The organism is Phreatobacter aquaticus (genome assembly GCF_005160265.1).
GTDB classification, from domain to species: domain Bacteria; phylum Pseudomonadota; class Alphaproteobacteria; order Rhizobiales; family Phreatobacteraceae; genus Phreatobacter; species Phreatobacter aquaticus.
Map to the genome: position 1 here is coordinate 1 of NZ_CP039865.1, position 56,554 is coordinate 56,554.

At 65.7% G+C, this 56,554-nt stretch carries 54 protein-coding genes (1 of these 54 cut by a window edge); 26 read left to right on the top strand and 28 right to left on the bottom strand.

The genetic code is table 11. The annotated features are described in order from the left end of the window. Positions 1–262 (top strand): hypothetical protein (locus E8L99_RS00005; RefSeq protein WP_168201507.1); only part of this gene is annotated, 262 nt, incomplete at its 5' end. Continuing rightward, positions 259–1,401, top strand: a complete 1,143-nt coding sequence (locus E8L99_RS00010) for a PQQ-dependent sugar dehydrogenase (protein ID WP_215907037.1) — start codon at positions 259–261, stop codon at positions 1,399–1,401. The genes E8L99_RS00005 and E8L99_RS00010, both read left to right, overlap by 4 nt. Positions 1,402–1,409: 8 nt before the next feature. On the opposite strand, the gene E8L99_RS00015 is transcribed toward E8L99_RS00010, so the two are convergent. The 4 genes from E8L99_RS00015 to E8L99_RS00030 all read right to left on the bottom strand — a co-directional run bounded on the left by E8L99_RS00015 (position 1,410) and on the right by E8L99_RS00030 (position 3,298). Further along, a complete protein-coding gene (locus E8L99_RS00015; protein ID WP_137097626.1) occupies positions 1,410–2,165 on the bottom strand; it encodes a class I SAM-dependent methyltransferase in 756 nt (251 codons plus the stop codon). Next, positions 2,162–2,518 carry a DMT family protein gene (locus E8L99_RS00020; RefSeq protein WP_137097627.1) on the bottom strand — a complete coding sequence of 119 codons (357 nt, stop codon included), beginning with the start codon at positions 2,516–2,518 and terminating at the stop codon, positions 2,162–2,164. The genes E8L99_RS00015 and E8L99_RS00020 overlap by 4 nt, the downstream gene beginning before the upstream one ends. A 65-nt stretch (positions 2,519–2,583) precedes the next feature. Further along, entirely contained in the window at positions 2,584–3,033 is a 450-nt protein-coding gene (locus E8L99_RS00025) for a hypothetical protein (RefSeq protein ID WP_137097628.1), read from the bottom strand. Between the two features lies 1 nt (position 3,034). Further along, positions 3,035–3,298, bottom strand: a complete 264-nt coding sequence (locus tag E8L99_RS00030) for a SemiSWEET family sugar transporter (protein ID WP_137097629.1) — start codon at positions 3,296–3,298, stop codon at positions 3,035–3,037. A 111-nt stretch (positions 3,299–3,409) separates the two neighbouring features. On the opposite strand from E8L99_RS00030, the gene msrP reads away from it, so the two are divergent. Next, the gene (gene msrP, locus E8L99_RS00035; RefSeq protein ID WP_137097630.1) at positions 3,410–4,375 is read left to right on the top strand and encodes a protein-methionine-sulfoxide reductase catalytic subunit MsrP; all 966 of its coding nucleotides are present in this window, start codon (positions 3,410–3,412) and stop codon (positions 4,373–4,375) included. 6 nt (positions 4,376–4,381) lie between these two features. Here the strand turns inward: msrP and E8L99_RS00040 are convergent, their stop codons facing one another. Next, positions 4,382–5,257: an MBL fold metallo-hydrolase gene (locus tag E8L99_RS00040; protein ID WP_168201508.1), complete on the bottom strand. Its 876-nt coding sequence runs from the start codon at positions 5,255–5,257 to the stop codon at positions 4,382–4,384. Between the two features lie 257 nt (positions 5,258–5,514). Here E8L99_RS00040 and E8L99_RS00045 point away from each other — a divergent pair, with 257 nt between their 5' ends. After that, entirely contained in the window at positions 5,515–5,871 is a 357-nt protein-coding gene (locus E8L99_RS00045; protein ID WP_137097631.1) for a septal ring lytic transglycosylase RlpA family protein, read from the top strand. 201 nt (positions 5,872–6,072) lie between these two features. On the opposite strand, the gene carA is transcribed toward E8L99_RS00045, so the two are convergent. Beyond that, positions 6,073–7,284 (bottom strand): glutamine-hydrolyzing carbamoyl-phosphate synthase small subunit, encoded by a 1,212-nt coding sequence (gene carA, locus E8L99_RS00050; protein ID WP_137097632.1) that lies wholly within the window; start codon positions 7,282–7,284, stop codon positions 6,073–6,075. A gap of 252 nt (positions 7,285–7,536) precedes the next feature. Between carA and E8L99_RS00055 the strand changes: the two genes are divergently transcribed. Both E8L99_RS00055 and E8L99_RS00060 read left to right on the top strand, forming a co-directional pair. Beyond that, entirely contained in the window at positions 7,537–7,992 is a 456-nt protein-coding gene (locus tag E8L99_RS00055) for a GatB/YqeY domain-containing protein (RefSeq protein ID WP_137097633.1), read from the top strand. A 357-nt stretch (positions 7,993–8,349) separates the two neighbouring features. Beyond that, positions 8,350–8,517, top strand: coding sequence for a Flp family type IVb pilin (locus E8L99_RS00060; RefSeq protein ID WP_137097634.1), 168 nt, complete (start codon positions 8,350–8,352; stop codon positions 8,515–8,517). A gap of 109 nt (positions 8,518–8,626) precedes the next feature. Here E8L99_RS00060 and E8L99_RS00065 read toward each other — a convergent pair whose 3' ends face one another. The 9 genes from E8L99_RS00065 to E8L99_RS00105 form a co-directional block, all read right to left on the bottom strand. Next, entirely contained in the window at positions 8,627–9,583 is a 957-nt protein-coding gene (locus E8L99_RS00065) for a YiiG family protein (RefSeq protein WP_252511209.1), read from the bottom strand. A gap of 289 nt (positions 9,584–9,872) precedes the next feature. After that, complete coding sequence (gene greA, locus E8L99_RS00070; protein ID WP_210421805.1) at positions 9,873–10,349, bottom strand: transcription elongation factor GreA; 477 nt, start codon at positions 10,347–10,349, stop codon at positions 9,873–9,875. Between the two features lie 111 nt (positions 10,350–10,460). After that, positions 10,461–13,790 carry a carbamoyl-phosphate synthase large subunit gene (gene carB / locus E8L99_RS00075; protein ID WP_137097636.1) on the bottom strand — a complete coding sequence of 1,110 codons (3,330 nt, stop codon included), beginning with the start codon at positions 13,788–13,790 and terminating at the stop codon, positions 10,461–10,463. Positions 13,791–14,009: 219 nt separating this feature from the next. Next, a complete protein-coding gene (locus E8L99_RS00080) occupies positions 14,010–14,768 on the bottom strand; it encodes an SGNH/GDSL hydrolase family protein (protein ID WP_168201509.1) in 759 nt (252 codons plus the stop codon). Positions 14,769–14,791: 23 nt separating this feature from the next. Then, the gene (locus E8L99_RS00085; protein ID WP_137097638.1) at positions 14,792–15,991 is read right to left on the bottom strand and encodes an OpgC family protein; all 1,200 of its coding nucleotides are present in this window, start codon (positions 15,989–15,991) and stop codon (positions 14,792–14,794) included. 124 nt (positions 15,992–16,115) lie between these two features. Then, entirely contained in the window at positions 16,116–17,030 is a 915-nt protein-coding gene (locus E8L99_RS00090) for an alpha/beta fold hydrolase (RefSeq protein ID WP_137097639.1), read from the bottom strand. A gap of 18 nt (positions 17,031–17,048) precedes the next feature. After that, on the bottom strand, positions 17,049–17,528 hold the full coding sequence (locus E8L99_RS00095; RefSeq protein ID WP_137097640.1) for an Lrp/AsnC family transcriptional regulator: 480 nt from the start codon (positions 17,526–17,528) through the stop codon (positions 17,049–17,051). 95 nt (positions 17,529–17,623) lie between these two features. Continuing rightward, positions 17,624–18,832 carry a hypothetical protein gene (locus E8L99_RS00100; RefSeq protein WP_137097641.1) on the bottom strand — a complete coding sequence of 403 codons (1,209 nt, stop codon included), beginning with the start codon at positions 18,830–18,832 and terminating at the stop codon, positions 17,624–17,626. Between the two features lie 9 nt (positions 18,833–18,841). Beyond that, positions 18,842–20,275, bottom strand: a complete 1,434-nt coding sequence (locus E8L99_RS00105; RefSeq protein WP_168201510.1) for an MBOAT family O-acyltransferase — start codon at positions 20,273–20,275, stop codon at positions 18,842–18,844. Between the two features lie 226 nt (positions 20,276–20,501). On the opposite strand from E8L99_RS00105, the gene E8L99_RS00110 reads away from it, so the two are divergent. The 4 genes from E8L99_RS00110 (at position 20,502) to E8L99_RS00125 (ending at position 24,049) form a co-directional block, all read left to right on the top strand. Next, the gene (locus tag E8L99_RS00110; protein ID WP_137097643.1) at positions 20,502–21,140 is read left to right on the top strand and encodes a 2OG-Fe(II) oxygenase; all 639 of its coding nucleotides are present in this window, start codon (positions 20,502–20,504) and stop codon (positions 21,138–21,140) included. Between the two features lie 218 nt (positions 21,141–21,358). Beyond that, entirely contained in the window at positions 21,359–22,321 is a 963-nt protein-coding gene (gene trxB / locus E8L99_RS00115) for a thioredoxin-disulfide reductase (RefSeq protein WP_137097644.1), read from the top strand. Between the two features lie 38 nt (positions 22,322–22,359). Then, positions 22,360–23,250: a LysR family transcriptional regulator gene (locus E8L99_RS00120; protein ID WP_137097645.1), complete on the top strand. Its 891-nt coding sequence runs from the start codon at positions 22,360–22,362 to the stop codon at positions 23,248–23,250. 88 nt (positions 23,251–23,338) lie between these two features. Then, the gene (locus tag E8L99_RS00125; RefSeq protein ID WP_137097646.1) at positions 23,339–24,049 is read left to right on the top strand and encodes a hypothetical protein; all 711 of its coding nucleotides are present in this window, start codon (positions 23,339–23,341) and stop codon (positions 24,047–24,049) included. Between the two features lie 11 nt (positions 24,050–24,060). Here E8L99_RS00125 and E8L99_RS00130 read toward each other — a convergent pair whose 3' ends face one another. Next, the gene (locus tag E8L99_RS00130) at positions 24,061–24,339 is read right to left on the bottom strand and encodes an accessory factor UbiK family protein (protein WP_137097647.1); all 279 of its coding nucleotides are present in this window, start codon (positions 24,337–24,339) and stop codon (positions 24,061–24,063) included. Between the two features lie 327 nt (positions 24,340–24,666). Between E8L99_RS00130 and lgt the strand changes: the two genes are divergently transcribed. Next, positions 24,667–25,482: a prolipoprotein diacylglyceryl transferase gene (lgt, locus tag E8L99_RS00135; protein ID WP_137097648.1), complete on the top strand. Its 816-nt coding sequence runs from the start codon at positions 24,667–24,669 to the stop codon at positions 25,480–25,482. Positions 25,483–25,638: 156 nt separating this feature from the next. Further along, on the top strand, positions 25,639–26,715 hold the full coding sequence (locus tag E8L99_RS00140) for a class I SAM-dependent methyltransferase (protein ID WP_137097649.1): 1,077 nt from the start codon (positions 25,639–25,641) through the stop codon (positions 26,713–26,715). Positions 26,716–26,751: 36 nt separating this feature from the next. Here E8L99_RS00140 and E8L99_RS00145 read toward each other — a convergent pair whose 3' ends face one another. Then, positions 26,752–28,137, bottom strand: a complete 1,386-nt coding sequence (locus E8L99_RS00145; RefSeq protein WP_137097650.1) for an FAD-binding oxidoreductase — start codon at positions 28,135–28,137, stop codon at positions 26,752–26,754. Positions 28,138–28,389: 252 nt separating this feature from the next. On the opposite strand from E8L99_RS00145, the gene E8L99_RS00150 reads away from it, so the two are divergent. The 3 genes from E8L99_RS00150 to E8L99_RS00160 are packed head-to-tail and all read left to right on the top strand — an operon-like array spanning position 28,390 to position 31,104. Further along, positions 28,390–29,412, top strand: a complete 1,023-nt coding sequence (locus tag E8L99_RS00150; protein WP_137097651.1) for an ABC transporter substrate-binding protein — start codon at positions 28,390–28,392, stop codon at positions 29,410–29,412. A gap of 1 nt (position 29,413) precedes the next feature. After that, a complete protein-coding gene (locus E8L99_RS00155) occupies positions 29,414–30,220 on the top strand; it encodes an ABC transporter ATP-binding protein (protein WP_252511210.1) in 807 nt (268 codons plus the stop codon). Beyond that, the gene (locus tag E8L99_RS00160; protein ID WP_137097653.1) at positions 30,217–31,104 is read left to right on the top strand and encodes an ABC transporter permease; all 888 of its coding nucleotides are present in this window, start codon (positions 30,217–30,219) and stop codon (positions 31,102–31,104) included. The genes E8L99_RS00155 and E8L99_RS00160 overlap by 4 nt, the downstream gene beginning before the upstream one ends. A gap of 6 nt (positions 31,105–31,110) precedes the next feature. Here the strand turns inward: E8L99_RS00160 and E8L99_RS00165 are convergent, their stop codons facing one another. The 4 genes from E8L99_RS00165 to E8L99_RS00180 form a co-directional block, all read right to left on the bottom strand. Further along, positions 31,111–31,518 (bottom strand): type II toxin-antitoxin system VapC family toxin, encoded by a 408-nt coding sequence (locus tag E8L99_RS00165; protein ID WP_137097654.1) that lies wholly within the window; start codon positions 31,516–31,518, stop codon positions 31,111–31,113. Next, entirely contained in the window at positions 31,515–31,760 is a 246-nt protein-coding gene (locus E8L99_RS00170) for an AbrB/MazE/SpoVT family DNA-binding domain-containing protein (RefSeq protein ID WP_137097655.1), read from the bottom strand. Before E8L99_RS00170 ends, E8L99_RS00165 begins: the two co-directional genes overlap by 4 nt. A 61-nt stretch (positions 31,761–31,821) precedes the next feature. Continuing rightward, on the bottom strand, positions 31,822–32,406 hold the full coding sequence (locus E8L99_RS00175; RefSeq protein ID WP_137097656.1) for an NAD(P)H-dependent oxidoreductase: 585 nt from the start codon (positions 32,404–32,406) through the stop codon (positions 31,822–31,824). Positions 32,407–32,459: 53 nt separating this feature from the next. After that, positions 32,460–33,827 carry an FAD-binding oxidoreductase gene (locus E8L99_RS00180; protein ID WP_137097657.1) on the bottom strand — a complete coding sequence of 456 codons (1,368 nt, stop codon included), beginning with the start codon at positions 33,825–33,827 and terminating at the stop codon, positions 32,460–32,462. A 258-nt stretch (positions 33,828–34,085) separates the two neighbouring features. Here E8L99_RS00180 and E8L99_RS00185 point away from each other — a divergent pair, with 258 nt between their 5' ends. Further along, entirely contained in the window at positions 34,086–35,756 is a 1,671-nt protein-coding gene (locus E8L99_RS00185; protein WP_137097658.1) for a methyl-accepting chemotaxis protein, read from the top strand. Positions 35,757–35,925: 169 nt separating this feature from the next. Here E8L99_RS00185 and E8L99_RS00190 read toward each other — a convergent pair whose 3' ends face one another. Next, a complete protein-coding gene (locus E8L99_RS00190; protein ID WP_137097659.1) occupies positions 35,926–37,098 on the bottom strand; it encodes an amidohydrolase/deacetylase family metallohydrolase in 1,173 nt (390 codons plus the stop codon). Between the two features lie 128 nt (positions 37,099–37,226). Between E8L99_RS00190 and E8L99_RS00195 the strand changes: the two genes are divergently transcribed. Continuing rightward, positions 37,227–38,027, top strand: a complete 801-nt coding sequence (locus E8L99_RS00195) for a creatininase family protein (RefSeq protein WP_137097660.1) — start codon at positions 37,227–37,229, stop codon at positions 38,025–38,027. A 4-nt stretch (positions 38,028–38,031) separates the two neighbouring features. Here E8L99_RS00195 and E8L99_RS00200 read toward each other — a convergent pair whose 3' ends face one another. Then, the gene (locus E8L99_RS00200) at positions 38,032–38,859 is read right to left on the bottom strand and encodes a PAS domain-containing protein (RefSeq protein ID WP_137097661.1); all 828 of its coding nucleotides are present in this window, start codon (positions 38,857–38,859) and stop codon (positions 38,032–38,034) included. A gap of 149 nt (positions 38,860–39,008) precedes the next feature. On the opposite strand from E8L99_RS00200, the gene E8L99_RS00205 reads away from it, so the two are divergent. Both E8L99_RS00205 and E8L99_RS00210 read left to right on the top strand, forming a co-directional pair. Next, the gene (locus tag E8L99_RS00205) at positions 39,009–39,263 is read left to right on the top strand and encodes a hypothetical protein (RefSeq protein ID WP_137097662.1); all 255 of its coding nucleotides are present in this window, start codon (positions 39,009–39,011) and stop codon (positions 39,261–39,263) included. A gap of 12 nt (positions 39,264–39,275) precedes the next feature. Next, positions 39,276–40,478, top strand: coding sequence for a low temperature requirement protein A (locus E8L99_RS00210; RefSeq protein WP_137097663.1), 1,203 nt, complete (start codon positions 39,276–39,278; stop codon positions 40,476–40,478). Here the strand turns inward: E8L99_RS00210 and E8L99_RS00215 are convergent, their stop codons facing one another. The 3 genes from E8L99_RS00215 to E8L99_RS00225 are packed head-to-tail and all read right to left on the bottom strand — an operon-like array spanning position 40,479 to position 47,195. Next, positions 40,479–41,360 carry a transglutaminase family protein gene (locus E8L99_RS00215; RefSeq protein WP_137097664.1) on the bottom strand — a complete coding sequence of 294 codons (882 nt, stop codon included), beginning with the start codon at positions 41,358–41,360 and terminating at the stop codon, positions 40,479–40,481. After that, positions 41,357–43,855, bottom strand: a complete 2,499-nt coding sequence (locus E8L99_RS00220; RefSeq protein ID WP_137097665.1) for a circularly permuted type 2 ATP-grasp protein — start codon at positions 43,853–43,855, stop codon at positions 41,357–41,359. Before E8L99_RS00220 ends, E8L99_RS00215 begins: the two co-directional genes overlap by 4 nt. 7 nt (positions 43,856–43,862) lie before the next feature. Next, positions 43,863–47,195, bottom strand: a complete 3,333-nt coding sequence (locus tag E8L99_RS00225; RefSeq protein ID WP_137097666.1) for a transglutaminase family protein — start codon at positions 47,193–47,195, stop codon at positions 43,863–43,865. A gap of 185 nt (positions 47,196–47,380) precedes the next feature. Between E8L99_RS00225 and E8L99_RS00230 the strand changes: the two genes are divergently transcribed. The 6 genes from E8L99_RS00230 to phoB all read left to right on the top strand — a co-directional run bounded on the left by E8L99_RS00230 (position 47,381) and on the right by phoB (position 53,249). Beyond that, on the top strand, positions 47,381–48,553 hold the full coding sequence (locus E8L99_RS00230; protein ID WP_137097667.1) for an acyl-CoA dehydrogenase family protein: 1,173 nt from the start codon (positions 47,381–47,383) through the stop codon (positions 48,551–48,553). Positions 48,554–48,651: 98 nt separating this feature from the next. Further along, positions 48,652–49,581 carry a sulfite exporter TauE/SafE family protein gene (locus tag E8L99_RS00235; protein ID WP_137097668.1) on the top strand — a complete coding sequence of 310 codons (930 nt, stop codon included), beginning with the start codon at positions 48,652–48,654 and terminating at the stop codon, positions 49,579–49,581. Further along, positions 49,578–50,345: a TIGR02186 family protein gene (locus E8L99_RS00240; protein WP_137097669.1), complete on the top strand. Its 768-nt coding sequence runs from the start codon at positions 49,578–49,580 to the stop codon at positions 50,343–50,345. Before E8L99_RS00235 ends, E8L99_RS00240 begins: the two co-directional genes overlap by 4 nt. A 26-nt stretch (positions 50,346–50,371) precedes the next feature. Further along, the gene (locus E8L99_RS00245) at positions 50,372–51,673 is read left to right on the top strand and encodes a sensor histidine kinase (RefSeq protein ID WP_137097670.1); all 1,302 of its coding nucleotides are present in this window, start codon (positions 50,372–50,374) and stop codon (positions 51,671–51,673) included. Positions 51,674–51,803: 130 nt separating this feature from the next. Next, positions 51,804–52,508: a phosphate signaling complex protein PhoU gene (gene phoU / locus E8L99_RS00250; RefSeq protein ID WP_137097671.1), complete on the top strand. Its 705-nt coding sequence runs from the start codon at positions 51,804–51,806 to the stop codon at positions 52,506–52,508. 33 nt (positions 52,509–52,541) lie between these two features. Beyond that, positions 52,542–53,249 (top strand): phosphate regulon transcriptional regulator PhoB, encoded by a 708-nt coding sequence (gene phoB, locus E8L99_RS00255; protein WP_137097672.1) that lies wholly within the window; start codon positions 52,542–52,544, stop codon positions 53,247–53,249. 3 nt (positions 53,250–53,252) lie between these two features. On the opposite strand, the gene E8L99_RS00260 is transcribed toward phoB, so the two are convergent. Next, positions 53,253–55,067: an ABC-F family ATP-binding cassette domain-containing protein gene (locus E8L99_RS00260; RefSeq protein ID WP_137097673.1), complete on the bottom strand. Its 1,815-nt coding sequence runs from the start codon at positions 55,065–55,067 to the stop codon at positions 53,253–53,255. Between the two features lie 72 nt (positions 55,068–55,139). Between E8L99_RS00260 and E8L99_RS00265 the strand changes: the two genes are divergently transcribed. Continuing rightward, positions 55,140–55,733 (top strand): NAD(P)H-dependent oxidoreductase, encoded by a 594-nt coding sequence (locus E8L99_RS00265; protein ID WP_137097674.1) that lies wholly within the window; start codon positions 55,140–55,142, stop codon positions 55,731–55,733. 191 nt (positions 55,734–55,924) lie between these two features. Here the strand turns inward: E8L99_RS00265 and E8L99_RS00270 are convergent, their stop codons facing one another. Then, on the bottom strand, positions 55,925–56,554 hold the 3' portion of the coding sequence (locus tag E8L99_RS00270; protein WP_137097675.1) for a ribose-phosphate pyrophosphokinase. 321 nt of this gene lie beyond the right edge of the window; only the last 630 of its 951 coding nucleotides appear in the window; its start codon lies beyond the right edge, outside the window; its stop codon occupies positions 55,925–55,927.

Genomic DNA, 56,554 nt, shown 5'->3' on the forward strand with positions numbered 1-56,554 from the left:
CCAGGCCTATCCCCGTGTCCCGACCATCGTTTTCGCCGGCGTGGTGATGGCGCTGCTGCTGGCACTCATTGTGGCCGGGGCATTCCTCTCCACCGAGTTGTTCGACGTTTCGACACTCGAAGTGGGCGATGAGCCTGAAACCTGGATCCTGTCCGGCACGGTCGCGACCCTCGTGGTCGTCTTTGGAGCCCTGCTCACCTTCGTGCTGCGGCGCTTCATCGCCGCAGACCCGTCCCGCAAGGAACCGCCGGTCACGGCATGAGGGCCGCATGGGCCGCATGGATGGTGGTGGGAGCACTGACAGCATCGCCATGTGCCGTCAGTGCCCAGAACCTTCCGCCTCGCACGGCGACCAGCGCGGACTACCAGCTTGAAGTTCAAACGATCGCCAGGGGCCTTGAGAACCCCTGGGGCCTCGCCTTCCTTCCCGATGGCCGCGCGCTTGTTACCGAACGCCCCGGACGTCTGCGCGTGGTCGGCCGCGACGGCCGCCTGTCAGCCCCTGTCAAAGGCAGCCCCGAGGTCCACGCGGTTGGGCAAGGAGGGCTTCTCGGCATCGCGCTCGACCCGCGCTTTGTCGAGAACCGCCTCGTCTATCTGAGCTTTGCCGAGCGTCGCGGCAGCGACACCAACAGCACCTCGGTGTTTCGCGGGCGTTTGAACGTAGACGCAACCGCTCTGGAAAACGGCCGCATCATCTATCGCCAGCAGCCGGCCTTTGCGAGCCGCCTGCATTTTGGCTCCCGCATCGTCTTCGACCGGACAGGGCATCTGTTCGTCACCTCCGGCGACCGCTTCTCGCAGATACAGGAAGCCCAGAACCCGGCCAACACCATCGGCAAGATCGTCCGCATCACCACCGACGGCGCCCCCGCTGGCGCAGGAGCGGCGGACTGGCGGCCCGAGATCTGGTCGATCGGCCATCGCAACATGCAGGGCGCGGCTCTCAATCCGGCAACCGGCGAACTCTGGATCAGCAACCATGGGCCGCGCGGCGGCGATGGCCTGTATGTCGTGCGGGCCGGTCGCAATTACGGCTGGCCGCTGATCTCATGGGGCACGCATTATGACGGACGCCCGGTCAATGGCGGCCTGCGCGAGCGCCAGGGGCTCGAACAACCCCTGACCTACTGGACGCCGTCCATTGCCCCCTCGGGCCTCACCTTCTACACCGGCGACCTGTTCCCGGCCTGGCGCGGCAATGTCTTCTCAGGTGCGCTGGCTGGCCAGATGCTGGTGCGCATCAGCCTGGATGGCGATCGCGTCACCGGACAGGAGCGGTTGCTGACCGATCTCGGCAAGCGCTTCCGCGATGTCCAGCAGGGGCCGGACGGCGCGCTCTGGCTGCTGACCGACTCGCCTGATGGCGAGTTGCTGCGGGTCGCACCGGCCGGCCGCTGAGTCCCCTCCTAAACCTCAGCGATACGCGGATGGGGCGTCAGCACCACGCAATGATGCCCCATGGCATCGCCGCCGAGCACAAAATGCTGGGCCTGGAAACTCGACATCAGGTCGTTTTCGTAGAGCGGGACGGCGTCCACATGGCAGATCAGGAATTTCGGCGCCGCGACGATGTCCTCGCGGTCGATGATGCACATGAGCCGCATCTCGGGATGGGCCGTCAGATAGGCATGCACCGTCACCACCAGGAAGGGGTAGCCGGGGTGCAGCATGTCGTCGAGGCAGATCAGACCCTTCGGGTGCAGGGCCGCATGGGCAAGCGCCAGGTCGTGGGTCAGGGCCTCCGGCGAATGATCGCCGTCGATATGAATGAAGCGCAGTGGCTTGCCGCCTGTCATCCGGCCAAAGGTCGCGACATCCAGCGTGCCGCTGTCGTGGCGCAGCGTCGTGTAATGGGCGCTGGTGAGACCGTGGAGCGCTGCGCTGGCATCGAGCCGGTCCAGTACCTTGTCGTCCGGCCAGGTAAACACGTCGAACCCATAGGCGTGCTCGCCGGGTTGCAGGGCCAGAGCCATGGCAATGAAGAACCGCCCCTCGAAGGTCCCGATCTCGGCAACGTCGCCGGCTATACCGAGCGCGCTCTGGCGCTTCAGCACATGACCACAGATCGTCGCCGAGAAGCGCGAGGACATGCCGCGCACCTTCTCGTAGCCGTCGGCGAGGTAGCGATCGAGCGCGGCAACACCGCTGATGAACTGGCTCATGCCCGCCCCTGAAAAATGAAGAACGCCCCGCCGGCGATCATGGCAAAGCCGATGGCATGGTTCCAGCCAAGCGGTTCCTTCAGATAGAACACCGAAAACACCGCGAAGACGACCAGTGTGATCACCTCCTGCATCGTCTTGAGTTCAGCTGCGCTGTAGACCGCGCTGCCGATGCGGTTCGCCGGCACCGCCATGCAGTACTCGACGAAGGCAATCCCCCAGCTCGCCAGGATCGCCAGCATGAGCGGGCTCGACTTGAACTTGAGGTGCCCGTACCAGGCAAAGGTCATGAAGATGTTGGAGCCGATCAGCAGCAGGATCGGCGCCAGCGTGGGGGATGTGAGGGATGCCATCTGTCACTCCGGCCAGGATTGCTGATGGCTAGCACGGATTCGGCGGTGGCATGCCGCCGCGACCGTCAGCAATTCGTGACTGTCCACGAGCCCGCCAATGGCCCGCTGCGGATGATGAAGGCCGCTCCGAGATCATAGCGCGTACCCGCCGTGACGAAACGAGCACGCGTTCGCGCCGGCGCCAGCTGGTAGTCCATGGCATGATTGGGCCCGGATGTTCCGGGAATCTCGTCGAAGGTCAGGAAGGCCCTCCGGTCGCCGACACGGCCGCGCCAGATGTCCCGGGCATAGTCGAGCATCCCTCCGCCAGATGACCGCTCGCGCCATGCGAGACGGGCATAGGCATCGGCCCGGAAGACCAGACCCTTGTCGGAACGGATTTCGGGCATGGCTGGCTGGCACCGGCCGGTCTCGGCACTGGCAGGGCGCGCCGCAGCCAGCGAGAGGCCTGCGGCGAGGCCGATGATCCCGATGAGGCGCGCCCGGCGCGCGCGGACGGCGTGGTTTCCCGTCATCTCAGCCATATCTCAGTTTCAGGCCGACGATTGTGAGCTGAAGCGCCAGCGTCACCGTATTGGACAGGATGAGCGGCAGGTCGCCGAGCATCACGCCATAGGCGAGCCAGAGCAGGATGCCGAAGGTGAAGGCGCCATAGGCCGACAGCGAGATCGCCTTGGTGTCCCGTGTGCGGATGATCCGCCAGGCCTGGGGAATCCAGCAGAAGGTTGTAACGGATGCGGCGGCCAATCCGATCAGGGAGATGAGGGTCGGTGACAGCATCGGACCTCCGGCGCGAGGGCGGGACAGGCCCCGACTCGCCATAGCGTGATTTGTCTACGAACGGCCCCAAAGCCTAGGCTCGGGTCAAGGTCAAACAGGAAAGGTTTCGCCATGCTGATCAAATCGAAGCGCGGCTGGGAGCTGCCCGAGAGCGCGGCGACCCCCGAGGACGTGTTCTTCAGCAGGCGCGGCCTGATCGGTGCCTCGGCGGGCCTTGCGGCGGCGACGCTGGCAGGCCCGGCGCTGGCACAGCGGGCGGGCCAGGCGCCCGATCCCACTGCCGACCTCTATCCGGCCAAGCGCAACCCCGCCTACACGGTTGAGCGGCCGCTGACGCCGGAGGAGATCGCCTCCAACTACAACAATTTCTACGAGTTCGGCACTTCCAAGCGGGTTGCCTCCGCCGCGCAGGCCCTGCCGATCCGCCCCTGGACGGTCAAGATCGACGGTCTCGTCGAGAAGCCGCAGACCATCGATATCGATGCTCTCATCCGCAAGATGCCGATCGAGGAGCGGCTTTACCGGTTCCGCTGCGTCGAGGCCTGGGGCATGACGGTTCCCTGGACCGGCTTCCCGATCAAGGCGCTGATGGACATGGTGCAACCTCAGGGTTCCGCCAAATATGTCCGCATGGAGACCTTCAACGATCCGAAGATCGCGCCGGGCCAGCGCGCGCCCTGGTATTCCTGGCCCTATGTCGAGGGTCTCGCGATCGACGAGGCCGCCCATGATCTGGCTCTGCTGGTGACCGGAGTCTACGGCAAGCCCGCAGCCCGCCAGTTCGGCGCGCCGCTTCGGCTCATCGTGCCGTGGAAGTTCGGCTTCAAGTCGGTGAAATCGATCGTGCGCATCTCCTTCGTCGCCGAAAAGCCGGCAACTTTCTGGGAGACCATGCAGGCGAGCGAATACGGCTTCTGGGCCAATGTGAACCCGGCCGTCGCCCACCCCCGCTGGAGCCAGGCGACCGAAGAGGTCATCGGGGTCGGCAACCGCATCCCGACGCAGCTGTTCAACGGTTATGGCGCCGAGGTAGCCGATCTCTACAAGGACCGGCAGCGCGAGCGCCTCTGGGCCTGACGGCTGTTACCCCTCGACCGGGGCGCAGGTGAACCCCTCGCGCCACGGTTTGATCCGCCCGACCGAGGGCGAGGGGAAATGCGCCATGCAGCAGAGCGTGTCGGTGTCGGAATAGCGCTCCAGGAAGCGCCGGCGCGTCCGCCCGGCCAGCGCCTGATCGACATCGAACTTCGAGGACAGCTCGGGATAAAGTGTCTGCAGGGGCGAGTGGATGAGATCGCCGGGGGCGACGGCGACGTCCCGGCCCTTGCCGAACGCGAAGGCAACGTGTCCCGCGGTGTGGCCCGGCGTCGGCATGAAGCGGATATGGTCGCCAATGCCATGGTCGTCGCCGACGATCTCGGCCCTGCCCGCCTCGATCACCGGCAGCACACTATCCTGGAAGGCGAGCACCGGTGCCTTGGCATTCGCCTCTGTCCAGGTGCGATATTCCGTCTCGCTGAACAGGTAGCGCGCCTTCGGGAAGGTCGGCACCCATCGGCCATTCTCAAGCCGGGTGTTCCAGCCGACATGGTCGGCATGCATGTGGGTGCAGAGCACGAAGTCGATGTCGTTGACCGTGACACCGGCAGCCGCCAGCCCGGTGGCGAACCGGTCGTCGGTCTTCATGTTCCAGGCCGCGCGCTGCGGACGGGGCTTGTCATTGCCGATGCAGCTGTCGACGAGCACCACATGATGCGGGGTCTTGATCACATAGGCCTGGAAGCAGAGCTGCAGCATGGCATCGGCATCGATGGCGCCGACCTTGGCCAGCCAACTCTGGTTCGCGGCGAGCACATCCGGCGTGAGCCCCGGGAACATCTCGAAGGCGTTCATGAACGATCCTTCCTGTTCGATGACGCGGTGGATGGTCATGTCCGGCAGAACGAAGCTGGTGGTCACGTGGCACCTCTGGCTGGCCCGATCGAGCGGCAACAGTCGTAACAGGCAGATCCCGCGGCCGTCATCGTCCTGAAATGCAGGGCGCGGCCGCGAATCGGCGCCTGCCGCTTTCTGGTCTCATTCCTCCCCTAGGAGACAGGCCTCCGTTGGCGGCACCAGCGATCTATTCCCGTGCCGCTGGAACCCATCCGCGATCTGCGACGTTTGCCATCTGCCCGGCGCAACGTCCGATCCGCGCGACAAGAGAGCCCTCACCAATGACCATTTCAACGCGCCTCGCGGCGCTGTTCGTTGCCGTTTTGCCGTTTGCGCTGGTGCCTGACGCTCAAGCAGCCGAGCAGTCCGGCCTCGCCTCCTGGTATCAGCTGCCCGGCCGCACGGCCTGCGGTGGACGTCACAATCCCGAAGCCATGACCGCCGCCCACCGCACCTTTGCGTGCGGAACCCGCGTCCGGGTGACCAATGTCAGCAATGGCCGCTCGGCTGTCGTGACGGTGGTCGACCGCGGCCCCTTCGTGCGCGGCCGGATCATCGACATGTCGCGCGGTGCAGCCCGTTCGATCGGCCTGATCCAGTCCGGCGTCGGCCGCGTTCGGGTTGCCGCAGCGCAGTAACAGCCTGCCGGCGACCAAGAGGCGCCTGCCAGAACGGCCAGTCCCTCCCGGGTACTGGCCGTTTCGCTGGATCCTGATCAAGGGTCGAAATGTCCCCGTTGCGCCGCCGCCATCACCCCGGGTGCGATCCGCCCGGGCGATGGGCTAGCCTGTGGACAACGAGGATAACTCGGCGGCCGGGCCGCCGCGGCCAGGCGCCAATCAGGCCGCCTTGCCCTTGTCCATCAGCTCGACAAACCGGTCGAACAGGTAATGGCTGTCCATCGGGCCGGGGCTCGCCTCGGGGTGATACTGCACTGAGAAGGCAGGCCTGTCGGTCAGCGATATCCCGGCATTCGAGCCATCGAACAGGCTGATATGGGTGGCGCGCGCATTGCCGGGCAAGGTCGCCTCGTCCACGGCGAAGCCATGGTTCATCGAGGTGATCTCGACCTTGCCGGTGTCCAGGTCCTTCACCGGATGGTTCGCACCGTGATGGCCCTGGTGCATCTTCATCGTCTTCGCGCCAACCGCCAGGCCCAGCATCTGGTGGCCAAGGCAGATGCCGAAGGTCGGGATCTTCTTGTCGAGCACCGCCCTGATCACCGGCACGGCATATTCGCCGGTCGCGGCCGGGTCGCCCGGGCCGTTCGACAGGAACACGCCATCCGGCTTCAGCGCCAGAACCTCTTCCGCCGAGGCGGTTGCCGGCACGACCGTGACCTTGCAGCCGGCATTGGCCAGGAGCCGCAGGATGTTGCGCTTCACGCCATAGTCGAGGGCAACGACATGGTGTTTCGTCTCGCCGACCGCGCCATAGCCCTCGTCCCAGACCCAGGTCGTCTCCGACCAGGGATAACGCTGGCTGGAGGTCACGCCCGGAACGAGATCGAGCCCGTCCATGGAGGCAAGGCCTGCCGCCTTCTTCTTCAAGGCCTCGATGTCGAATGTGCCCGACGGCGAATGGGCGATGACCGCATTCGGCATGCCCTTTTCGCGGATCAGCGCGGTCAGGGCCCGCGTATCGATACCCGACAGGCCGACAATGCCGCGGCGCTTCAGCCAGGCGTCGAAATGGATGGCCGAGCGGTAGTTGGAAGGATCGGTGATGGACGCCTTCAGGACGACACCGCGCACGCCCGAGGCAGCCGCCATGTTGACCGTCTCGATATCCTCGTCATTGGCGCCGACATTGCCGATATGCGGGAAGGTGAAGGTGATGATCTGCCCGGCATAGGAGGGGTCGGTGAGGATTTCCTCATAGCCCGTCATCGCCGTGTTGAAGCAGACCTCGCCCGCCGCCTCGCCGTCGGCGCCGAGGCCGAAGCCCTCGATTACCGTGCCATCGGCCAGCACCAGAAGGGCCGTCGCCTTGGGTTCTGCCCAGCCGTCCGCGGTCGTTGGCGCCTGCGCGCGATCTTGAGTGTCGGTCATGGTTCGTCTATCAGGCTCGGGTCATGCGCGCCGGTCGAAGGCCCCCAAGCCCTTGGCAGACGGGAGGGCCGACACGCGCAAGCGCCAGGAGATTCCAGCGCGGGATCAGCCGCACGTTTACGGCAAGCACGCGCCTGCCGTCAACCCCTCGCGGGGACATTATTTTCAAACAAAATCAGAGGCTTACCGCCTCTTTGGGGAAGGCTTTTCCGGCATCATGCCAAAAGCTCCCCGCAAGCCCGGAGACCAGCCATGTTGCGTGACCAACTGATGAGCGACCTGAAGGTTGCGATGAAGGCCGGCGAGAAGGCGCGCCTCTCCACCATCCGCCTGATCCAGTCGGCGCTGAAGGACAAGGACATCGAGGCCCGCGGCGCCGGCAAGGAGCCGCTCTCGGACGACGAGATCCTGCAGCTCATGCAGAAGATGGTGAAGCAGCGACAGGAGAGCGCCAAGCTCTATCTCGACGGCGGCCGCCCCGAACTGGCCGACCAGGAGAACGGCGAGATCGCCATCATCATGGCCTATCTGCCGCACCAGATGGACGAGGCCGAAGCCCGCACCGCCATTGCCGGCGTGATCACCGAGATCGGCGCCGCGGGCCTCAAGGACATGGGCAAGGTGATGGCCGAACTGAAGACGCGCTTCGCCGGCAAGATGGACTTCGGCAAGGCCTCGCCGGCGGTCAAGCAATTGCTCGGCGGCTGAGGCAACGGGGACAGGTTTGCCCCCTGCCCGCCGATCTATTCCCGTTGACGGCGGAGATGTCGTGGAACCGGACGGAGACCTCGCTCCGTCTGGGTCGCCATCGCCGCGGGACAACAGGACGTGTCGTGGAACAGGAGCGACATCTCTGTCCAGTTGTACTGGACAGGGCGAGACAATCCGCCAAAGCCGGCTAATAGAGATATTGTTTTGCGCAAAATTTGACGCGACAATTTGATAAAATCAGCGCACCCAGTCTGACATTTCCATTATTATTTGTCCTGCATAGTCGTTTCCGAGGCCGAAGCTCGTGGTCTCTTCAGATTGTCCATCAACGACCAGTATCTGACAAGGAACGCTATGACCTCCCTGATCGCGCGCTTCTTCCGCAATGACTCCGGCGCCACCGCCATCGAATACGGGCTGATCGCCGCCGGCATTGCCGCCGTCGTCATCGTCGCCGTCAACACGATGGGCTCGAACACGCTGAACGCGTTCAACGCGGTCAATAACAACTTCGCCAAATAGGCTGCAGATCAGCCGGGCCGCCGTCGCCCCGCTCGCAGATCACGACACAGGCCCGCCCGGTGGCTCGCGAAGAGCGCCGGGCGTTCCGATTCAAAGAGGCCCGCCGGCCTCAGCGCGACGTCCGCATCGCGGTATCCGACAGCGTCACCATCGTGTTGTAGGACGACACGATCCAGTTGGCGTCGTTCCCCGCCCCGCCCCGCCTGACATCGCCGCGCGAGCGGGCAAGCTTGTCGCGGAAGTCGCGGATCTTGCCGAGCCAGGAGCTGGCCTGGCTGTCCATGATCGAGACGCCCTGCGGATTGGTCTCCTTGAAACGGTCCATCTCGCGCACCGCCGCCGAGAACTGCGCCACCGCCCGGTCGAACGAGGCCATGTCGACAACCGGCCGGTCGTTGCTCGGCATCAGGTCCATGACGGCGCGGGCATTGATCATGATGTTGCGGATCTGCCAGCGCGCCGACTTGCCCTCGCGCGCCTCGATCGCGGCAAGCTCCCGCTGGTCAAGGTCACCCTTGAACGTGCGCATGTGCGATTCCAGCGCCGCCCGCTGCTCCAGGAAGGCCTCCGCCGCCGGCACCATCTCGCGGTGCAGGGCGCGGCCTTCAGCCATGGCATCGTCGCGGTAATCCTTGCGCTCGTAATAGCGCTCGGCACGGGTGATCAGCGGCGCCAGGCGCTGATAGGCCGCGATATAGCGGCGCATCGTGTCGTCGAGCTCGGGCAGGCGCGGCTGGGCGTCGGTCGCCTGCTCCGCCTTGGCGATCTCGGATGTCACGTCATAGAGGCTGTAGAGGCCGTAGCTGATGTAGCGCTCGTTGCCGGTCGGGCCGCGGCGCATGTCCACCCAGGAGCGGTAACGTCCCCACGACTGCACCGCCCTGAGCGTCCGGTTCATCAGCGAGGTATAGGCATTGGACTTGGCGATGGAGGCCTGGAGATCGTCGGCCTCCTCGCGCGGCGCGGCCACGCGCTGGTCCTTCTGGGCGAGCGCCGGGCCGAGCCCCATCAGCAGGACGGAGCCGGCCAGTGCCAGGCCAGCGCGGCGCGAGATCGAGAGTGCCATGGTCATTGTCCGTCGGTTTGCCCCTGAGGATCAGAGGACACCGGCGGTGTTTCAACGCGACGACAGGGACAGTGGAGAAGCGTTTCAGGGGGACGCAGGCCCAGCCAGCACTTCGACCAGCGCAACGAGGCGCCCAGGCTGGGCGAGCAAGCCGCCGCACCGGATCAACCGTCATGGCAGGCCTTAGGCCTGCCATCCAGCTCTTGGCATCAATCGGCCTGGCCCGAAGACGTGGATGCCCGCCACAGGGGCGGGCATGACGCATGTCGACGGGTGCGAAGCCGGCGGCTCAGCCCCAGCGCACGTCCAGGATCTCGTAGGTGCGCGCACCGCGGGGCGAGTTGACCTCCACAACCGTGCCGACCTTCTTGCCGATCAGCGCGCGGGCGATCGGCGACGAGATCGAGATCCGGCCGGCCTTGGCGTCCGCCTCGCTGTCGCCAACGATCTGCCAAGTCTTCTCGTCCTCGGTCTCCTCGTCCAGCAGGCGGACGGTGGCGCCGAATTTCACGGTATCGCCCGACAGCTTGGTGACATCGATCACCTCGGCTCGTGCGATCAGGCTCTCCAGCTCGACCACCCGGCCTTCATTGTGGGACTGCTGCTCCTTGGCCGAGTGATACTCGGCATTTTCGGAGAGATCGCCATGGGCGCGCGCTTCCGAGATCGCCGCGATGATCCGCGGACGTTCGACGCGCTGGCGATGCTGCAGCTCGGCTTCGAGGTTGGCGAAACCGGCAACGGTCATCGGAACCTTTTCCATGATGCTCGCCCTGACCTTTCAAGAACAAAGAGATGGATCGCGAGGCCGAGGACGCCGGCCACGCAACCCGTCGAACTGTGACTCGCGAATGACGTTTCGAGCAGCGCCCTGGGATCAGGGCTTGTCGAAATAGCTCTGCAGCGCATGAACCTCGAGGTCGCCCTCGAGATAGGCCTTGATACCCTGCGCCGCGGCAATCGCACCTGCAAGAGTGGTGTAGTAGGGCACCTTCTGCAAGAGGGCCGCGCGGCGGAGCGAACGCGAATCCGCCAGCGCCTGCGCACCCTCCGTGGTGTTGAACACCAGCTGCACCCCGCCATTCTTGATGGCGTCGACGATATGCGGCCGTCCCTCCAGCACCTTGTTGATCTTGCCGCAGGGAATGCCCTGCTCGGCGAGATAGCGCTGGTTGCCCGATGTCGCGATGATCTTGAAGCCGAGCGCGTGGAGGTTGCGGATCGAATCCAGGATGCGCGGCTTGTCGTCGTCGCGCACGGACACGAACACCGTGCCGCCTGTCGGCACGATCGTGCCGGCGCCGAGCTGGCTCTTGGCAAAGGCGGTGGCGAAGGTCCGGTCGAGGCCGATCACCTCACCGGTCGAGCGCATTTCCGGTCCGAGCAGCACGTCGACGCCGGGGAAGCGGGCGAACGGGAACACCGCTTCCTTGACGCCGATATGGCCGAGCGTCTTGGGCTTCAGGTTGAACGAGGCGAGGCTCTCGCCCGCCATCACCCGCGATGCGATCTTGGCGATCGGCTCGCCGATCACCTTGGCCACGAAGGGCACGGTGCGCGACGCACGCGGATTGACCTCCAGCACATAGATCTCGCCGTCCTTGATCGCGTACTGGACGTTCATCAGGCCGCCGACGTCGAGCGCCAGGGCCAGCGCCTTCGTCTGGGTCTCCAGCCTGGCGATCATGTCGGCGCCGAGCGAATAGGGCGGCAGCGAACAGGCCGAGTCGCCCGAATGGATGCCGGCCTCCTCGATATGTTCCATGATGCCGGCGATGTAGCTGGTCTTGCCATCGGCAAGGCAGTCGACATCGACCTCGATCGCATCCGACAGATAGCGGTCGAACAGGAGCGGGTTCTTGCCCAGCACCGTGTTGATCTGGCCGGTCTTGTCGTTGGGATAGCGCGCCTTGACGTCGGCCGGCACCAGCTCCGGCAGCGTCCCGAGGAGATAATCGCCAAGCTGGCTCTCCTCGCGGATGATCTGCATGGCGCGGCCGCCCAGCACATAGGACGGGCGAACCACCAGCGGATAGTCGAGATCGGCGGCGATCAGGCGGGCCTGCTCGACCGAATAGGCGATGCCGTTCTTCGGCTGCTTCAGTCCGAGCTTGTCCAGCAGCCGCTTGAACCGGTCGCGGTCCTCGGCAAGATCGATCGCATCCGGCGACGTCCCGAGAATCGGGATATCGGCCTCTTCCAGCGCGCGGGCGAGCTTCAGCGGCGTCTGGCCGCCGAACTGCACGATCACGCCCTTCAGCGTGCCATTGGTCTTCTCGCGCTCCAGGATCTCGATCACGTCCTCGGCCGTCAGGCTCTCGAAATAGAGCCGGTCGGAGGTGTCGTAGTCGGTCGACACCGTTTCCGGGTTGCAGTTGATCATGATCGTCTCGTAGCCGGCATCCGACAGCGAGAAACAGGCATGGCAGCAGCAATAGTCGAACTCGATGCCCTGGCCGATGCGGTTCGGGCCACCGCCGAGGATCACCACCTTGGTGCGGTCGGTCGGGCGTGATTCATCCGCAAGCTGGCCGGCGAAAGGCGCCTCGTAGGTCGAGTACATATAGGCGGTGGGCGACGCGAACTCGGCCGCGCAGGTGTCGATCCGCTTGTAAATGGGGCGCACATCGAGCGCGCGGCGGGCCTTGGAGACCTCGGCCTCGGTCTTGGCCGTCAGAACGGCGATCCGCGCGTCCGAGAAGCCCATGGCCTTCAGTGCGCGGAAGCTTGCCGGCGACTGCGGCACGCCCTTGGCGCGGATCTGCGCTTCCATGTCGACGATGCCGCGGATCTGGTCGAGGAACCACGGATCGATCTTGCAGTAGGAGTGGATCTCGGTGTTGGAAATGCCGAGCCGCATGGCCTGCACCACCTTGAGCAGGCGGTCCGGCGTCGGCGTACCGAGCGCCGCGCGGATGGCGTTCTTGTCGTCGCCGCGGCCCAGGCCCTCGATCTCGATCTCGTCGAGGCCAGTGAGGCCCGTCTCGAGGCCGCGCATGGCCTTCTGCAACGATTCCTGGAAGGTCCGGCCGATCGCCATGACCTCGCCGACCGACTTCATCGACGTCGTCAGGACCGGATCGGCGCCCGGGAATTTCTCGAAGGCGAAGCGCGGCACCTTGGTGACGATATAGTCGATGGTCGGCTCGAACGAGGCGGGGGTCGCGCCGCCGGTGATGTCGTTCATCACCTCGTCGAGCGTGTAGCCAACCGCAAGCCTGGCCGCGACCTTGGCGATCGGGAAGCCGGTCGCCTTGGAGGCGAGCGCCGACGAGCGCGACACGCGCGGGTTCATCTCGATGACGACCAGCCGGCCGTCCTCGGGGTTCACCGCGAACTGCACGTTCGAACCGCCGGTCTCGACGCCAATCTCGCGGAGCACCGCGATCGAGGCGTTCCGCATCATCTGATATTCTTTGTCCGTCAGCGTCAGCGCCGGCGCGATCGTGATCGAATCGCCGGTATGGACGCCCATCGGGTCGATGTTCTCGATCGAGCAGACGATGATGGCGTTATCCGCATGGTCGCGGACCACCTCCATCTCGAATTCCTTCCAGCCGAGAACGCTTTCCTCGACCAGCACCTCGTTGGTCGGCGAGGCGTCGAGACCGCGCTCGCAGATCTCGATGAACTCGGCCTTGTTGTAGGCGATGCCGCCACCGGTGCCGCCCATGGTGAAGGACGGGCGGATGATGGCGGGCAGGCCGATATCGTCGAGGCAGTCGATGGCTGCGCCCAGCGACTGGACGACGTGGCTGCGCGGCGTCGCAAGACCGATCTTGGTCATCGCCTCGCGGAATCGCTCGCGGTTCTCCGCCTTGTCGATGGCATCGGCCTTGGCGCCGATCATCTCGACGTCGAACTTGGCGAGGACGCCCATTTCCTCGAGCTTCAGCGCAGTGTTCAGCGCGGTCTGACCGCCCATGGTCGGCAGAAGCGCGAAGCCGCCGGGAAGGACGTTGCGTTCCTTCTCGATGATCTTGGCGACGATCTCCGGCGTGATCGGCTCGACATAGGTCGCGTCCGCCAGGTCGGGGTCGGTCATGATCGTCGCTGGATTGGAATTGACCAGGACGATCCGGTAGCCCTCTTCCTTGAGCGCCTTGACCGCTTGCGTGCCCGAATAATCGAACTCGCAGGCCTGGCCGATGACGATCGGACCTGCGCCGATGATCAGGATCGATGAGATATCAGTGCGTTTGGGCATAGTCGAAATCGCCTCGCGCCGCGAAGCGAAAGAGCCAACGCTCCGCGAAAGGTAACGGGTCTCACAAAAAAGGACGCGGCGTTGCGCGTCCTCCTGGAGGTGCCGGCTCTGTACCGGGCAACCGTTGAAGGCTGCCCGCCGGATTGGCGGCGTCTATAGACGGGAATCACCCGGAGGGGAAGCGCCAAAACGGCACTGTCCCCTGATGTCACGACGAGTTCAGCGAATGGCACCCAGCGCGCGGGGCGCAAGCTTCTCGACGATCGAGCGCGCCAGCGTCGTCCCGACGCAATAATAGCTGCCGTCCACCATGTGCAGCGCGTCGGATGAGAAGATCTCGTCCTGGCGCAGCCGGCCGTCGCGCAGCAGCTCGGTCATCACGTCATAGCGGCGATAGACCGGCACGCTGGTCTCGGTGGCAACCTCGCGCAGGGCGGTGAGATAATCGGTATAGGCGGGATAGCGCTCCGCGCGCGGCAGCGGCTGCTGATCCATCAGCAGCACGTCGATGCCGGCCTCGCGCAGCTTGGCGATACCCTTGCGCAGCATGCGCTTGAAGCGGTCGAGCCCGATATCGCCGATCGCGTCGTTCACGCCGGTCTGCCAGATGACGAGGTTCGGCTCTTCCGAGATCACCTCGTCGTCCATGCGGTGATACATCTGCATCGCCGAATTGCCGCCAATGCCGCGATTGATCACGCTGATCTCGTGGCCGGGCAGCAGGCGCTCCAGCTCGGCCTTCAGCACGGCAGGATAGGTCGTCTGGTCCGACGAGGCGCCGGTGCCGGCGGTCGACGACGAGCCAAGCGCCACAATGGTCAGGCTGCGGCCATCGCGAAGCGCGGTGCGTGAGTTCGGGAGATCTTCGGCGAAGGTCCGGAGCGCGGCCTGCACGGCGCAACGTGAGGACGGTGCGGCGGCCGAATCCGGCTGCGCTGCCGCTCCCGACAGGGAGAGGCCGATGCACAGACCAGCCATGGCGACCAAACCGGACAAAGACCTCAAGCGGCTTTCACCTCGTCGCGCACCGCATTGCGGGGGGCCGGCTCCTTGGCCGTGGCGGCGCGGTACCATTGAAGCACACGACCGGCCGTCAGCAAAAGCCCGATACCAACGAGATTAACGGCAATCTGCATCGGCCAGGCGCGGCTGATCTCGAACAGCGCGACGGTGCCGGCAAGCGACAGGATGACGCCGAGGCAGAACAGCGGCAGCGACTGGCGGCCGCAATCGTCCAGCGCCCGGCCGATGGCCGACTTCATCCAGGCGGCATCGCGCGGCACGAAGCGGGCGACCAGATAGGCCAGCGACAGGGCATGGGCGAGCCGCCACGGCGACAGGTTGGTCTTGTCGGGGTCGAGCCGCCAGAGATCCGGCAGGGCGAGGTTCTCAAGGCCAGGGATGATCGCCCAGGGCGCCGAATTGACCAGGCCGAGCAGCACCACGCCGCTGGCGAGGACCAGAAGGAGCGCATTGCGGGGAAGCGCGATGCCGCTCAGCGTCGCGTGTCCGGCGATCAGACCGATGGTGAACAGCAATTGCCAGGCGAACGGGTTGAAGAACCAGACGCCGCCGGTGGCGAGATTGGGCAAGGCGAAATCGATGGACCAGGCCGCCGCATAGAGGCTCACCGAGACGCCAAGCGCCAAGGCAGGTGCAATGCGCGCCAGAACCCACAGCATCGGCGCCATGGCGAGCAGCACGATGTAGAGCGGCAGGATGTCGAGATAGTTCGGCAGGAACACCAGGGCCGCGATCTGCCAGATCGCATTGGCCGGGTCCTGGAAGAACGGCACGATGGCGACATGGTCGAAATAGAGCGGGTTGCCGAACTTGACGGCCATGATCGCGACCGTGACGGCCGTGAACACGAACAGGCCGATATGGGCGGTGTAGAGCTTCCAGATGCGCGCCACGACCTGCGCCGAGCCGGTGACGAAGCCGCGCTTGTCGATCACCGCGCCATAGGCGAGCGCCGCCGAGAAGCCGGCCAGCAGCACGAAATATTCAGCGGCATCCGACAGGCCCATGGCCGAGGGCGTGACACGGCTCAGCCAGTTGCCGGCGACATGATCGATGAAGATCGCGATCAGCGCGATGCCACGGAACAGATCGACGCGCGCATCGCGGGGAACCGAAGCCACCCGTGTCGACGGGCCGCCGGTCCAGAACCACGAAGGGAAGCTCTGCGCGAATGACATGAAATTGGAGTGCCGATCTTGGACGCCGGGACAGGGCGAGAATGCGTCTCAACCCCTATGCTCTGGTTGGTTACCAATAGCTGACCAACAGCCTGAATCCGCCTCACAAGCCCGCGCTCAATGGTCACGAACGAGTGAGCAGATCGACAAGCGCACCCTGTACAACCGCCGGCTTTTCCATCGGAAAGAAGTGCGTCGTGCCCTCGACCACCGCCGCCTGCACCTTGGGCGCCACGCGGTTGACGGTCGCAATGCCGCCCTTGACCGTCGAGCCGTGGCCGGCCGCGAGCAGACGCACCGGCATGGTGAGCCGCTTCAGCACGCGCCAGGCATTGTGGCGGTGGGCGGCGAAGGTCGCGGATTCCCAGGCCGGCGCGCAGGCGAGCCGCACGCCTTCGGGATCGGGCACGAAGCCGCCCTCGACATAGGCTTCCAGAAAGCCCGGCTGCCAGGTCTTGAAGGCGGAGCGTGTCCGATAAGTGGCGACCGCCTCCTCCTTCGAGGGGAACAATGCCCGCCGCTTGGCGGCGCCGACCGCCAGCCCGAAGGCCCGCGCCTTGGCGCGTCCCCAGGCCGTGTAGAGGCTGAGCCGCATCAGATGCGGCATCAGGACCGGATCGAGCAGCAGCAGGCCGCGCACCTTGGCGGGCCGTGCACCGGCCGCCAGCAGTGCCACGATGCCGCCCATCGAGTGCCCGGCGAGCACGATCGGCTTTGCGCCATCCGGCACCAGCAGGTCGATCGCGCGGACCACATCGTCGGCATAGGGCTGCCAGCTGATGAGATGGGCCGGGTCGGTCGGCAGTCGGGTCAGGCCATGGCCGCGCTGGTCGAGTGCCAATATCGAGAACCGATCGGCGAGCGGCGCCAAAAGCGGCGTATAGGTCTCGGCATTGAAGCCGGTGGCGTGCAGGAAGACGAGATCGGGCGGGCTCGTCTCGCGGCCGAAGCGCAGGCCGGACATCGGTCCGTCGGGCAGCGCAAGGACGAACCGGGAGCCGGCTGCGATTGGCGCGAGGGAGGGAGCGGAATCTGTCATCGGTGTCACACGCCTGCCTCAGCCGGCGGGCGGGATTTCCATCGGCACCGCCGCTTCGTCCTTGACCTGGTTGAGGGTCAGGACGGTGCGCACATTGCGCACGTTCGGCGTCGAGGTGAGATCGGTGACGAAGGCCTGGAACGAGTGAAGGTCGGGGGCGACGCATTTCATCACGAAGTCGAAATCGCCGGAGACCGTGTGGCACTCGCGCACGATCGGCCATTGGCGCACCTGGGCGACGAAGGCATTGAGATCGGCATCGGCCTGGCTGGCGAGATGCACCATGGCGAAGACCGTCACGCCGTAGCCCAGCTTGTCGCCGGCCAGCATGCCGCGATAGCCGCGGATGATGCCCATTTCCTCCAGCGCCCTTACGCGCCTGAGGCAGGGCGGCGCGGAGATGCCGACCCGGCTTGCCAATTCCACATTGGTCATCCGACCGTCGGCCTGAAGCTCCTTCAGGATCTTCCAGTCAATGGCGTCGAGCCGAGCCTTCACGTGCCCCTCCATGTTGAAAGAGCGCTATCATGGGGCGGCGTCTTTGCGCAATATTCTTTCGCGCAGGGCGGCCCCTTTTGCACTGCACAACGACGTCAACGCAGCCCGGCCCGGCCCTCCTCGGTCCATTCGCCGATGCAGCGGCGCTTGCGTGCCGAAACCCAGGCTTCCGCGTCAGTCCGGCTCATCGCGAGGAGGTCGGCGCCGAAGTCCGGCCCCGGATCGATCGAGCCAGCAGGCAGAGGCCGGCCGAGGATGCGCGCCGCGATGAGGCGCCCAAGCGTCGGGCGCGGATGGAGGTCGGCGCGATAGAGCTCGCTCCGCTGTTTCGGCTCGATCAGCCCGTCCAGCGTGATGCGGTTCGGATAGTCGAACGCGTGGAAGGTCAGCCCTGCCGGGCAGGCCGCCTGCAGGCGCTTCAGCGTGTCGTACATGGCGGTCTCGCGCGCCGCATTCGGCACGCAGGCCGAGTTCAGCACATGCCGCGGGGTGAAATAGGCATGCACGGCCACCCCCGCCGAACAGAGCGTGGTCACCGCGATCTCGAGATCCTCGAACGTGCCCTGCTCCTCGCGGCGGCCGCGATAGCCCTGTGGTTCGCGCTCACCCCATGAACGGCCATCGAGGATCCGGTCGCGCGCCGCCTGCACCCATTCGGCACGGCGGGTGAAATCGAACCGGTCATAGGCCGCCAGCACGGTCTCTTTCGGCGTGCCGGACCCGATCCGCATGAGCGCCATCAGCACCTCGGCATTGGTGCCGATGGCCGCGCCTGACAGGGTGACGGCGATGGCCCGGTTGAGCGCCACGAAGCTGGTCGGTTGCCCCACCGGATCGACATTCAGCAGACGGTCGTCGAAGCCGTACTGGGTCTGCAGCGCGCCGGCGCCGCCATAGAGCCCGTTGAGATTGATGAGGGCGTGCCTGAGGCTGCCGGTCGCAGCTGCGGACTGGGCGAAGCGGCGGATCTCATAGGCCGTGCCGCCGGACATGCCCATGTTGAAGGCGGGAAGGCCGGAGATCGCCTGGAGGTCGACGGGATCGAAGGCATCGCGCGCATGGGAGAAGCCGAAGACCGCAATGCCCGGCCGCATCTGGTCGAACAGGATCGGCTTGTAGGTGCGCTCATAGCCCGAGATCAGTTGCACCGCCGACTGGTTCTCCGGGCGCAGCATCAGGCGGAAGGCGGCAAGGTTGATGCCGGCAACGGCCAGCGCGATCCCGGCAAGAGTCACCACGAAGGCCTTGAGGAACAAGGGCGCCGAGACCGGTCGATGGATGGTGAGCCAGAGGCGTCGGAACATGCGAGCGCCTCAGAACTGGAAATAGATGAAGGGGGTGAGGTTCGACAGCGCGAACCAGGCGATCGCCAGCACCATCCCGGAGCCGACCGCCCAGCGCCAGTTCTGCCGATAGGTCATCAGGCGATCGAAGACACCGCCGCCCGCATGGGCGACATGCTCACGGATGTCGAGGGACGGATGGGCCCGGCGGAACATCTCGGCCGTGTTCGGCAACGCCCAGACGATGAACAGCCAGACCGGGATCAGCGGCATCAGCCCGCGCCCGAGCAGGTGCTCGTAGGAGGCATTCGTCATGCCCACCATGGCCGAGAACATCAGATGGGCGGTCGCAACGTCCGGCGCACGGAAATAGACCCAGGCCAGCGTCACCGCCAGGAAGGTGACCACGACCGACAGCGCGTGGCCGGCGGTCGTCGCCCGCCAGGCGGCCTCGGGCGACCCGGTGCGCAACATCCGGACGTGGCGCGTCAGATGGTTGAAGGCGAGGAACAGGCCGTGGATCAGGCCCCAGAGGATGAAGGTCCAGCCCGCGCCATGCCACAGGCCGCCGAGCGTCATGGTGACGATCACCGCCATCAGCGTGTGGGCGAGGCCCCGCCTGCTGCCGCCAAGCGGGATATAGAGATAGTCGCGCAGGAATCTCGACAGCGTCATGTGCCAGCGCCGCCAGAAGTCGCGGATATCGACCGACTTGTAGGGCGAAAAGAAATTCATCGGCAGGCGGAAGCCGAACAGATAGGCAAGCCCGATCGCCATGTCGGAATAGGCCGAGAAGTCGAAATAGATCTGGAACGAATAGCCGAGCGCGCCGAGCCAGGCATCCGCCATGGCGACCGGCTGACCGGCCGCCGCCGTCCGGTAGATCGCGTCGACATAGGGCACGAAGGGATCGATCAGCACGGTCTTCTTGAACAGGCCGACCGAGAACAGCGCGAGGCCGACGGCCAGCTGTTCCGGTTTCAGGCGCCAGTCGCGCCGTTCGGCGAGCTGCGGCAGGAGATCCGCCTGCGCCACGATCGGACCGGCGATCAGGTGCGGGAAGAACGAGATGAAGAAGATGTAGTCGCGAAAGCCGTGGGCAATGACTTTGCCCCGCCACGTATCGACCAGATAGGCGATCTGCTGGAAGGTGAAGAACGAGATGCCGATCGGCATGATGATGGCAAGCGCCGGCGAGGCGATGCCGGTGGCCGCCGAGAAGCAGGTCAGGAAGAACAGCGCATATTTGAAATAGCCGATAAGGGCGAGATTGGCGGCAACGCCCGCCGTCAGAATGGCCTTGCCGGCTTTCGTGCCGATCCGCGCGCGGATCGCCTGTCCCAGGAGGAAATTCGCGCCGATCGAGACGAGGAACAGCGGCAGATGGGCGATATGCCAGAAGGCATAGAAGAACAGCGATGCCGCGATGATCAGATAGGGGCCGAGGCTCGCGCGGCGCGACACGCCAGCCGCATAGACGCACAGCAGTACAGACAGAAACACAATAAAGGCGTGAGACGCGAAGACCATTCGGAGACCGGCGAAAACGGCGCGCCTGCTGGAGCGGCTGCGGACGGCGGGGCCGCGCGGCCCCTCTGCACGGCTCCTATTGCACCCTCGGCAACTTTACACAACGCGGTCGAAGGCCTACCTCTCAGCCTCCCCCACGAGAGACTGGAGCCGTCCAGCCATGAGCCTCATCGACCTCGACCGCCTGCGCGCGACGCCCGCCCAGACCGAGCCCTATGACTATCTCGTCGTCCCGAACTTCGTGAAGGCGGACAAGCTTCAGGAGATCCTGAAGGATTATCCGGACGTGCCGGGCCCAGGCTCGCACCCGCCCTCCGTTCTCGACATCCACGGCCGCTTCAAGGATCTCATGACGGAGATCGACCAGGAGCCGTTCCGCAAGCTGATCGAAGAGAAATTCAACGTCGATCTCACCAATCGCCCGACCATGTACACGGTCCGCGGCTTCTGCCGGGCGACCGACGGCAAGATCCACACCGATTCCGAAACCAAGATCATCACCGTCCTGATCTACATGAATGACGACTGGGACGCCGATGGCGGCCGGCTGCGCATTCTGAAGAACGGCACCGACCTGAACGACTTCGCCGCCGAGGTTCCCCCCAATGGCGGGACGCTGCTCGTCTTCAAGCGCTCGGACAAATCCTGGCACGGCCATGAGCCCTTTGCCGGCAAGCGTCGCGCCGTCCAGATGAACTGGGTGACCAGCAAGGCGGTGGTGGATCATGAGCAGGGCCGTCATGCCCGCTCGAGCATGTTGAAGAAATTCATTCGGAAGATCACAGGGCGGGCGGCCTAGGCCACCAGCCCTAGACCATCTGATTCCACCGCGAAATGGCGGAAAATGGGTCGTCCCGGCGAAAGCCGCGGGCGACTCATTCATTTTCGAGATCAATCAAATCAGGGAAAGTCACCACTTGAGCCTTGCGCAGTGCGCATAGCTTGCTCAAAATAGTGAGCAGTCGGATTCTTGATGCCGACATATTTCTCCGCACCCCCCGCCGGCTGGAGCGCGCCATGGGCGTCCACCACGAACGCGTCGTCATCATCGGTTCCGGCCCCGCCGGATACACGGCTGCAATCTATGCCGCGCGCGCCATGCTGAAGCCGGTCATGATCCAGGGCATCCAGCCCGGCGGCCAGCTGACCATCACCACCGATGTCGAGAATTATCCCGGCTTCGCCGATGTCATCCAGGGCCCCTGGCTCATGGAGCAGATGCAGAAGCAGGCCGAGCATGTCGGCACCCGCGTCATCTATGACCATGTCGCCAAGGTCGACCTGTCGGCACGTCCGTTCCGGCTCGAATGCGAATCCGGCGAGGTCTATTTTGCCGAGGCGCTGATCGTCGCCACCGGCGCTCAGGCCAAGTGGCTCGATCTTCCCTCCGAGCAGAAATTCCGCGGCTTCGGCGTCTCGGCCTGCGCCACCTGCGACGGCTTCTTCTACCGCAACAAGGAAGTCATCGTGGTCGGCGGCGGCAACACCGCAGTCGAGGAAGCGCTGTTCCTGACCAATTTCGCCTCCAGGGTGACGGTCGTGCACCGGCGCGACTCGTTCCGCGCCGAGCGCATCCTGCAGGACCGGCTGTTTGCCCATCCCAAGGTCGAGGTCATCTGGGACAGCGCCATCGACGAGATCATGGGCAGGTCCGATCCCTCGGCCGTCACCACGGTCAGGCTGAAGAACGTCAAGACCGGCGAGACATCAGAGAGGCCGACCGACGGCGTCTTCGTCGCCATCGGCCACGCGCCGGCCGTCGAACTCTTTGTCGGGCAATTGAAGCAGAAGCCGTCGGGCTATCTGTGGACCGCGCCCGATTCCACCGCCACCGACATACCCGGCGTCTTTGCCGCCGGCGACGTCACCGACGACATCTACCGCCAGGCGGTCACCGCCGCTGGAATGGGATGCATGGCTGCCCTCGAAGCCGAACGGTTTCTCGCCCACCACGCGACGACCCGCCAAGCCGCTGAATAAGCCCGCCAGAGCACCCGGCGCCTGAGGAGGGCGATCCGATGGACTGGGACAAGTTGCGTATCTTTCATGCGGCGGCGGCCGCGGGAAGCTTCACCCATGCCGCCGACACGCTCGGGCTGTCGCAATCGGCGGTCTCGCGGCAGGTCTCGTCGCTGGAACAGGACCTGAAGGTTCCGCTGTTCCACCGCCATGCCCGTGGCCTTGTGCTCACCGAACAGGGCGAGCTGCTCTATCACACGGCGCAGGACGTGCTGATGAAGCTCGAAAGCGCCAAGATCAAGCTGACCGATTCGAAGGAACGGCCGCACGGCGAGCTCAAGGTGACGACCACGGTCGGCCTCGGCACCGCCTGGCTGGCGCCGCGGCTTGGCGAATTCCTCGATCTCTATCCCGACATCCAGATCAAGGTCCTGCTCACCGACGAAGAGCTCGATCTGTCGATGCGCGAGGCCGATGTCGGCATCCGCGTGCGCCAGCCGGTCCAGCCCGACCTCATCCAGCGCAAGCTCTTCCAGATCAAGTTCCACGCCTATGCCTCGTCGGACTACCTGAAGCGCAACGGCACGCCGAAATCGGCAACCGAGCTCGACGGCCACCGCATCCTGGCCTTTGGCGGCCGCGCGCCGAACTACATGCAGAACGTCACCTGGCTGGCCACCGCCGGGCGCAACGGCATGGCGCCGCGCTCCTATGCGATGACCATCAACAACATTTCCGGCCTGGTGGCGGCTGTGGAGAACGGCATCGGCATCGCGGTCCTGCCCGACTATCTCGTCCGCGACGGCTCAGGCCTTGTGCAGATCCTGGACGACGAGGAAATGCCGGTGCTCGACGGCTGGTTCGTCTATCCGGAGGAGCTGAAGTCTGTCGCCCGCGTGCAGGTGTTCCGCGACTTCCTGGTCTCCAAGGCCCAGCGCTGGCCGGGCTGAGCCGGCTCTTGCCGGTATTTTCGGCTGGACAATCCGCCGGCTTGCCGCAACCTGTCGCAGACTTGTGACAGGGGCGGGAGCGGGGTCCATGGCCGAGATCGATCGACGCGCCGCCTTTGGCGCCTTGCTGCCGCTTGTTGTCGCGGCAGGAGCGGTTGTGGCCACCTACCAGACCGGTCTCGCGATTCCCGCGATCGAGGCGGCCTTCGGCTCCAGTCTGCTCACCTTTGGCCCGGCCGCTGACCTGATGCCGGGCATCGCCTTCGCAATCATCTTCGTCCTCGTCCGGCTCATCGTGCTGCTGATCGTGGCCGACCGCCCGCCCTTCCTGCTGCGGCTTGTCCTGCTGCCCGTGGCCATGGCGATCGTTCTGGCGGCGGCGCTCTATCCAACCTTCGGCGGATTGATCCTCCAGCCCGGACTGGCGGCGGGCGGCAGGCTGGATGCGCCTGCCCTGCACGCCCTGACCGGTTATGGCATTGCCGCCGACGGCGCGCTTGCCGGCGTCATGCTGGCTCTTGTCACGATGATCGCCCGGGGCGTGATCGACTGGTCCTGGGGCTTCACATGGGGTAAGCCGGTCCGCGCGCTGCTGGCGCTCCTCGCCTATGCCTTCATGGGAATGGTGCTGGCAGCCGGATGGAGCCCGCTTGCGGCCTCCGGCGAGGTGTTCCCGCGCGTGCCGCTGACCCTCGTTGGCACTATCGGCCTTGTCGGCCTCGTCGTGGTGGCAACCGTGCCGCAGGTCCTGGTGGCAGCCCTGGGTGACGCGGCGCGGAGAAGCCCGCCCGCGTCCTGAAAAAGCCGGGCTTACTTCTCGCCCTTTTTCGTCTTGGCGGCAGTAGCCAGGCTTGCCTCCAGCGCGTCGAGACGCGCCTTCAGTGCCTCGTTCTCCTCACGCGCCTTCACCGCCATCTCCCTGACGGCCTCGAACTCCTCGCGGCTCGGCAGGTCGAGATCCTTCAGGAAGCGCTCGGCCTGGGTCTTCACGAAAGTGTCGGCCTCGCGCTTGACACCCTGCGCGAGCCCTGCGGCGTCGGTGAGGAACTTGGCGAACTCGTCGGCGATCCGGTCGGTGGTCTGGGACATGGGGCAGGCTCCGTGGCTCGACAGGGTATGGGGTCGGCGGGCGGCGCGCGCAAGGGTCTAAGGGTGAAGGGCGACGGGCGACGGGCGACGGGCGAATGGGGAAGAACCCCACCCCAACCCTCCCCGCAAGCGGGGAGGGAGTTCCCAGTGCGTCAGCGGTCCAATCGCGCTGCCAACTGATCAAGTGGCACGCTCGCGCTGATGCTGGCAGATTGCGATCGGAGTCTGGAACAGGCGCGCAAGGCCCCCTCCCCGCTTGCGGGGAGGGTTGGGGTGGGGCATTGCTCAACCGCACGCAGCACCAAGCCGATCGCGATTGCCCCGCCCATGCCGCTTCTCGCCATCCCCTTCCCCGCCTTCGATCCCGTCCTGATCCAGGTCGGCCCGCTGGCGATCCGCTGGTACGCGCTCGCCTATATTGTCGGCTTCCTGTTCGGCTGGTGGCTGGCGAAGAAGCTCATCGCCACGACCCGTCTCTGGCGGGGCAACACCTCGCCTTTCGATCCGGCCCTCATCGACGACGCCATCGTCTGGGCGGCGCTCGCCGGCATCCTGGGTGGGCGGCTCGCCTTCGTCTTCGTCTACAATCTCGACTATTACCTGGCGAACCCCGCTTCCATCCTGGCGGTCTGGGAGGGCGGCATGGCCTTCCACGGCGGGATCATCGGCGTCGCGGTCGGCCTGCTCATCTTCGCGCGCCGCAACCAGATCCCGGTCCTGCCGCTGATCGATGTCGCCGCCGTTGTCGCCCCTATCGGCATCGCGCTCGGCCGCCTCGCCAATTTCATCAAGCCCGAGCTCTGGGGCCGCGTCACCGATGCGCCCTGGGGGGTGGTGTTCCCAGGCGCCGGCCCCGATCCTCGCCATCCAAGCCAGATCTACCAGGCCTTCACCGAAGGGCTGCTGTTGTTCGCAGTCCTGCTGATCGTCGCCCGCACCGGTGGCTTGAAGCGGCCAGGCATGCTGGCCGGCTGTTTCGGTATCGGCTATGGCCTTGCCCGCTCGTTTGGTGAATTGTTCCGCCAACCCGACCCGCAGCTCGGCTTCCTGTTCGCCGGCGCCACGATGGGGCAGCTCCTGTCGCTGCCGCTGATCGCAGTCGGGCTCTGGCTTGTGATCCGGTCGCAGAAGGCCGATGCTTGACCACCGAACGCGCTACCACCAGCGTCATGCCCGCCCTTGTGGCGGGCATCCACGCCTTGTCGTCCAACGAGCGGAAGCGAAGGCGTGGATGGCCGGGACAAGCCCGGCCATGACGGCGAAAACGACGGCGCTGCAACCGGTCGAATGGCGCACCTCATGACGCCCCTTGAGGCCGAGCTGCGCGTCCTGATCGCGACCGACGGCCCGATCCCGGTCGACCGCTACATGGCGCTGGCGCTCGGCCATCCCCGCCATGGCTATTACATGACGCGCGATCCGCTGGGCGTGGGCGGCGACTTCGTCACGGCGCCCGAGATCAGCCAAGTCTTCGGCGAACTGATCGGTATCTGGGCTGCCTCTATCTGGCAGCGGATGGGCAGCCCCTCGCCCGTCCGCCTCGTCGAACTTGGCCCCGGCCGTGGCACGCTGATGGCGGATATTTTGCGCAGCGCCCAGAGCATGGCTGGGTTTCGCGCGGCGCTGGATGTCCATCTGGTCGAGACCTCGCCCCTGCTGGCGGCGCTGCAGAAGGAGCGGCTGGGCGCGGCCCATGTCACCTGGCATCGCGGCCTCGACACCGTTCCCGGCGGTGCGACCATCCTCGTCGCCAATGAATTCCTCGACGCCTTGCCGGTCCGCCAGTTCGTCATGATCGGGACGGGCTGGCGCGAGCGCGTCATCGGCATCCATGAAGACCGCCTGGCCTTCGGCCTCGCGCCCGATCCGGTGCCGCCCGCACTCATCCCCGAGCCACTGCGCGATGCGGCCGAGGGCGCGGTCGCCGAGATCTGCCCCGCCTTCGACAGCCTCGCCCGCGAACTCGGCGAGTGCGCCGCGCGCCATCCGCTGGCAGCCCTGTTTGTCGACTACGGCCATGCCGAGACGCAAATGGGCGAAACCCTGCAGGCGGTGAAGGCCCACCGCTTCGTGCCGGTGCTCGATGATCCAGGCGAGGCCGACATCACGGCCCATGTCGACTTTGCCGCGCTGGCCCGCGCCGCCGAGGCCCACGGCCTTGCCGCGACCCCGGTCATCACGCAGCGCGACCTGCTGTTCCGCCTCGGCCTGCAGGCACGCGCGGAGGCGCTCGCGAAAGCCAATCCCGACGCCTTCCCGGCTCTCAAACACGCCGTCGAACGGCTGATCGATCCGGGTCCCACCGGCATGGGCCAGATGTTCAAGGCGATCACCCTGGCGTCAGGCAGCCCCTCACGTCCGGCCGAAGCCAGCTGAACGACGAGGCGCTGCCGGGCACGCTCGGGCTGTCGACTATTCCGCCGCTTCCTGCCCTGCGGCCTCCCAGCCGAGCAACTTGCCGGGATTCATCAGGCCATGGGGATCGGCGAGCCGCTTGAACTCCGGCTGCGGTGCGTCGATGCGCTTCCAGCCGGCATTGTTCAGCACATAGGTATGCGGGTTGGAGGGCTGGACGCCGGCCTTGGCCGCAACCGCCATGATCTCGTCGAGCCGCTCGGCCGTCGTGAATTTCACGATCGGCAGCGACGAGGTGATCACCTTGCCCTCACGGCGCTGGAACTCGAGGTGGAAATAGACGTCCTCGTGGAATTCCTTCTCGGCCCAGGCGACGAGATCGAGATTGTTCGGCGCGGGAAAGCGCAGCTGCAGATAGGTGATGGTCGGCTCCATCTTCAGCGCGTGGAGCGTCGTGTGGTTCCAGGTATATTCGTAGAGCGGACCCGGGCCGCCGCGGCTCTTGTGCGTGCCGAAGGCGACCGCCTTGGCCTCCTCCGCCGATCGGCGGAACGTCACCTTGCCCTTGTGGTCGGCGATCAGCAGTTCCAGCGTGTCGGCCTGCGGCTCCGAGATCATCAGCACGGCGAAGGCGCGGCCCTCTTCTAGATAGGGCGCGAGGCGGCGCAGATAGGGCACGATGCGCGGATCGTGGATCGACACCAGCTTCTTCGCCAGCGCGTCGCATTCCATGAAGGCCTGGCCGAAGCGGGCGGCGGCGGTGAGGTTGTCGAAGGTGACGATGCGCTCGGCCCAGTCATGGGCGGGGGCGGTCGGGATTTCCACCTCGGTGATGATGCCGTTGACGCCATAGGCGTGCATGACCTTGAGGATCTCGCGGCCGCGCAATTCGATCAGCCGCGGCTCGGCCTCGACCGTCATCACCTCCAGCGCCGTGACGGCGCCAAGATTGTCGATCTGGCCCCAGGTGCAGGAGCCGATGCCGCCGGCGCCACCGGCCACGAAGCCGCCGATGGTCGCCTGCGCGCGGGTCGAGGGATGGAAGCGCAGCTCCTGGCCGTGGCCATCGAGCAGCTTGTCCATGTCGAGCATGTTGGCGCCCGCCTCGAAGCGGGCAGCGCCGCGCTTGGCGAACACCATCCGGTCGAGCTTGCGCATGTCGACGACGACGCCGCCCGCCAGCGGCACGGCCTGGCCGTAATTGCCAGTGCCGCCACCGCGGATGACCAGCGGCACGCGGTGGCGCGCGCAGGCCGAGGCAATCCGCCGCAGCTCGTCCTTGGTGGTGGGCGTCACCACGAGATCGGCGACCTTGCCCTCCAGCTCCGGCTTCAGCACCGGCGAGAACCAGAAGAAGTCGCGGCTCGCCATGCGGACGGTTGCCGCGTCATCGGCGATCGACAATCCCGCGAGGTCGGCACGCAGCCGGTCGAGTGCAGTCATGAACTTATCCTGTATCGGCGCCAGAGCGGGGGGGCTTTGGACAGCTTGCCAAAAAGCGGCGGTCTGCGCCACGTCTGACACAGCTGGGGATGGCATGCCGCATGCGCTCATCGCGGTGGCAATGTGCCGCAAACTTGTGCAAGGCTTCTCGCCAAGATTGCGCTTGAATGGCGATGCGGTCGGCATGCTGATTGCTCGGCGCACAGGGATAGACAGATTGTTCCTCTACGGGACGACCACGGAGTTGCCACCATGTCGCTTGTTCGTTTCTCCCGCCGCAAGGCTCTGGCCCTCGGCGCCGGCGTGTCCGCCGCCTACCTGATGCGTTCCGATCTTGCCACGGCCCAGGGCCTCGACAAGGTGTCCTACCAGACCAATTGGCGCGCCCAGGCCGAGCATGGCGGATTCTACCAGGCGGTTGCCGCCGGCATTTACAAGAAGTACGGCATCGAGGCGGATATCCGCATGGGCGGCCCGCAGCAGAACCCCTCGCAGCTGCTGCTCGGCGGCCGCGTCGACATGGTCATGTCGAACTCGTTCGAGGCCGTCCGCTATGTCCAGGAGAACCTGCCCTTCCTGTGCATCGGCTCGATCTTCCAGAAGGACCCGCAGGTCATCATCTGCCATCCCGGCGTCGGCAATGACTCCTTTGCGGCGCTGAAGGGCAAGACAATCCTGGTCGCCGCCGGCGGACGCACCTCCTACTGGCCCTATCTCAAGGCGCGCTTCGGCTTCACCGACGAGCAGATCCGCCCCTACACGTTCAACATGGCGCCGTTCCTGGCCGACAAGAATGTCTGCCAGCAGGGCTTCCTGTCGTCCGAGCCGTTCGCGATCCAGCAGCAGGGCGGGGTCAACCCGCTGGTCCACCTGATCGCCGATTCCGGCTATGCCAATTACAACACCACCATCAACATCTCGAAGAAGATGGTCGACGAGCGCACCGACGTGGTGCAGCGCTTCGTCACCGCCTCGCTGGAAGGCTGGGCCGAGTACATGAAGGGTGGCGCCGCGGTGGCGGAGGCCAACAAGCTGATCCTGCGTGACAATCCCGACATGGATCAGAAGAAGATCGACTATGCGGTCAAGGTCATGACCGAGAACGGCATCGTCATGTCGGGCGATGCGACCACGCTCGGCATCGGCGCCATGACCGATGCACGCTGGGAAACCTTCTACACCCAGATGCGCGATGCCGGCGTGTTCCCGGCTGGCGTGGACTACAAGAAGGCGTATGACCTGCGCTTCATCAACAAGGGTGTGGGCAAGGCCTGACGTGACTGCGATTCTCTCCCCCGACCGGGCGCAGGCGGGCGGCAAGCCGCTCGTCTCCATCCAACATGTCTCCAAGCAGTTCGCGAACGGCACGATTGCCGTCCGCGACGTGCATCTCGATCTGGCGGCCGGCGAATTCGTCTCGCTGCTGGGACCGTCGGGCTGCGGCAAGTCCACGCTGCTCAGGATGATCGCCGGGTTGGGCGAGCCCAGCGCCGGCTCGATCGACTGGTCGACCATGAGCCACGACGCCTGGGGCAGGCCGGCCCGCGAACTCGGCTTCGTCTTCCAGGACCCGACGCTGATGCCCTGGGCGACCGCGCTCGACAACGTCATCCTGCCGCTGAAACTGTGCGGCACGGGCAAGAGCGAGGCGCAGGCACGCGGTGTCGAGATGCTGGCTCTCGTCGGCCTCAAGGGCTTCGAGGCGAGCTATCCGCGGGAACTGTCGGGCGGCATGAAGATGCGCGTGTCGATTGCCCGTGCTCTCGTCACCCAGCCAAAGATCCTGCTGATGGACGAGCCCTTCGCGGCACTCGACGAGATCACGCGCCACAAGCTCAACGACGATCTCCTGCGTCTGTGGGAGGCCAACCGCTTCACCGCCGTCTTCGTCACCCATTCGGTGTTCGAGAGCGTCTATCTCTCGCAGCGCATTGTCGTGATGGCCGCGCGGCCCGGCCGCGTGATGGCGGATCTGAGAGTCGAGGCGCCCTATCCGCGCGACGACCTGTTCCGTACCTCCGCCGACTATGCCCATTGGTGCCGCATCGCATCCGAGCGGCTGAAGGAGGCCATCTCGTCATGAGCGAAACGAGCCTCAACTCCGCCGTCGCCGTCCCCCATGACGGCACCGATGCCGAAGCGCGTCCGATCTTCCGTGAGGATCGCAAGGTGCTGGGCATTTCCACCGAGACCTGGCCCGGCATCATCGCGCCGGTGGTCATCGGGCTCCTGGCGCTTGGCGCCTGGGAAGCGATCGTCCGGATCAAGGATATTCCGTCCTTCATCCTGCCGGGACCCCTGCTCATCATCCAGACACTGTTCCTCGACTGGGGCACGCTGTCGACCTCGCTATGGGTGACGCTGCGCATCACGGCCGCGGCGCTGATCGCGGCGGTGACGCTGGGGGTCGGCCTCGCCGTCCTGTTCACCCAGTCGAAATGGCTGGAAAAATCGCTGTTTCCCTACGCGGTGATCCTGCAGGTGACGCCGGTCGTGTCGATCGCACCGCTGATCATCATCTGGGTCGGCGACATCACGCTGTCGCTGCTGATCTGTGCCTGGATCGTCGCCTTCTTCCCGATCCTGTCCAACACGATCCTCGGGCTCAACTCCGCCGACCACAATCTCAGGAACCTGTTCGAGCTCTACGGCGCCTCGCGCTGGCAGACCTTGCGCCATCTCCGCCTGCCGGCTGCCCTTCCCTACTTCCTCGGCGGGCTGAAAATTTCGGGCGGCCTCGCACTGATCGGCGCTGTCGTCGCCGAATTCGTTGCCGGCTCCGGCGGCACGTCATCCGGCCTCGCCTACCGCATCCTCGAGGCGGGCTACCAGCTGAAGATCCCGCGCATGTTCGCGGCCCTGATCATGATCTCCATGTCAGGCATCGCGATCTTCCTCGCCATCTCCTGGCTGTCGCATGTTCTACTGCGTCGCTGGCACGAGAGCGCGGTGAAGCGGGAGAACTGAGAGAAGTCAGGGCGTGTCCGGCGCGATCAGCCGGACCGCCGGGAAATAGGTGCGGAAGCGCCGGGTGTCGCGCGTGAGGATGGCGTGGCCAATGACCTCGGCATGGGCTCCGATCAGGAAGTCTGCGAGGAGGCTCGTTCGAGGCCCGCCGGACTCGCGATAAGCCGCAAAGGCCTTGCCGGCGCGAAACAAGGCGTCGGGCGGTGTCTCCTCCAGCTTCACTTCAAGCCGGTCGAGCCAGGCCGTCAGGTCGGATCGCTTGTCAAATCGCGCCGAGAGTTCGGCATAGTTGATCGGCGTGGTCACAACGGGACCGGCATTGCCGGCGGCGATCACTTGCTCGGTGGACCATCTGGCCCAGGTGGGATCGTCACTGAAGATGTCGATGAGCACATTCGTGTCGACGACCGTCAATCGTCACCCCTGATCATCTTCATGAAGTCGTCGGTGGGCATCATGCCCTTCAGCGGGGCTGCGCGTCGAACCGACTCGACCTTCTCGCGATAGCTCAGCGCGGGGCTCTCGCCCGCGGGAGCGATCGACACACTGCCATCGGTCGCGAGCGTCACGGAGACCTTGTCGCCCGGCTTGATGCCGGCGGCGTCGCGAACGGCCTTCGGGATGGTGACCTGGCCTTTCACCGTCATGGTGGTCATGGTCGGTCTCCTCGGTAATACTGAGAAGGTAATACCGCTTGAGGGGCCGATCAAGACGGCCCTACACCCCCGCCATCGCCGCCTTCACCTTCGCGATGAACGCCGTGCGGCTCTCTGGCGTCGCGACGTTCATGTGATAGTGCGCGAGATAGCGACGCTTCGCCTTCCAGCCTGTGAACCACCACAGATAGCGCATGACGATCTTGCGCGGCGGGTCGCCCATGAACTTGGCGTACCACCAGGGCCGGCCATAGGTGACGATGCCGGTGATCGAACGGATATGGCCGAGCAGGGGCTTGACCGCCGCGGGGTCGGAAATGTCGAAGCCGACGCCCGGCATGAACATCCGGTCGAAAAAGCCCTTGAGCATGGCGGGCGGACCGAAACTCCAGGTCGGGAACTGGACGACAATGGCCTCGGCCGCGCGCAGGCGGGCGATCGGGTCTTCGAGCCCGGTCTGGTTGATGGACGTGTCGTGATAGCGGCGGCGACCGTCTTCCGAGAGCACGGGATCGAAGCCCTCGGCATAAAGGTCCATCAGGTCGACCTCGTGGCCTGCGGCCTTGAGGGCGGCGAGCGCCTCGGCGCGGATCGCGGCGTGGAAGCTCTCGGGCAGCGGGTGGCAGTAGAGATAGAGGATGCGCATGGGTCTCGCCTGAAGGGCTGGGGCAGTCCGGTTCCGCAAATCCCGTGCCGGGCTCAGCGGACCGCGACGAAGCTCGCCATCTTGCCGGGATTGAGCAGCCCCATCGGATCGACATCGGCCTTGAAGCCGAGCTGGTCGGCATCGGCCCGCTTGTGGCGCGAACCATCCTCCAGGCTCACCACATGGGGATTGGCGACGAAGACGCCGCGCGCCTCATGCATCGCGATGATCTCGTTCAGCCGCTCCGGCGTCGAATAGCGCACGACCGGCAGGGCCGAGCACGTGATGTTGCCGGCGAAGCGGATGAATTCGAGATGGGGCAGAACCTCGTCGGGGAACAGCGCCATCATCTCGGCCACGCTCTCCGCCAGCCGGTCATGGGGATAGAGCAGCTGCAGATAGGTGATCGAGCGATCGGTCTTCAGCCATTGCAGCGTCGTGTGGTTCCACGCGAATTCGTAGAGCGGCACCTTGCCGGGCCCCTCTTCCGAGGGACGCTCATAGGTGATCGTTCCGCGCCCGCCGAGAATGGCGCGAAAGCTCTCCAGGAACGGCTCTGCGATCATGGAGATGAGGATCGCCTTGCCCTCCGGACAGGCGGATTTCAGGCTACCGAAATAGCCGGGGATCGGCCAGGCGATCGGTGTCACCAGCTTTTTCACCACGCCGTCGGCATGGGCAATGGCGCGGCCGGCCTCGAAGGCCTCCTCGAATGTGTCGAAGGCGGCAATGACGTCGATCCAGGGCCAGGCAGGCGCCAGCGGCATTTCCAGTTCGGTGATGATGCCGGTCGTGCCATAGGCGCGATTGACCTTCTGGGCCGCATCCTGCCGGAGCTCGAGCACCCGGGGCTCCTCCTCGACCGTCACGATGCGCGCCGCCAGGATATTGCCCGGCTCGCGCAAGCCGCCATAGGTCACCGAACCGACCCCGCCTGACCCGCCAGCCACAAAGCCGCCGATGGTGGCCGTGCGCTTGGTTGAAGGATGCATGCGCAACTCGTAGTTGGTTTCACGAGTTGTCTGATCGAGGGCCAGAATGTTGGTCCCGGCCCGCACACGCACCACGCCCGGCTTCTGCCACACGACGCCGGTAATGTCGGTCATGTCGAGCAGGACGCCGCCTTGCAGCGGCATGGCCTGGCCGTAATTGCCGGTGCCCCCGGCCCTCACCGTCAGGGGAATGCGCAGTTTCGCGCAGGCGGCCGCCGTGCGGATCACATCGGCCTCGTCGCGCGGACGCACGATGATGTCACCGGCAACAGCTTTCAGTTCCTCGGCCAGAATGGGCGAATACCAGAAGAAATCGCGCGATCTGCGGCGAACAATGGTGCGATCCGTGATGATCGGGACGTCGCCCAGCAGGGCGGTGAGGGCGTCGATCGGATAGCGGGAGAGCTGGGACGTCTGGTGCACGGTCATGGCGGTTCCTGAGGGGTCCCCCATGATGGCGGCGTCAGCCCCCGGCTTGCAAGGTGGACATGGGCCGGTGGTGACCGATCGGGAGAATTTCAGAAAAGGCAAGAAATCCGGGGCACATCGGATCAGTTGTCAGCCCTGATCCTGGAATTTGACGCCTGCAAACCATTGCAACCTGTAGGCGCATTTCCCTACGGCGTTTAACGTTTTTATAGCGATTTTTACGGATGCTACGGATGAATAATTAGCCGGAGAATTGTGTTGAGCATCAAGTCCCGTCTCATGGTCGTCGTCACCGGCATGGCCGCCGCCGCCCTGATCATCGGTGCCGTTGCCGTCTACGGCTTCCAGCGCTATCAGACCGTCGTCACCGAGAACGAGCGCAACGGCCGGATCGCATTGCTGGCCGAGCGCGCCAACGGGCTGATCTACGCCGTCGTCATGGAATCGCGCGGCATCTACATGTCGGATGAGAAGGCGGCGCTCGAGCGCTTCGCAGTCGGCCAGGACCGCCAGCTTGCCGCGTTCCGGGCGACCGTCACCGAATGGGCGTCGCTGGTCCGTCCGGAAGACCGCGAGGCAAGCCAGCGGCTGCTGACCCAGACCGACGCCTTCATCAAGCTGCGCAATGAACTGGCCCAGGCCGGCCGCACGCAGGGCAATGGTGCTGCCCGGCAGATCGGCGACAACGACGCCAACCGGGCCACCCGCCAGCGGCTCAACACCGAAATGGCGGCGTTGGCCGAGATCAATTCCAAGCGCATCCACGCCCTGAGCGCCGAGGTCGAGACGGCCAAGGATTTCCTGACCAAACTGGTCATCGCGACCATCGGTCTGGCCATCGCGGCTGCAGCCCTTGCCTTCTGGATCGTGCTTGCCGGCGTCACCCGGCCGTTGACCCGCCTCACCACGGCCGTCAGCGCGGTGGCCGAGGGTAAGTCCGATGTCGCTGTGAGCGATACCGAGCGCAAGGACGAGATCGGCGAACTCGCCCGTTCCGTCCTCGTCTTCCGCGACAATGCCGCCGAGATGGACAGGCTCAAGATTGCCGAGATCGAGCGCGAGAAGACCACGAAGGCCGAACGCACCCGCGACATGGAGCGGCTCGCCGACGAATTTTCCGCCACCGTCCAGTCGGTCGTGCACACGGTGACCGTGTCGGCGGAGGAGATTGTCGCCGGCGCAGGTCAGGTCGGCGGTGTCGCGCAGCACGTACTGGAACTCGGCAAGGCTGTGGCCACCAACTCATCGCATGCCACCCGCAGCGTCGAAAGCGCCGCGGACTCGGCCCAGGAACTGGCCTCGTCGATCGGCGAGATCTCCAGCCGCACGGCTCAGGCCCAGGAAATTGCCGCTTCCGCCGTCGAGCAGGCCACCCGCACCGGAGCGATTGTCGGGACGCTGGCGGCTTCGACCCAGAAGATCGGCGATGTGGTCAGCCTGATCAACGCGATCGCCGCCCAGACCAATCTGCTCGCACTGAATGCCACGATCGAGGCGGCGCGGGCTGGCGAAGCCGGCAAGGGCTTTGCGGTGGTCGCCTCGGAGGTGAAGAGCCTGGCGTCGCAGACGTCGAAGGCGACCGAGGAAATCGCCAGCCAGATCGGCGCCGTGCAGGCCGCGACCAACGAGGCCGTGTCAGCGATTGGCGAGATCAACCGGACGATCGGCGAGATCAATTCGGTGTCGTCGTCAATCATGGCGGCGGTGGAGGAGCAGTCGGCGGTCACCAATGGCATTGCCGGCTCCGTGGCCGAAGCGGCTCACGGCACCCGCACCGTGGAGGGCGACATCGGCCGGGTCACGCGGGCCGCCGAAGAGACCAGCAAGGCTGCCGCCACCATGTCGGGTTCCGCCGAGCGGCTGCGCGAAGGATCGGTCCAGCTCGACAGCGCGGTGGACGGCTTCCTCAGCCGCATCCGCGCCGCCTAAGGCCGATCTGGGGAGCTTCACGAAGGCCCCACCCTAACCCTCCCCGCAAGCGGGGAGGGAATTCTCGCGCCAGGTTCACCGCCTTTGCACCCATGGACGGGCCACGCGCGACCTGCCCCCTCCCCTCATGAGGGGAGGGTTGGGGGGGTATTCGGCGGATCGCCGGGCTTCAGGCAGTCGCAAGCTTCCGGAACTTGTTCGACCGCTTCGGGTGCCACCACTTGCCGGCGATGACCGTGCCCTGGGAGACGATCTTCTTGTCACCGATGAGATGCTCGCCATCGACGTCGACATAGTCGAACTTGCCGTCCTTGATGGTCAGGATCGTCGCGTCGCCCACCGAACCCGGCTTCAGGCTGCCGAGTTCCGGCCGCTTCAGCGCCATGGCAGCATTGACGGTGGAGGCCGCGATCACGCGGTCCAGCGGCATGCCCATGCACAGGAACTTCGACAGGGTCGTCACCTGGTCGAAGGCCGGGCCCTCGATGCAGAGCGTGTGGACGTCGGAGGAGATGACGTCCGGCTCGAAGCCACCGGCCAGCATGTTGCGCGTCGTCTTGAACGAGAACGAGCCCTTGCCGTGGCCGATATCGAAGATGACGCCCTTCTTGCGGGCGGCGATGACCTCCGGCTTGATCGCGCCCTGGGCGGTGCACGGCGCGTTCGGGAACGGGCGGAAGGCATGGGTCAGCACGTCGCCCGGGCGCAGGCGGCCGATGACATGCTCGTAAGACGGCGGCGGATGGTCGATATGGCACATCAGCGGCATGCCGACCTCGTTGGCCACTTGCAGCGCCAGATCCAGCGCCGCCTCGCCATTGGTCCCCGAGGCATGCAGGCCGACGCGCACCTTGATGCCGACGATCAGGTCGCGGTTGGCATCGGCCACCTTGACGCAGTCGATCGGATTCATGTGCAGGATCTCGCGGCTCTCGCCGACCATGACCCGCTTGTCGAAGCCGTAGATGCCGGCATGGCTGACATGGAGATAGGCGAGGATGCGGACCTGGCTCTTCTCGATGACGTGCTTGCGGAAACCCATCCAGTTGCCGGGACCGGCCGAGCCGGTGTCGATGGCGGTGGTGACGCCGGAGGTGCGGCAGAACTCTTCCGCATCGATGCCGAGCGACGTGCCCCCCCAATAGACGTGGGTGTGCAGGTCGATCAGGCCGGGGGACACGATATAGCCGGTGACGTCGCGGATCTCGGTCTTGGGGCCGGGTTTCAGGTCCTTGCCCACGGCTGCCACCTTGCCGCCGGTGAAGGCGACGTCGCGCACACCGTCAAGCTTCTGCGAGGGGTCGATTACGCGGCCACCGCGCAGGATCAGGTCGAACGTCATCTAGGTCTCCAATTGGCTTGTGCGGAGCAAGAGAACAGGTTTCTCTCTTGGCCGGTTCGCGCCGCATCATTGCGCCGACGGCCCCTGCTTGCCAACCCGACTGTACAGTCCGATTCCGGAGACCTCCCATGCCGTCACGCCACTGGGGTGACCTGAAGACCACCGATTTCGATCGCCTCGATCCGGAACGGACGATCGCCATCCTGCCGCTGGCCGCGATCGAGCAGCACGGGCCGCATCTGCCGGTGTCGACCGATACATCCATCATGACCGGCATGATCGAGACGGCGTTTCCGCTGGTCTCGCCGGATGTCACCGCTCTGTTCCTGCCGATCGAGGCGGTCGCCAAGTCCAACGAGCACATCCATTCCAAGGGCACGCTGACGCTCTCCGCCGAGAGCGTATTCCGCACCTGGGTGGAGATCGGCGAGAGCGTCAATCGCGCGGGCATCAAGAAGATCGTGCTGATGACCTCCCATGGCGGCAATCTCGACCCGATGAAGGTGGTCGCCCGCGAGTTGCGCGTACGCTTCGGGCAGCTCGCCGTGGTCACATCCTGGACCGCTTTCGGCCGGCCGAAGGGGCTCTATGGCGAGCTCGACATGAAGCACGGCATCCATGGCGGCGATGTCGAGACATCGCTCATGCTGCATTTCCGGCCCGATCTCGTCGACATGGCCCATGCCAAGCGCTTCGAGCCGATCATGGTGGGGATGGAAAAGGAATTCTCCTATCTGATGCCCACGATCAGCCACGCCTTCGGCTGGATCGCGCAGGATATCCATCCGGACGGCACGGCGGGCGATGCCTCGCTGGCAACAGCCGAAAAGGGTCGGCTCACCGCCGCCCACCAGGCCGCCGAATTCGTCAAGCTGGTCGACGATATGGCGCGCTTTGACATCAAGCGGCTTTGGGCGCCGAAGGGATGAGCCGTCACTCCACCGTGTCGGTGGCGCCCGCACGATGGAGTTCGAAGGCAAAGACCCGGGGGCTTGTGTCGCGCTCGGCATCGCTGATCGAGAAGCAGCGCCAATAGACCGAGCGCATCAGCCCGCCCTGGACCGGCAGGACATGCTTGCCGCTGACCGGTTCTGTCGCGCGGATCGCGCCCTTGACGATGGCCATCAGCTTGGCGTCGAACGCGTCGCTGAACTCCTCGACATTGTGGCGGATGACCAGGCGGCGCTCGGTGACATTCTTGAATTTGAGGAAGGCTGCATTGGCGTTCAGCACCGAGCCGTCGCGCGCGAGCACGAGGATGCAGCCGGGCATGTTGCTGAGGAAGGCGTCGAGGACGCCGGTCATCTGACGGATCTGCCGGGCCTGGCGCCTGGCCATATCGTTGCTGCGATAGAGGCCGATGATGCAGGGCCGGCCATCGACCCGCTTCATCACGCAGACGGATTCGATCTCGCTTCCGGCATGGTCCCTGTCGTTGAACGAGAACGTGTCCGGCCCCGCTCCCCCGGTGTCGATGGCCTGTTTGACATGGGCGCGAAACTTGGCGGCGTCCTCGTCGCCGGCCTGGCCCAGCAGATCGGTCAGGCTGGCATTGATTGCCACGACATGGCCATTGGCGTCGGTGGTCTCCCAGCGCACCCGCTCCTCGCGCAGATCGACCGACCAGCGGCGAATTCCCAGCCGGCTCAGGATGTCGTTGGAGATCGGCAAGGGAAAGGCATCGCGTTGCGGCAGCTGGGACACGCTTGCCAGGGTCACAGAGCCGGCGGCAATTTCGGTACGCAGGAGTGACAGGGACATTGATACGCCCTCACTTTCTGTCTCAACCCTAAGACAGATCGATAAAATCTTTGAAAAAGAAGACACCCAACGAAAACTGACCTTGCGGCTTACCAGCGGGTTAATTGTTGGTTACCGTTCGCCGGATCGCGGCGCGAGGGGCAGTGTGCATGCATACGATCATGGTGGTTGGCGGTGGCCTCGTGGCCCTCACGCTGATGATGGTTGGCGCGCGGGCATTCGGGATTGGCACGCAGGCGACGGCCAAGGTCTTCATCGGGCTCTGGCTGGTAGCGGCGCTCGTCAACATGTGGATCGGCGTCAGCCGCGCCGGCTATTCGGTGGCCGCGGAAGCACCGATCGCGCTGGTGGTCTTTGGCGTGCCGGCGGCCATCGCGCTGTTCGTCGGCTGGAAGCTGTCGTGAGCCGGGTCTGACATGGCATCTCTGTTCAACCATCCAGGCTTCCTGCGCGACAACGCCTCCAAGGATCGCGGTCGCGTCTATCCGGTCGAACTGTTCTTCGACCTGGTCTTCGTCTTCGCCATCACCCAGCTCTCGCACAGCCTGCTGCAGAACCTGACGCTGCCGGGCCTGGTCAATGCCACGCTGCTGTTCCTCGCGGTCTGGTGGGTGTGGATGTACACGACCTGGTCGACCAACTGGCTCGACCCGGAGCGGCTGCCGGTGCGCATCGCACTGTTCGTCATGATGCTCGCGGGGCTGATCATGTCGATCTCGATCCCGACCGCGTTCGGTGCGGGAGGCCTGGCCTTTGCCGCGGCCTATGCCTTCATGCAGGTCGGACGAACCGCTTTCGTCATCTATGCGATCGGCAGCGCCAGCCCGACACATCGCAGGAATTTCGGCCGCATCCTCACGTGGCTTGCAACCGCGGGCCTGCTGTGGATCGCCGGCGGCCTCACCGAAGGCAACACGCGGCTGGCGTTCTGGATCCTGGCGCTCAGCCTCGACTATATCGCACCATTCGCCCGCTTCTGGGTGCCGGTTGCCGGGGCGTCGCAGACGACGGACTGGGATGTCGACGGTCACCATATCGCCGAGCGCTGCAGCCTCTTCGTGCTGATCGCCCTTGGCGAAAGCCTGATCATCACCGGCACGACCTTCGAGAAGCTGACCGTCACGGCGGCGACCGTTGCGGCCCTGACCTCGGCGGTGCTCAGCACGGTCGCCATGTGGTGGATCTATTTTGCCATCGGTGCCGAGCGCGGCACGCACCACATCGCCCATTCCGCTGATCCCGGCCGGATAGCGCGCGACGGCTATACCTATCTGCACATCATCATCGTCGCGGGCGTGATCGTCAGTGCGGTCGGCGACGAGCTCGTGCTCGCCCATCCCGGCGGCCATGTTGAGCTCAAATATCTGCTGGTCATCGTCGGAGCGCCGATCCTGTTCCTGATCGGCAATGGCCTGTTCAAGCGCCTGAGCGCGGGCAATTTCCCGCTGTCGCATCTGGTGGGCTTTGGGGTGCTGGCGGCGATCGGGATTGCGGAAGGGCTGACCCACCTGTTCACGCCGCTGGCGCTGTCCATCGCTACGTCGCTGGCGCTGGTTGTCGTCGCAGCCTGGGAGTGGCGGTCGCTCCGCGGCAGTCGCCCGGAGCACACGATCGGCTGATCAGGCCGCGACCGGTTTCACGTCGACGGCAACCGCGATGTCGTGATCACCGGATGTCACCAGCACGCCGCCATTCGGCGCGACATCGACAAAGTCGCGGCCAATGGCGAGCACGATGTGGTCCTGATCGACGATCAACCCGTTGGTCGGGTCGAAGCCACGCCAGCCGAGCTCCGGCCCGCACCAGACCGAGACCCAGGCATGGGTCGCGTCGGCCCCCTCGAGCTTCGGCTGTCCCGGCGGCGGCAGGGTCCGCAGATAGCCCGAGACATAGGCCGCCGGCAGTCCGAGGCCGCGCAGGCCTGAGATCATCACGTGGCTGAAATCCTGGCAGACGCCGCGGCGCATGGCGAAGACCTTGGCGGCCGGCGTCGAGGTGTCGGTCGCGTCCCCGTCATAGGTGAAGTCGTCCTGGATGCGCTTGGCCAGATCGAAGGCCGCTTCCAGGATCGGCCGCCCCGGCGGGAAGCTCGCGCTGGCATAGGCGCGGATAGCCGGATCGCGCGGCACATAGGTCGAGGCGAACATCACGTGGACCGGCGAATTCGGCGAGAAGTCGGCCGACGCAAACGCCGTCTCGCGCACCCGTTCCCAGGGCGGATCCATGCCGGGCAGCGGACGCGGGCGGCTGTCGACCGAGACACGGGCGCGGATATCGACGGTGATCTCGCGGTGCGATTCGACGAAATCGACGAAGACGAGATGGTTGCCGAAGAAGTCGATGGCGTCGCGCCGGCGGCTCGGCGCCGGCTTGATCGTCAGGTCCCAGGCGATCACCCGCTGGCCCGGCCGGTCGACGGGCACCACACGCAGCACATGCTGGGCAAACGAGACCGACGAGGCATAGGTATAGGTCGCGACCTGGCGGACTTCGTAGATCATCCCGGCACCTCGCCGATGCCGAAGGTCTGATTGCCCTCACGGTGGGTGAAATACTGGGCAGACAGATCGTCCGAGAGCGTCATGAAGCGCTGTTCGAGGCTGGCGATCTGCTTGGCATCGAGGGTGTGGGCGTCAGCCGTCTGCAGCTCCACCAGAATGCGCGCCACTGTCTTCTCCACCGTGTTCAGCCGTCCGTCGGAGCGATGGTCCGGCAGATGATCCAGGTGGTTGCGGATGCGGTCGGCCTGGAAGGCAACCGAGCGCGGGTTGTTCGGGTCGAGCAGCACCATGTCGAGCACCGGCGCGCGGGCGGCGATCATCACATAGCGCCGGCGATAGGTGATCTGGCTGTCGCAGACGCCCAGCAGCACGTCGAGGCCGGCGCCACCCTTGGCATCGGCGAATTGGCGGGTGAACCGGCAGGTGGCGAGCGCCCGCTCGATCCGCTTGCCGATCTTCATGAAGTGCCAGCCGATCAGCTGGTTCATGTTTTCCTGCGCCAGCCCTGAGAAGGCGGCGGCAAGGCGCAGCGCCTGATCGACGCGGTCGAAGGCGCCGGTGGCGCTGTCGGTCTCAGGCCGCGTCTCGGCGAGCGCCGCGAGGTCGGTGATGGTCAGCCAGGCATCCGGCGAGAACCGGTCGCGGATGACGGAAGCCGCGCCGCGCGCCGACTGGGCGATCGACGCCAGGCTGCCGAATTTCTTGCCGTGCAGGACCGTCTCGGCAATGGCCGCGGGATCGGCCATCAGCCGGTCCTTGGGCAGCGCCTCCCATGAGACCAGCAGGTCGATGATCCGGCGGGTTGCCTCGCCGGCCATGGGGTCGCCGGAGCCGACCTGGTCGCCGAGCTGGCGCACCAGCCGCAGCGTCGCTTCGGCGCGCTCCATGTAGCGGGCGAGCCAGAACAGGTTGTCGGCCGCCCGGCTCGGCAGCGAGGCGGTGGCGCGCCGGAGCTCGATCTTGTCGGGAGCGGGCAGCAGCGTCGTCTCCTCGACCGGGCCGGTCGACAGGACGCAGACATCGGCCGAGCGGCCGTCCTGCTGCATGGTGACGGCGCGCGCGTCGATCCGGTCGCCGACCCGGCAGAAGCCACCGGGCATCAGCGTCCACTTGTTGCCGACCTTGGCGAGGAACAGCCGCAGGATGAACGGCCGCGGCTCCAGATAGCCGTCGCGCCAGACCGGCATGGTGGAGAGCTTGACCACCTCCTGGGCGACAAAATCGGCGCCGCGCAGGCGCACCTCCTCGGCCAGCCGCAGCTTGGCTTCGGGCGCGAGATCCGACACCAGCGTCGCGCCGCTGATGACACCCGGCACGTTCTGGCCATAGGCCGGCGCGATGACGAAGGAATCGAGATCGGCAATGACCGCGCCGCGTTCCAGCGGCTGGCCGCACCACCACGTCGCGACATGGGGAATGGCAAGATCGCGGCCGAGCCTTGCCCGCGCGATGGAGGGCAGGAAGGCGAGCAGTGAGCGCGCCTCCGCAATGCCGGAACCCAGCGAATTGGCGAGCGTCACCTGGCCCGAGCGCAGCGCATGGACCATGCCGGCCACGCCGAGGCGCGAGCGCGGATTGAGCTCCAGCGGATCGGCGAAATCGGCATCGAGCCGGCGCCAAACCATTTCCAGCTTCTTCAGGCCTGAGACCGTGCGCAGGTAGAGCGTGTCGTCGCGCACGGTCAGATCGGCGCCCTCGGCCAGCACGAAGCCGAGATAGCGGGCGAGGAAGGCGTGCTCGAAATAGGTCTCGTTGAGCGGGCCGGGGGTGAGCACCGCGACCCTGGAATCGGTGCCGGCGGCCAGCGACGAGAATTGCGCGCGCACGTCCTGGAAGAAGCCGGCGAGCCGCTCCACCGGCAAGGTGCGGTAGACCTCGGGCAGCGAGCGCGCCATGGCGAGCCTGTTTTCCAGCGCATAGCCGGCACCGGATGGCGCCTGCGCGCGATCACCCAGGACCCACCAGCGGCCGTCCGGACCGCGGCCGACATCCACCGCATAGAGCAGCATGTGATTGCCGCCGCGCGGCGTCGCCCCGACCATGGGCCGCAGGAAATCCATCGAGCCGGCAATGGCCGCTGCCGGCAGCAGGCCTTCCGAGACGAGATGGGCCGGGCCGAACAGATCGGCGATCACCTGCTCCAGCAATTCAGCGCGCTCGGTGAGGCCGGCGGTCAGCGTGGCCCATTCTTCCGGTGCGATGACCAGCGGCATATGGGCGAGCGGCCAGGGCCGTTCCACACCCTGGGGATCGTTGTAGACGCGGTAATAGACGCCGGAATCGCGGAGATAGCGGTCGGCGCCGGCGAACCGGCGCTCGACTTCGCGGGGCCCGAGATCGGCCAGCGCATTGAGCACCGGCTTCCAGTGCTCGCGCGGCTCGCCGTTCTTGTCGAGGATCTCGTCATAAACGCCGGGCAGCGGCTTGTAATGCGCGAGCAGCGCCAGAATGCGCTCGGCGCGGCTCTCCTTCGCACGATGTCCCCGGAGCGTCATGCCGACCTCAATGAACCGGCGGGCGGCGCAAGTCGAGCGTTGCGGGGAATTCTCCTGTGCGTTCCGCCTTGGGCGGATCGACGAAGCCCGGCGTGTGGCCGTGTTCCTGGAAGCGGGCCCGCCTGCGCGCCTCCGCCTCGTAGGAATTGACCGGGAACGTGTCGTAGTTCCGGCCGCCCGGATGGGCGACGTGATAGACGCAGCCGCCGCTGGAGCGCCTGGACCAGGTATCGACGATGTCGAAGGTCAGCGGCGCATGGACCGGAATTGTCGGATGCAGGCCCGAGGCAGGCTGCCAGGCCTTGAACCGGATGCCGCCGACATATTCGCCGGAGCGTCCGGTGCCGGTCAGCGGCACGGGGCGACCGTTGCAGGTGACGACATGGCGCTCTGGCTGCAGGCCGGTGAGCTTCACCTGCAGGCGCTCGACCGAGGAATCGACGAAGCGGACGGTGCCGCCAATCGCGCCTTCCTCGCCCATGACGTGCCAGGGCTCCAGCGCCTGGCGGAGTTCCATGCGGACGCCCGCATGGTCGACCGAGCCGGCAATGGGGAAGCGGAATTCGAACTGCGCCTCGAACCAGGCGGGATCAAACGCATAGCCGGCGCGGTTGAGATCGCCGAGCACGCCGAGGAAATCCTCCCAGACGAAATGCGGCATCATGAACCGGTCGTGCAGGGCGGTACCCCAGCGGGCGAGCCCGCCATCCTGCGGCTCGCGCCAGACCCAGGCGATGATCGCGCGGATCAGCAATTGCTGGGCAAGGCTCATGCGGGCATCCGGCGGCATTTCGAAGCCGCGGAATTCGACGAGGCCGAGCCGGCCCGACGGGCTGTCGGGCGAGAACAGCTTGTCGATGCAGAGTTCGGTGCGGTGGGTGTTGCCGGTGGAATCGACCAGAAGGTTGCGGAACAGCCGGTCGACCAGCCAGGGCGGAGGGGCAACGCCCTCGCCCGGCTTCGGCACCATGGCCATGGCAATCTCAAGCTCATAGAGGCCGTCGTGGCGGGCTTCGTCCACCCGCGGTGCCTGGCTCGTCGGGCCGATGAACAGGCCGGAGAACAGATAGGAGAGCGAGGGATGACGCTGCCAGTAGAGCACCAGGCTCTTCAGGAGGTCCGGCCGACGCAGGAACGGGCTGTCAGCCGGACGCGCGCCGCCGACCACCACATGGTTGCCGCCACCGGTGCCGGTGTGGCGGCCGTCGATCATGAACTTCTCGGTGCCGAGCCGTGACAGCCGGGCATCCTCGTAAAGCGACTGGGTGATCGCCACGCATTCGCGCCAGCTGGCGGCGGGATGGACATTGACCTCGATGACGCCGGGATCGGGCGTCACCTTCACCACGTTGATCCGGGGATCGGTCGGCGGCGGATAGCCCTCGACATGGACGGCAAGCCCCAGCGACTTCGCAGTCGCCTCGGTCGCCGTCAGGAGTTCGAGATAGTCCTCGAGCGTCTCGGTCGGGGGCATGAATACGCAGAGGCGGCCATCCCGCGGCTCGACGGCCAGGGCCGTGCGCACCGAGGCGTCGTCGGTCAGTTCCTGCTCGACCTGCTCGGCACGTCCGGTGTCGCGCTCCTGCTCGGAGGCAACCCGCTGCTGCGTGAGGCCCGCAGCGATCTCTTCAGGTGCTGGCAGGGTCTCGGGCACGATCCACGGATCGGCTTGCACCACATAGGGGTAGGAAGCCTTCGGGATATGGGGGAGAGCCGCCAGCGGCAAGCGGTATCCGACCGGACTGTCACCCGGCACCAGGAACAACCGCTCACGCCTGAGCTTCCACCGCTCGGTCATCCAGCTCTTCTTGGACGGCTCGGCATTCCAGCGCTGGATCGGCAGGACGAAGCCGGACGGGTCGCTCAGGCCCCGCTCGAAGACGCGCGCGATACGGGCGCGGGCCTCGGCATCTTCCAGCTTGGAATCGAGCGCATCGACGTTCAGCGGCAGTTCCGCTTCCTTCAGCACCCAATGGGCCGGATCCTCATAGGCCGCTTCCGCGTCGTCCGCATTGAGGCCGAGCCGCGTCGCGATACCGCCGGCCAGCGCGCCGGCCTGTTCGATGGTCGCGCCGGTTTCTGCCGACGTCGCCGTCTCGGTGGCGATCAGGGCCGGATCCTGCCAGATCGGCTTGCCGTCGCGCCGCCAGTAGAGGGCGAAGGTCCAGCGCGGCAGGCTCTCGCCCGGATACCATTTGCCCTGGCCGTAATGCAGGAACCCGCCCGGTGCGAAGGTATCGCGCAGCCGGCGGATAAGGTCATCGGCAAGAGCCCGCTTGGTCGGGCCGACGGCGGCTGTGTTCCATTCGGCGCCCTCGTAGTCGTCGATCGAGACAAAGGTCGGCTCGCCACCCATGGTGAGGCGGACATCCTGCGCCACCAGGTCCTGGTCGACTTTCTCGCCCAGCGCATCGAGCCGCTGCCAGGCATCGTCGGAGAACGGCGCGGTGACGCGCGGGCGTTCGTTGACACGGTCGACCCGCATGTCGAAGGCAAAGGAGACTTCGGCCGGGTCGACATTGCCCGAAATCGGGGCGGCCGAGCGATAATGCGGCGTCGCGGCCAGGGGGATATGCCCCTCGCCGCAGAGCAGGCCGGAAGTCGCGTCGAGACCGATCCAGCCGGCGCCTGGTACATAGATCTCGGCCCAGGCGTGGAGGTCGGTGAAATCCTTGTCGGTGCCCTCTGGGCCGTCGAGCGCCTTGAGATCGGGCTTCAGCTGAATCAGGTAGCCGGAGACGAAGCGGGCGGCCAGGCCGAGATGGCGGGCGATCTGGACCAGCAGCCAGGCGGAATCCCGGCATGAGCCGGACATCAGCTCCAGCGTCTCGGCCGGATCCTGAACGCCGGTCTCCATGCGGATGACATAGCGGATGTCGTTCTGGATCTTCTGGTTGATGAAGACCAGGAAATCGATGGTCTGCATCGGCTCGCGCGGAATGGAAGCGAGGTAGCGGTCGAAGGCCGGGCCGGTCGGGTCCTTGATCAGATAGGGCGCCAGCTCAACCGCCAGTTCCGGGGAATACTGGAACGGGAACTTGTCGGCATAGGCCTCGATGAAGAAGTCGAACGGATTGACGATCGCCATGTCGGCGGTCAGGTCAACGGTCACCGAGAACTCGGTGGTTTTCTCGGGGAAGACGAAACGCGCCAGCCAATTGCCGTGCGGGTCCTGCTGCCAGTTCACGAAATGGTTTTCCGGCACCACCTTCAGCGAATAGCTGGGAATCGTGGTGCGGCTATGCGGCGCCGGCCGCAGGCGGATGACCTGGGGGCCAAGGTTGACCGGCCGGTCGTAGAGATATCGGGTGACGTGATGGAGCTGGGCGAGGATGGCCATGGGCCCTAGGGGTAATGGTTCACGGGGGGAGCGTCAAAGCGTTAAGTGCTGGACGTCACAAAGCAAGGTTCGGGCCGTGGCGTTGCGTCAGCCGGCGCGCTTGCGCCCACGCACGGCCCCCTCCCATTAGCCGCATTTGTTCGAACGTTTCGGCGCGATATGGTCCGCCACGGAGAAACCTGCACATGCCCATCACTCTTCCGACCGGCGACGACCATTCCGACCTGCGCGATGCCATGCGCGATCTGTGCTCGACCTATGACGACGCCTATTGGCGCCGGGTCGACGACGAGCGCGGCTATCCTGAAGAATTCGCCGACGCGCTGACCAAGGGCGGCTGGCTGGCGGCCCTGGTGCCCGCCGAATATGGCGGCTCGGGCCTCGGGCTGACGGAGGCCTCCATCATCATGGAGGAGATCAACCGCTCGGGCGGCAATGCCGGCTGCGTCCACGGGCAGATGTACAACATGAACACGATCCTGCGTGGCGGCTCTCCCGAGCAGAAGAAGAAGTACCTGCCCAAGATCGCGTCGGGCGAATGGCGGCTGCAGTCGATGGCCGTGACCGAGCCGACCACCGGCACCGACACGACCAAGCTCAAGACCACCGCGGTCAAGAAGGGCAATGACCGCTATGTGGTGAACGGGCAGAAGGTGTGGATCAGCCGCATCCAGCATTCCGAGCTGATGATCCTGCTCGCCCGCACCACGCCGATCGACCAGGTGCAGCGCAAGTCCGACGGTCTGTCGGTGTTCATCGTCGACGTGAAGCAGGCGCTGTCCAGCGGCATGACGATCCGTCCCATCCGCAACATGGTCAATCACGAGACCAACGAGGTGTTCTTCGACGACCTCGAGATTCCCGCCGAGAACCTGATCGGCGAGGAAGGCCGTGGCTTCAAGACGATCCTGGCCGGCCTCAATGCCGAGCGCGTGCTGATCGCCGCCGAGTGCATCGGCGACGGCTATTGGTTCGTCGAACGCGCCAAGAAGTATGGCAGCGAGCGCATCGTGTTCGATCGTCCCATCGCCAAGAACCAGGGCGTGCAGTTCCCGATCGCGCGGGCCCACGTGAATGTCTCGGCGGCCGACCTGATGCGGTTCAAGGCGGCGGCGCTGTGCGATGCCGGCGAGGAGTTCGGCGCGGAGGCCAACATGTCGAAGCTGCTCGCAGCCGATGCCTCCTTCGAGGCGGCCAATGCCTGCCTGCAGACCCATGGTGGCTTCGGCTTTGCCGCCGATTACGACGTCGAGCGCAAGTTCCGCGAGACCCGGCTCTACCAGGTGGCTCCGATCTCGACCAACATGATCCTGGCCTATGTGGCCGAGCATGTGCTGGGAATGCCACGCTCCTACTGAGATGCAGCTGCGCGCTGCTCGATTCTTGGGCGACCACCCTTGACGCGACGCAGCTTTTCCGGCCTTCGATGGGTGCACGACCCGGACCGGGAACTGCCGTGCAGCTTTACCTCCCCATTGCCGAATTGCCCGTCAACATGCTCCTCGTTCTGGGCATGGGACTGGCTGTCGGGTTCATTTCCGGCATGTTCGGCGTCGGCGGCGGATTCCTTCTGACACCGCTGCTGATCTTCATCGGAATTTCGCCTGCCATCGCGGTGGCGACCGTCTCGGGCCAGATCGCGGCCTCGTCGCTCTCCGGCACGCTCAGCTACTGGCGCAAGAACGCGGTGGACGCCAAGCTGGTCTCGGTACTGCTGGCAGGCAGTGTCGTCGGCACGGCAGCCGGCGTCGCGGCCTTCTCGGTGTTGCGCCGCATGGGCCAGCTCGACCTGTTCATCGGCCTCTCCTATGTCACGCTGCTGTCGGGCATCGGCCTGTTGATGGTGATCGAGAGCGGCCGGGCGCTCGCCCGCGCGCGCTCCGGTGATCCGCCGAAGCCGGTGGTCGCGCGCGACCGTCGGATCGCCTCCAAGCTGCCGTTCATGATGCACTTCCCCCGCTCGCGCATCACGGTCTCGGCCATTCCGGTCGTGGCGATCGGGCTTGGCATCGGCTTTCTGGGATCGATGATGGGTATCGGCGGCGGCTTCCTGCTGGTGCCGGCCCTGATCTATCTCCTGCGTGTCTCGACCTCGGTGGTGATCGGCACGTCCAGCCTGCAGACGCTGATCACCATGCTGCTGACGCTGGTGTTCCACTCGATCACCAACGCTTCCGTCGATGTCGTGCTGGCCCTGCTCCTGATGATCGGCGGCGTCATCGGCGCGCAATTCGGCGCACGCACCTCGCTCACCATGAAAGGCGAGGAACTGCGCTTCCTCCTCGGCCTGGTGGTTCTGGCGGTCGGCATCCGCTTCCTGGTGGACCTGGTGCTGCGGCCCGACGATCCCTTCTCCAACACCATCATCGAGTTCGCGGCCCGATGACCCGCCTCGCGCTCCTTCTTGTCGGCCTCCTGACGATCGGCGGGCAAGCGCGGGCCGAGACCATGATCACGTCGCTCTCCACGCACAGGCTGCAGATCGCGTCCAATTTTGTCGGCTCGGAAATCGTGCTGTTCGGCGCCATCGAGCGCGATGCACAGACCATTTCGCGCACCGGCACCTATGATATCGCCGTGGTCGTCAGGGGGCCGCGCGGCACCATCGTCACCCGCCAGAAAAGCCGCGTCCTCGGCATCTGGATGAACACCCGCTCGCGCGAATTCGTCGACGTGCCGACCGCCTATTCGGTCGTGACCAACCGCCCGACCGGCGACATTGCCGACCTCGATCTCCGCAAGCGCCACCAGATCGGCCTGGACGGGCTGATCCTGCTCCAGACCGCACGTCTCGGCGAAGAGGCGGAGGCCGGCCAACCGTTCCGCGAGGCCTTCGTGCGCATCAACATGGCGCGCGGCCTCTATCGCGAAAACCCGACCGGCATCACCTTCCTGTCGCCGACCCTGTTCCGCGCCAATATCCGCGTCGTCCCCAACACGCCCGTCGGCACATTCGACGTTGACATCTTCCTGTTGTCTGGCGGCGCCATCCTCGCGCGTGAAAGCACCAATTTCGAGGTGACCAAGACCGGCTTCGAAGCGTTCGTTGCCAATGCCGCGCAGAACTACGGTTTCTACTACGGACTGGCGGCAGCGATCATCGCCCTGTTCACCGGCTGGTCCGCCTCAATCATCTTCCGCCGCGACTGATCGCGCGTCGCACAGGCTGGGTTCCGATGGCGGATGAGATGGATGGCAAGCGGCAAAGGACAGCATGGGGCAGTCTGGCACTGGCCTTGGCCGGTCTTGCTGTCGCTACCGCGCTGGTTCTCTGGCGCGGGCTCGACTGGCCGAGCGCCATCGCCGCCTGCGGGTCACTGGTGGTCGCGGCCATTACGCTGCTCGGGCCCGGCGGAAAGCATCCGATGGGCGCCGCGGAGGGAGTGGCCCGTCGCGGCACGCCCCTGACCGATCTCACCATCGAGGGCCTGATCACCGCCCTGCCCGCCCCGGCCATCCTGCTCGATGCCCGGCTGATCGTGCGCAGCCACAATGCCCGCGCGCACGAGCTGATCCCGGGCTTGAGGCGCGGCGAGCCTCTCACCCTTGGACTGCGTGCCCCGGAGGTCGTGGAAGCGGTGCGCGCGGCGCTCGCCACCAACACGATCCAGGAAGTCGACTATGCCGAGCGTGTGCCGGTGATGCGCTGGTTCCGCGCGGAGGTCACTCCGGTTGCCATCACCGCGCGCGGCCGTGACGAGGCGATCCCGGATTTCGTTCTGGTGTCGCTGCGCGACCTGTCGGAATCGCGCCGGCTGGAACGACTGCGCGCCGATTTCGTCGCCAATGCCAGCCACGAACTGCGCACGCCGCTGGCCTCCGTGCTCGGCTTCATCGAGACCATCCAGGGGCCGGCCAAGAACGATCCGCCGGCGATCGCACGCTTTCTCGAGATCATGCTGGCCCAGGCGCGGCGCATGTCACGGCTGATCGACGATCTCCTCTCGCTGTCGCGCGTCGAGCTCAACGAGCACGTCCGGCCGACCGACCGGATCGACCTCGTACCGCTGATCGGCCATGTCCGCGAGACGCTGGGCCCGTCCGCGGCCTCGCAAGGCGTGTCGGTCAGCCTCGATTGCCAGGAGCCGTCGCTGATGGTCGCGGGGGACCGCGACGAACTGATCCGGCTGTTCGAGAACCTGACCCAGAACGCCATCAAATATGGCGCCGAGGGCAAGAAGGTCGAGATCGCGGTCACGCGCGATCGATCCAACCCGGACCGCGAGGAAGCCGTGGTAGCGGTGCGCGACCACGGGCCGGGGATCCCGCCGGAGCACCTTCCGCGCCTGACGGAGCGGTTCTACCGGGTGGATGTCGTGTCGAGCCGGGAAAAGGGCGGCACCGGCCTCGGGCTCGCGCTGGTCAAGCATATCGTCAACCGCCATCGCGGCCGGCTGACCATCGAGAGCCCGCCGGGAGAAGGTGCGACCTTCACGGTCAGGCTGGAAGCGGTTGCGTCAACCGAATCAGCCGCCTAGCTGTCGCACTTCCTGCAAGACCTTGAAAAACAGGCCAAATCATCGTCATTGATATGTCACCTCGCCGGCATAGAAACGTCGCGGCGCGGGTTTATTGGGGCAGGCTTTCCCCGCCCGTCAGGAGATCTCGATGAACGAGCATATCGTCAGCGCCTTTGAGAACGAATTGAGGGGCTTGTCGCAGCGCGTCGCCGAAATGGGCGGCCTCGTCGAGAAGCAGATCGTCGGCGCGATCGACAGCCTGATCCGGGCCGATGTGCCGCTCGCCGAGGAAGTTCGCCGCGCCGATCCCGCCATCGATGCCATGCAGCGCGAGATCGAAGAGACCGGCATCCTGATCATCGCGCGCCGCCAGCCAATGGCGGTGGATCTGCGCGAGGTCGTCGGTGCCCTGCGCATTGCCGCCGATCTCGAGCGGGTCGGCGATCTCGCCAAGAGCGTCGCCAAACGCGCCATCGCCATCAATGGCCAGGTGTCGCTGCCCAAGGTGACCGGCGGGTTCGACGCCATGGCCCGCCTGGCACTGGAGCGCGTGAAGCGCGTGCTCGATGCCTATGCCCATCGCGATGTGGCCGCCGCCCTTGAGGTCTGGAAGGCCGATGGCGACATCGACGCGCTGTACAATTCGCTGTTCCGCGAACTGCTGACCTACATGCTTGAGGATCCGCGCAATATCGGCTCCTGCACGCACCTCCTGTTCTGCGCCAAGAACCTGGAGCGGATCGGCGACCACGCCACCAATATCGCCGAGACGATCCACTACATCGTCACCGGCACCGCGCTCGCCGAGGAGCGCCCCAAGCTCGACACGACGATCTTCGGCGCGGGCAACTGACGCGCCGGCCGGAGCGACAAGGGAAGAGATGTCATGACGGCACGCATCATGGTGGTGGAAGACGAAGAGGCCATCACCGTCCTCCTGCGCTACAATCTGGAAGCCGAAGGCTACCGGGTGGAGGTGGTCGGGCGCGGTGACGAGGCTGAGGTGCGGCTGCGCGAGGCGGTGCCCGATCTCATGCTGCTCGACTGGATGCTGCCGGGCCTGTCAGGCATCGAACTCTGCCGCCGCCTGCGTCTGCGGGCCGAGACCGAGCGTCTTCCAGTGATCATGCTGACTGCGCGCGGCGAGGAGGGCGAGCGCGTGCGCGGGCTTGCCACCGGCGCCGACGACTACATCGTCAAGCCGTTCTCCGTGCCGGAGCTGCTGGCCCGCGTCAGGGCGCTGCTCCGCCGCGCCAAGCCGGAACATCTGTCCAGCCTGTTGAAATCCGGCGATATCGAACTCGACCGCGAGACGCGCCGGGTGCATCGCGCCGGGCGCGAGATCAATCTCGGGCCGACCGAGTTCCGCCTGCTCGAGTTCCTGATGCAGTCGCCCGGCCGCGTCTATACCCGCGAGCAGCTGCTCGACGGCGTCTGGGGCCGCGACGTCTATATCGACGAGCGGACGGTGGACGTTCACATCGGCCGGTTGCGCAAGGCGATCCGCCGTGGGCGCGAGCCTGATCCGATCCGCACCGTGCGTGGCTCCGGCTATGCGTTCAACGAACGGTTCGCGGGAACGGTTGCGGCCTGAGGCTCACGCCTCCAGGCTCTCCTTCAGCATTTCCAGCTCCAGCCAGCGGTCTTCGGCCGCCTGCAATTCGCCCTGCGCCTTGGTCAGCGCAGCCGAGGCCTTGTCGAAGGCCGGGCGGTCGCGGGTGAACAGGGCGGGATCGGCGAGGATCGCCTGCAGTTTGGCGATGTCGCGGCCAAGCGCTTCCATGCGGCCCGGCAGGCTGTCGAGATCGTGCTTCTCACGGAAGGTGAGCTTGCGCTTGCCGGCATCTGCCGAAGCCGCTGGAGCCGAAGCAGCGGCCGGTGCCGCCGCCTTGGCGGCCGCTTCCACCTTACGGGCCTGAACACCCGCGCCGCGCTGCGCCACCATGTCGGAGTAGCCGCCGGCATATTCGACCCAGTGGCCCTCGCCCTCGCTGACCAGCACGGAGGTGCAGACCCGGTCGAGGAAGTCGCGGTCATGGGAGACCAGGATCACGGTGCCGGGGAAATCGGTCAGCATTTCCTGCAGGAGATCGAGCGTCTCGAGATCGAGATCATTGGTCGGCTCGTCGAGCACCAGAACATTGGCGGGGCTAGCGAGGCCGCGCGCCAGCAGGAGCCTGCCGCGCTCGCCGCCGGAGAGAACGCCGACCGGCGTGCCCTTCTGCTCGGGCGTGAACAGGAAGTCCTTCATGTAGCCGATCACATGGCGGTTCTCGCCGTTGATCGTCACATAGTCGCCGCGCCCGCGGGTCAGCGCCTCGGCGAGCGGTGTCGCCGGATCGAGCTCCTCGCGCTTCTGGTCAAGCGTCGCCATCAACAGGTTGGCGCCAAGCTTCACCGTGCCCTCGTCGGGCTCCAGCGTGCCGGTGAGCATGCGTACCAGCGTCGTCTTGCCGGCGCCATTCGGGCCGACCAGTCCCAACCGGTCGCCGCGCAGGATGCGGATGGTCAGATCGTCGACGATCTTGCGGTCGCCGAAGCTCTTGGAGATGCCGCGCGCCTCGACGATGCGCTTGCCGGAGGCCTCGGCTTCCGACACCACCATGGAGACATTGCCAACCGCCTTGCGGTGCTCGCGGAAATCCTTGCGCAGGCCCAGCAGATTGCCGAGACGGCGGACATTGCGCTTGCGCCTGGCCGACACGCCGTAGCGCAGCCAGTGCTCCTCGCGGTTGATCTGCCGATCGAGCTTGTGCTGGGCCATTTCCTCCTGCTCCAGCACCTCGTCGCGCCAGGCCTCGAAGAAGCCGAAGCCCTTGTCGAGTCGGCGCGTCTCGCCGCGATCGAGCCAGACCGTGGCGCGCGACAGATTTTCCAGGAAGCGCCGGTCGTGGCTGATCATGACGATGGCCGAGCGCGAGGCCTTGATCGCCTTTTCCAGCCATTCAATCGCCGGCAGGTCGAGATGGTTGGTCGGCTCGTCGAGAATCAGAATGTCGGGCTCGGGCGCGAGCGCGCAGGCAAGCGCCGCGCGCTTGGCTTCGCCGCCGGACAACGAGGCCGTGCCCTCCTCGCCGGTCAGGCCGAGATCGTTCAGCAGCATGCGCGCGCGATAGAGGTCGTCGCTTGGGCCCAGCCCCGCCTCGACATAGGCAAGTGTCGTGTCGAAGGCCGAGAGATCCGGCTCCTGCAGGAGATAGCGGATGGTCGCACCGGGCTGGGCGAAGCGCGTGCCGCCGTCCGGCTCGACCAGCCCCGCGGCGATCTTGAGCAGGGTCGATTTGCCCGAGCCATTGCGGCCGACAAGCGCCAGCCGGTCGCCCGCTTCGACCGACAAGTCGGCGGAGGTCAGGAGCGGTGTGCCGCCAAAGGTGAGGTGGATAGCCTGCAATTGCAGAAGAGGAGGAGCCATGGCGTGGCTCTAGCATCGTCCGCCGTCGCATGCACCCTTGTCGGCAGCGATTCCACCCATGAGACTGTTTCGATGCGCATGCTTGTCGTCTATTGCCACCCCTGTTCCGAGAGCTTCACCGCTGCCGTGCGTGACCGTGCGGTGGCAGCGCTGGGCGAGGCCGGCCATGATGTCCGGCTTCTCGATCTCCACGCCATGGACTTCGAGGCGGTGATGAGCGCCGAGGAGCGCCGCGGCTATCACACGGTGGGCGACAACGAGGCCCCGATTGCCGAGCACCTGGCGGCGCTGCGCTGGTGCGAGGGCCTGCTCTTCGTCTATCCGACCTGGTGGTATGGACTCCCCGCCATGCTGAAGGGCTGGCTCGACCGGGTCTGGATCCCGCATGCCACCTTCCGCATGCCTGTGCCTGGCAAGCCGATCGGCCGAGTTCTCACCAATATCCGGTTCATCGGGGCGATCTCGACGCTCGGCTCACCCTGGTGGTGGTGGAAATTCTGGATGTCGGAGCCGGGACGGCGCACCCTGCTGCGCGGCCTGCCACCGCTGGTGGCGCCGAAATGCCGGACATTGTGGCTGGCGCTTCACCGGATGGATTCGGCGAGCTACGGACAGCGCGAGGCGTTTCTGGCGAAGGTCGAGAAGGCGATGGGGAAGGTGAGGTAGGAAGAAAAAGGTCCTTCGAGGCTCGCTTCGCTCGCACCTCAGGATGAGGAATGGAGGGAGAGCGCCAAGGAGCGCCTACCGCCACGTCCTGCGACGCTAGCCCAGATCCATCCCCACCTCATCCTGAGGTGCGAGCGAAGCGAGCCTCGAAGGACCTTATTGAAATCCGAGCTACAAGCCTTCGAAAGCCCTCAGTCGAACAGGCTCGACACGCTCTCTTCCGTCGCGGTGCGGGCGATCGCCTCGCCGATCAGGCTGGCAACCGACAGGGTGCGGATGTTGCGCGCAACCCTGACAGCCTCGGTCGGCAGGATCGAATCGGTGATCACCAGTTCCTTGAGCTTGGAGGCGGTGATGCGGGCCACCGCGCCACCCGACAGAACGCCGTGGGTGATATAGGCCGAGACATCCTTGGCGCCGCGAGCGAGCAGGGCTTCAGCCGCGTTCACCAGCGTGCCGCCGGAATCGACGATGTCGTCGACGAGGATGCAGCTCTTGCCCTCGACATCGCCGATGACATTCATCACCTCGCTCTCGCCGGGGCGCTCGCGGCGCTTGTCGACGATGGCGAGCTGGGCATCGATGCGCTTGGCGAGCGCACGGGCGCGCACCACGCCGCCGACATCGGGCGACACGACCATCACATCGGCGATGTCGCGGTTGTCCTTGATGTCCTTGGCGAGCAGCGGCGCCGCGAAGAGGTTGTCGGTCGGAATGTCGAAGAAGCCCTGGATCTGGCCGGCATGGAGATCCAGCGTCATCACGCGGTCGGCACCGGCCTGGGTGATCAGATTGGCGACCAGCTTGGCGGAGATCGGCGT

Coding starts and splice junctions, on each gene's coding strand:
- E8L99_RS00140 (WP_137097649.1), top strand. CDS start 25,639: ATGACGCCCCTTGAGGCCGAGCTGCGCGTCCTGATCGCGACCGACGGC.
- E8L99_RS00215 (WP_137097664.1), bottom strand. CDS start 41,360: ATGATCTACGAAGTCCGCCAGGTCGCGACCTATACCTATGCCTCGTCG.
- phoB (WP_137097672.1), top strand. CDS start 52,542: ATGACGGCACGCATCATGGTGGTGGAAGACGAAGAGGCCATCACCGTC.
- E8L99_RS00120 (WP_137097645.1), top strand. CDS start 22,360: ATGGACTGGGACAAGTTGCGTATCTTTCATGCGGCGGCGGCCGCGGGA.
- E8L99_RS00175 (WP_137097656.1), bottom strand. CDS start 32,406: ATGCGCATCCTCTATCTCTACTGCCACCCGCTGCCCGAGAGCTTCCAC.
- carA (WP_137097632.1), bottom strand. CDS start 7,284: ATGACCGACACTCAAGATCGCGCGCAGGCGCCAACGACCGCGGACGGC.
- E8L99_RS00190 (WP_137097659.1), bottom strand. CDS start 37,098: ATGACGTTCGACCTGATCCTGCGCGGTGGCCGCGTAATCGACCCCTCG.
- E8L99_RS00145 (WP_137097650.1), bottom strand. CDS start 28,137: ATGACTGCACTCGACCGGCTGCGTGCCGACCTCGCGGGATTGTCGATC.
- msrP (WP_137097630.1), top strand. CDS start 3,410: ATGCTGATCAAATCGAAGCGCGGCTGGGAGCTGCCCGAGAGCGCGGCG.
- E8L99_RS00085 (WP_137097638.1), bottom strand. CDS start 15,991: ATGTCATTCGCGCAGAGCTTCCCTTCGTGGTTCTGGACCGGCGGCCCG.
- E8L99_RS00230 (WP_137097667.1), top strand. CDS start 47,381: ATGCCCATCACTCTTCCGACCGGCGACGACCATTCCGACCTGCGCGAT.
- E8L99_RS00210 (WP_137097663.1), top strand. CDS start 39,276: ATGGCATCTCTGTTCAACCATCCAGGCTTCCTGCGCGACAACGCCTCC.
- E8L99_RS00200 (WP_137097661.1), bottom strand. CDS start 38,859: ATGTCCCTGTCACTCCTGCGTACCGAAATTGCCGCCGGCTCTGTGACC.
- E8L99_RS00260 (WP_137097673.1), bottom strand. CDS start 55,067: ATGGCTCCTCCTCTTCTGCAATTGCAGGCTATCCACCTCACCTTTGGC.
- E8L99_RS00225 (WP_137097666.1), bottom strand. CDS start 47,195: ATGGCCATCCTCGCCCAGCTCCATCACGTCACCCGATATCTCTACGAC.
- E8L99_RS00045 (WP_137097631.1), top strand. CDS start 5,515: ATGACCATTTCAACGCGCCTCGCGGCGCTGTTCGTTGCCGTTTTGCCG.
- E8L99_RS00025 (WP_137097628.1), bottom strand. CDS start 3,033: ATGACGGGAAACCACGCCGTCCGCGCGCGCCGGGCGCGCCTCATCGGG.
- E8L99_RS00220 (WP_137097665.1), bottom strand. CDS start 43,855: ATGACGCTCCGGGGACATCGTGCGAAGGAGAGCCGCGCCGAGCGCATT.
- E8L99_RS00080 (WP_168201509.1), bottom strand. CDS start 14,768: ATGGCTGGTCTGTGCATCGGCCTCTCCCTGTCGGGAGCGGCAGCGCAG.
- E8L99_RS00130 (WP_137097647.1), bottom strand. CDS start 24,339: ATGTCCCAGACCACCGACCGGATCGCCGACGAGTTCGCCAAGTTCCTC.
- E8L99_RS00110 (WP_137097643.1), top strand. CDS start 20,502: ATGAGCCTCATCGACCTCGACCGCCTGCGCGCGACGCCCGCCCAGACC.
- lgt (WP_137097648.1), top strand. CDS start 24,667: ATGCCGCTTCTCGCCATCCCCTTCCCCGCCTTCGATCCCGTCCTGATC.
- E8L99_RS00150 (WP_137097651.1), top strand. CDS start 28,390: ATGTCGCTTGTTCGTTTCTCCCGCCGCAAGGCTCTGGCCCTCGGCGCC.
- trxB (WP_137097644.1), top strand. CDS start 21,359: ATGGGCGTCCACCACGAACGCGTCGTCATCATCGGTTCCGGCCCCGCC.
- E8L99_RS00240 (WP_137097669.1), top strand. CDS start 49,578: ATGACCCGCCTCGCGCTCCTTCTTGTCGGCCTCCTGACGATCGGCGGG.
- E8L99_RS00205 (WP_137097662.1), top strand. CDS start 39,009: ATGCATACGATCATGGTGGTTGGCGGTGGCCTCGTGGCCCTCACGCTG.
- carB (WP_137097636.1), bottom strand. CDS start 13,790: ATGCCCAAACGCACTGATATCTCATCGATCCTGATCATCGGCGCAGGT.
- E8L99_RS00125 (WP_137097646.1), top strand. CDS start 23,339: ATGGCCGAGATCGATCGACGCGCCGCCTTTGGCGCCTTGCTGCCGCTT.
- E8L99_RS00010 (WP_215907037.1), top strand. CDS start 259: ATGAGGGCCGCATGGGCCGCATGGATGGTGGTGGGAGCACTGACAGCA.
- E8L99_RS00170 (WP_137097655.1), bottom strand. CDS start 31,760: ATGACCACCATGACGGTGAAAGGCCAGGTCACCATCCCGAAGGCCGTT.
- phoU (WP_137097671.1), top strand. CDS start 51,804: ATGAACGAGCATATCGTCAGCGCCTTTGAGAACGAATTGAGGGGCTTG.
- E8L99_RS00065 (WP_252511209.1), bottom strand. CDS start 9,583: ATGGCACTCTCGATCTCGCGCCGCGCTGGCCTGGCACTGGCCGGCTCC.
- E8L99_RS00245 (WP_137097670.1), top strand. CDS start 50,372: ATGGCGGATGAGATGGATGGCAAGCGGCAAAGGACAGCATGGGGCAGT.
- E8L99_RS00160 (WP_137097653.1), top strand. CDS start 30,217: ATGAGCGAAACGAGCCTCAACTCCGCCGTCGCCGTCCCCCATGACGGC.
- E8L99_RS00055 (WP_137097633.1), top strand. CDS start 7,537: ATGTTGCGTGACCAACTGATGAGCGACCTGAAGGTTGCGATGAAGGCC.
- E8L99_RS00090 (WP_137097639.1), bottom strand. CDS start 17,030: ATGACAGATTCCGCTCCCTCCCTCGCGCCAATCGCAGCCGGCTCCCGG.
- E8L99_RS00060 (WP_137097634.1), top strand. CDS start 8,350: ATGACCTCCCTGATCGCGCGCTTCTTCCGCAATGACTCCGGCGCCACC.
- E8L99_RS00020 (WP_137097627.1), bottom strand. CDS start 2,518: ATGGCATCCCTCACATCCCCCACGCTGGCGCCGATCCTGCTGCTGATC.
- E8L99_RS00030 (WP_137097629.1), bottom strand. CDS start 3,298: ATGCTGTCACCGACCCTCATCTCCCTGATCGGATTGGCCGCCGCATCC.
- E8L99_RS00265 (WP_137097674.1), top strand. CDS start 55,140: ATGCGCATGCTTGTCGTCTATTGCCACCCCTGTTCCGAGAGCTTCACC.
- E8L99_RS00195 (WP_137097660.1), top strand. CDS start 37,227: ATGCCGTCACGCCACTGGGGTGACCTGAAGACCACCGATTTCGATCGC.
- E8L99_RS00015 (WP_137097626.1), bottom strand. CDS start 2,165: ATGAGCCAGTTCATCAGCGGTGTTGCCGCGCTCGATCGCTACCTCGCC.
- E8L99_RS00100 (WP_137097641.1), bottom strand. CDS start 18,832: ATGTTCCGACGCCTCTGGCTCACCATCCATCGACCGGTCTCGGCGCCC.
- E8L99_RS00180 (WP_137097657.1), bottom strand. CDS start 33,827: ATGACCGTGCACCAGACGTCCCAGCTCTCCCGCTATCCGATCGACGCC.